Raw genomic sequence first — 55,731 nt, forward strand, 5'->3', positions numbered from 1 at the left:
CCACATTCCGCCCTCTGGCCCGTCTGGGCTATCGGGACTACTCTGTTGTCGACAATACGTTCACGCTGCAACGCCCGGATGACTGATGCCTCTGCCCGCCCCTGACCAATTGCACCCGATACTGTTGCCGGACGGTACGCCGCACAAAGGCACCGTGCATCTGTTAGCAGCAATCTCGCATCCCCGGTTCCAAATCGGCGCGCACAGCTATGCCTCGGATTTTGGGGATCCCAAAGATTGGGCGACCCATCTGGCCCCTTATCTGTTCGAATTTTCACAGGAAACGTTGCGCATCGGCAAATTCTGCCAGATCGCGCACGGGGTTCGGTTTATCACCGCCTCCGCAAATCACGCCACTGATGGGCTGTCATGCTATCCCTTCGCGATATTCGACCCGGATCAGCGCACCGGTTATCAGCCGGACACCCGCGATACCGTCATTGGCCACGATGTGTGGCTGGGGTATGGCGCGTTAGTCCTGCCGGGTGCCAAAATCGGGCATGGCGCGATCATTGGTGCCGGCGCTGTGGTGCGTGGCACCATACCTGATTACGCAATTGTCACCGGAAATCCCGGCGTTGTGGCAAAGTATCGCTTTGATCCCGAAACCATCGCGCACCTGTTGGAACTGGCATGGTGGGACTGGCCGACGGACCTTATCCAGACCGCGATCCCTGCGATCATGAAAGGCGACATCGCCGCGTTGCAGGCACTGCGCCCCTAGAACATCATCGCCGCAACCGCGATCCACACCGGCAGCGTTACCGACGCCAACAATGTGGTCTGCGCCACCAACGTAGCCGACAACACCCGGTCCGCCCCAAACCCCGCCGCCAGCACATGCGCGCCTGACGCAGTCGGCAGCGCGGCCCAGATCACCACAACCACCGCCACAGCACCGGGCAATCCCAGCGCAAGCGACACACCCACTGCCACCAACGGTGTCACAATCAGCTTGCTTGCGCAGATCACCCCGCTGAACCGATCCAGCCGCGCCAACGCGCCCCAGTTCATCGTGGCCCCCACAGAAATCAACGCAATAGGAATGGCCGCCTCGGCCAGCATACGCAGCGGTGCCAACACAGGTGCCGGTATCTGCCAGTCTGACAGCCCCACGGCCACTCCGCTCAATGACGCCAAAAGAAACGGGTTCAGCGCCACTTTGCGCAAGGTCGCCCAAACGCCCATGCTGCCGCCGCGCGACAGGACAGCCACCGCAATGGCGTTACTCATTGGCACGGCCATACCGATGCACACCGCCATCAACGCCGGATCAGCCAGTTCTGTCACGCCAACCGCAACGAACGCCAATGCCGAGTTGAACCGCCATGCGGTTTGCCACGCCCCTGCAAAATCCAGAAACCGCTCGGGGCCATAGCGCCGCGCGCGCCACGCCACAATCAACCCCACGGCCAACAGCCCCCAGACCACGGGTGCAATGGTGACAATCGCGGTTGGGCGGATTTCCCGGGTGGAAGCGGCCACAAACAAAAGCGCAGGGAACAAGATCTCAAAGTTGAGCTTGTCCAGCCCCTGCCACGCATTTTGGGACAACCGCCCCCTGATCAGACCGCCCAGCCCGACGAGCAGGAAGGACGGGGTCAGCCCGATCAGGATGGCGACAAAGGTCATTCGCGAATGTGTAGCTAGTGACCGCCCAAAATGCCAGTGCGTACAGAGTAATCAACCGCGATCTCGTATTCAGGATCATCGTCGCTGTCGATCATCAGATGGCCCGCACGGCTGAGCAACTGGTGACAATCGCGGCTCAGGTGGCGCAACATCAGCGTTTTACCAGCCGCTTCATATTTGGCCGCCACAGCCTCGATCGCCTGCAAGGCAGACTGATCTACAACCCGGCTGCGCTGGAAATCAACGATCACTTTGTCCGGGTCATGCGCAATATCGAACAATTCGACAAACCCGTCTGCTGACCCAAAGAACAACGGTCCCTGAATCTCATAGACCTTGGCGCCAATCTCGGTTTCAGACTCCCGCTCGAACGCGTGAATGCGGCGTGCGTTTTGCCAGGAATAAGCCAAAGCGCTGACGATCACACCAACCACCACAGCCACGGCAAGGTCTTCCATCACGGTCACAACCGTAACGAGCACGATCACAAACGCATCCATCAACGGCACACGCCGCATGATTTTAAAGCTGTTCCACGCGAACGTCCCGATCACCACCATGAACATCACACCCACCAGTGCAGCCAGCGGAATGACTTCGATCAACGGGCTTGCCGCAACAATAAAGATCAACAGGAACAAGGCCGCCGCGATCCCTGCGATGCGCGTGCGCCCGCCGGATTTAACGTTGATCATCGACTGACCAATCATCGCACAACCGCCCATGCCGCCAAAGAAACCCGTGGTCACATTGGCCACGCCTTGGGCAATACATTCCTGACTGGCACCGCCACGCTTGCCGGTCATCTCACCCACAAGGTTCAGCGTCAGCAGCGATTCAATTAACCCAATTGCCGCCAGAATGACCGCATAAGGCAGAATGATGTAAAACGTTTCGAGGTTAAACGGCGCCAAAGCTGTTCCGTAAATGCCCACACCGTCACCAAACGGAATGTGAAAGGCCGGGAAACCGCCTTGGATCGAGGCCATATCGCCAACACGCGGCACATCCAGCCCCAGACCAATCACCACAAACGCGGTAATTCCGATCCCGGCCAGCGGCGCAGGGATCACCTTTGTTACTTTGGGCAATCCCCAAACGATCAACATGGTCAGACCCACAAGGCCCAACATCGTGGCCAACTGTATCCCGGACAACCATTCCCCGCCAGACATGCCATGCCCGTCAGACACCATCGATCCGGGCACTTTGAACTGGCTCATCTGCGCAAGGAAAATCACAATCGCCAGACCATTCACAAAGCCCAGCATCACCGGATGCGGCACCAGACGGATGAATTTACCCCAATGCAAAGCCCCTGCAATCACCTGCAAAATCCCCATCAGCACCACGGTCGCAAACAGGTATTCCACCCCATGTTGCGCCACCAATGCCACCATGACCACGGCCAACGCCCCGGTTGCCCCGGAAATCATGCCCGGCCGCCCACCTATCACTGCGGTGATCAGGCCCACAAGAAAGGCCGCGTAAAGCCCAACCAGCGGATGCACACCCGCCACAAAGGCAAAAGCCACGGCTTCGGGCACCAACGCCAGTGCCACGGTCAGCCCCGACAACACTTCGGTGCGCACGCGACTAACTGTGAAACCTTCGTCCTGCATGATCGAAAGGTTTGGTGGAGAAATGTTTTTTGCCAGCATGGCCAGCGCCGCGCGTCTCATGAGCTACCTGTCATTTGGGATGTGTTCGCTTGGGCCGTCCCTAAAGCAGTTGCCCAAAGCACACAATAGCCAAGGCGCATAGCCGTTATGCAGCTAAGGCAATGTCACCCAAATCGCGCACTTTCCGGTCTCGGCATTGTGAGTGGACCAGCCCGCTCATTCCGATCAGCCTGTAAATACCGTCAAAAAGGACATTCCATGCGCTGGCTCATTGCTTTTCTAATGCTCTCCACCCCGCTCGCGGCTCAGGACCGTGACGGCAACAACACCCCCGGCGAATGGGTTGTTACCCATTACGAAACCTTTGGCATCTGGAACAGCATCTGTGACGAACGCCCTGAACAGAACGGGATATCCCAAAGATGTTACATCCGCTGGGTCGACATATTTTCCCCCCGGCCGAAATTTGCGGCGCAATTTCTGTTCGTCACCCCGGAACCCGATGGGCCACAGGTTGATTTTGGTATCGAGGCCGGCACATTCTTTGCGCCAGACGGGTTTCGCATCACCGACAACAATGGCGCTGTCCTGTGGTCGACCGCCCGGGGCGGATGTCTGACCGGACTAACCTGTACCTTTGCCGGGGCCGACGCCACGCCCGTGCTCGACGCCATGCACAACGGCGCAGAGTTTCGCTTCACCTTCACCGACCGCCACGCCACCCCCCAGGACCTCACCTGGTCTCTGGCCGGATTTGCTGAAAGCTATGTCGATTTTGTCGCCCAGTCTCAGGCCCGCAACCTGCCCTGAATTCGCAAAACCGCTTGTGACGCGTGCGCCACTGACACGGCAAATCCAAACCGACGTAATACCGACATAATACCGACGGTCTGCCGATGCCTGATTTGCCGCCAGATCACGGCCTGACACTCCCTGCCGCTGACGCAGGCTTCACGGCGCTGACCCTGTCGCTCTATTCCGGTTGCAATTCACCCTGCCGCTGCCCAAAACTGCGCGAAACACTTGCCGCAAAGGAACACCCCATGAGCGAGACAATGATTGCCGTGATCGGCGGATCAGGCATTTATGACATCGACGGACTTCGGAACGCCACATGGCAAACCGTCGAAACGCCGTGGGGCGCCCCATCAGACCAGATCCTCACCGGCTCGCTGGATGGTGTAAAAATGGCCTTTCTGCCCCGCCACGGCCGCGGCCATGTACACACACCAACCTCTGTGCCGTACCGCGCCAATATCGACGCGCTCAAACGGCTGGGTGTAACAGATGTAATCTCGATTTCGGCCACCGGCTCATTTCGCGAAGAAATGGCACCGGGAGATTTTGTTGTTGTAGATCAATTCATTGACCGTACATTTGCACGCGAAAAATCGTTCTTCGGACCGGGGCTGGTCGCCCATGTCAGTGTCGCGCACCCAACTTGCCCGCGCCTGTCCGAGGCTTGTTTCACCGCTGCCACCGACGCCGGGATCACCGCGCACAAAGGCGGCACATATCTTGCCATGGAAGGCCCGCAATTTTCGTCACTGGCTGAATCCAAAATGTACCGCGAACACTGGGGCGCAGATGTGATCGGCATGACCAACATGCCCGAAGCCAAGCTCGCCCGCGAAGCCGAGCTTTGCTATGCCTCCGTGGCAATGGTCACCGATTATGACAGCTGGCATCCAGACCATGGCGAGGTTGATGTGACCGAAATCATTGCCACATTGACCGGCAACGCCCAAAAAGGGCGCGATCTGGTTGGCCGCCTTCCGGCCCTGCTTGGGGTTGACCGCGCGCCTTGTCCACATGGCTGCGACCGCGCGCTGGAATTTGCCATCCTCACCGCACCCGACGCCCGGGACCCGGCGATGATCGCCAAACTCGACGCGGTCGCGGGGCGCGTCCTTTCGGCCTGACCTATTCAAATTCAAGGACTTAAGCTATGCCATTCGACCTCTGGCTCACCTTTGTTGCCGCCTCAATTGCCTTGTTGCTGATCCCCGGGCCAACCATCCTTTTGGTGCTGTCCTATGCGCTCAGCCAGGGGCGCCAGGTTGCAGTGGCGACTGCTGCTGGCGTGGCGCTGGGGGACTTCATAGCCATGACCGCATCTTTGCTGGGGCTTGGTGCCATTGTGCTGGCATCGGCCACCGCATTCACAGTTTTGAAATGGTTGGGCGCGATATACTTGGTCTGGCTGGGCTTAAAGATGTTGAAAAGCGCGCAACACGCTGAGCTTGGCAATCTGATGTCGTCCCGCGCCCTGCCCGGACGCGGAGCGTTTGGCCACGCCGCTGCTGTCACTGCACTCAACCCCAAGAGCATCGGCTTTTTTATCGCCTTTGTTCCACAGTTTATCGACCCGACCCGCCCTCTGTCCCTGCAGTTTGCGATCCTGATTGCAACATTTGTCAGCCTCGCGGCCCTGAACGCACTGGCCTATGCCCTGCTCGCGGACAAGTTGCGCGCACGCATCGAACGGCCCTCGGTGATCCGTGGGCTGACCCGCACGGGTGGGATCACGTTGATTGGGATGGGTGTTCTGACGGCCACATTGCGCCGGGCATAGGGCTCAGGACGTTTCTTCGCGATTTTCTTTCATAAAGCGCCGGATAAATCCGCGAATTTCGCGCGCTGCGCTGGTGTCTAAGTCTTTGCAAAGATCAACAAATTCATCCCGTTCGGACTTGTCCAGACGCAACACCAGCTGGCTGTCCTTTTTGGTTTTGGATTTGGTATCTTTCTTACCCACGACAGTCCCGTAATCTCCAGGCCCGCGCACAACGTGCGCTGCATCTTTCGCCCGAGCGTATATACAAATTCTATACAATAGCTAGACACTCATAGCCGAGCAATTCGCGAAAAGGAACACTTAATAACTGGTTGCGGCAATTTGTTTTTCACCAATGAGCACCTTACAAACACATGCCTCAAACCAATTGCCACCAATACAACCATCTGACCACGACATTGCGACCACCCGTCCCTTGCATTGGCTGGCTGCATCGGGGAAACCTTGCGCTGACCAAGTCAGCAAAGGGGACGCCGATGGCCAAACGAACCGAAGTCAAAGACTACATCCGCACCATCGTCGATTTCCCTCACGAAGGCATTCTGTTTCGCGACGTGACCACGTTGTTTGCCGACCCAAGAGGCTTTCGCATGGCCATTGACCAGATGCTGCACCCCTACGCTGGCGAGCGCATCGACAAAGTCATCGGTCTGGAAGCGCGCGGGTTCATCCTGGGTGGCGCCATCGCGCACCAGCTCAGCGTCGGGTTTGTGCCGGTTCGTAAAAAGGGCAAGCTGCCTGGCACGACGATCTCCGAAGAATATCAGCTGGAATATGGCGAGGCGATTGTCGAAATCCACGATGACGCCATTCAGCCCGGCGAAAAGATATTGCTGGTCGACGACTTGCTGGCCACCGGCGGCACGGCAGAGGCTGGTATCAAGCTGGTTGAACGTCTGGGCGGTGAAATCATGGGCTGCGTGTTTATCATCGATTTACCCGATCTTGGCGGTCGCAAACGGCTGGAAGAGATGGGAATGGATGTGACTGTGCTGTGTGAATTCGAAGGGCTCTAGAACCTAGGGCTTTCGCTGTTCACGACGTCCAAAAACTCATCCATTTCAACGGCCTCGCAAACAATACTCACGCAAAATCAGGCGCGCAGAACGGCACCTGGGTTCATAATCCCATTGGGATCAAGCGCCTGTTTGATAGCCCGCATCGCCGCCAACCCTGTCGGATCACCGTATCGTTCCAGATCATCCACTTTCATCCGGCCCACCCCATGTTCGGCACTGAATGAGCCGTCATAGCTATGCACAAGATCATGCACGGTCCGCGATACCTGCCCACGCACATCCTCATAATCGGACCGCTGTTTACCAACGCCCGGGAACACATTGAAATGCAGGTTTCCATCGCCCAGATGCCCAAAGCAATTGATCCGAATATCGCTCATCGACAAAAGCCGCGACCGCGCCTCTTCAATGAATTCTGCAATCGCACTCAGAGGCAGCGATATGTCGTGACTGGCCACGGAACCAATCATTTTATTGGCAATCGGAATGGCCTCGCGTACGTGCCAAAAGGCTGATTGTTGCGCCGTGCTTTGTGCAATCACACCGTCCTGCCCAAGGCCTGCGTCCAGCCCTTGGGCAAAGACAGTCTCAAGCGCGCCATCTGCATCTGCGGCAAGTCCAAATTCCATCAGCACCATCCATTCGGGCAACGGGGTCATGGGCTGGCGAACGTCAGGCAGCTTTTCGGACACAAATTCAAGACCCTGCCGATGGATCAGTTCAAAGGCAGAGACACCTTCTCCCACCTGATCGCGCGCAATGGCCAGCAACTCCAGCGCGGCTGCGGGGCTTGGCACAACCATCACCGCCGTTCCCACAGAGGCCGGGCGCGCAAAGAGCTTAAGTGCGGCGGCAGTGATGACACCAAGCGTGCCTTCCGCCCCAATCATCAGATGGCGCAGATCGTAACCGGTGTTGTCCTTGCGCAATCGGCTCAGACCGTTCCAGATTTCCCCGCTGGGCAAGACAACTTCCAGCCCCAGGCACAAATCGCGCGCCGTGCCATAACGCAGAACATGCACACCGCCTGCGTTGGTCGACAGATTGCCCCCAATCCGCGCGGACCCTTCAGAGCCCAAAGACAACGGGAACAAGCGGTTGTGGGCCTCAGCAGCTGCCTGAACATCGGCCAGAATTGCACCTGCCTCGGCCACCATAACGTTTTCAAGCGGGTAGACGTCGCGCAGCGTATTCATGCGCTCAAGCGACAGGATCAGCGGCTGGGGCGTATCCGGATCGACCTGTCCGCCCACCAGACCGGTGCCTCCACCAAAAGGAACCACCCCAACACGCGCGTCATTACAGGCGTTCAGAATGCGCGCCACGTCTTGCGTGCAGGCCGGCGCGGCCAATATACCCGGCTGGCCAAAGTATCGGCCACGAGGCTCTTCAAGATAGCGCGCGTCTGCTGTCCGAATTGTGCCAGCCGGCAGGTCTGCCTCCAGCCTGGCCCTAAATGCGTCATTTGCCGGGTTCAATGTCATGCTCAACGCATAGTTCGCGCGCTGTGCGGCGTCTAGGGCGTTTGCAGATAACGCGGGGACAGAACCATGATTGTCGGCTGCCTTGGCAGGCTGCGCAGGCTCAGTTCAATGTTGTTCGTGCGTTCGCGGACAATGACATATTCGCCGGACATACCGGTTAGAAACCCATCCAGCGTCCAGTCTCCAAACCAATGCATCGGGATCACCACTTGCGCCTTGAGCTTGCGCAATACCGTCATCATCGTGGCGACATCCAGCGACATACCACCATCAACGGCAGCCATAACCACGTCCAGACGCCCAAGCGCCGCATATTGCGCGGCATTGGGTTCATGATGCAGATGCCCCAGATGACCGATGCATAACCCTGCGACTTCAAAAACAAATATCGAATTGCCGTTTGTTTCCACACCACCAAAGGACCGGATGTCGGTCGAGACGTTGCGCACCAACATTGTGCCCAGATCAAGGTGATGCTCGATGCCCTGACCATAAGGCCCCCACCCCGGCAAGACATGGGGAATGCCGGGATCGGGAAATGTTGTCCAATGCGTGTCATGCGCATGGTTCATCGTCACAACATCCGGCACCAGATCCACGTTTCCAATGACACCGGTGTAGTCTGTCACGGCGTTCAGCCCGTCATGGCTTTGGATCAGAAACGACGCATGTGCGATATAGCTGATGCGCACCGAATGACGCGGCAAGGGGTCCTGAAACGACGCTTTGTGCAGATAGGTCACGCCCGGCGCCTCTGCCAGAGCAATGCAATGACTGGGTCGACGCTCTTGCGCCTGCCCCATCCCAGCTGCCAACAGCAGCACCAACAGCCATCGGATCATCGCGCACCTCCTGCCGGACAGCATAACAGGCCAATCGCGCCCGGCGGATCAATTTCCTGCCAGATCGTGCGTTTTTCTGTGTCTACTGTCTTCTTGAGAGTAATCTGCGGCACATAGACCGCTTCGGCAGAGTGCTTTACGCCTGCCCGGCCAGCGTGCGACCACGACGGTCATTGCGCAGCGCCGCATAGAGCACATGTGTCCGCCAGCGCCCATTGATCTGAAGATAACTTTGCGCAACGCCTTCGTACTTAAAGCCTGACTTTTCCAACACCCCGCGCGATGCCATGTTTTCCGGCAAACACGCGGCTTCGATCCGGCTCAGGTCCATACGTTGAAAGGCATGATGCACCACGGCCTCGATGGCCTCACGCATATAGCCCTGCCGCGCAAAAGGCTCGCCAACCCAATATCCCAGCGTCCCGGCCTGCGCCGGGCCACGCCGGACATTGTCCAGCGTTATCGCCCCCATCAGCACGTTGTCGCGCCGCCGCACCAGAAACAGCGGCAACGCGGTGTCATTGCTGATCGAGCGTTGCGCCCAATAGACACGATTGGTAAAACTTTTCCGGCTCAGATGCGTGGCCGCCCAGACTGGTTCCCAGGGGACCAGAAAACCCGCGCTGTTGCTGCGCAGTTCGGCCCACTCGCGAAAATCCGAATGCACCGGCGGGCGCAAGACCAATCGCTCGGTATCAACCCGCACCTTACGCCGACTAAGAAGCATCAGGCAGCGCGCCTGCGCGCAAGGGACTCCAGATCAGGTGCCGAGGACACCGGACCATAAAGCGCCATCGCAGGGCGTGCGGACACGGCAATATGCTCCGCAATCCGGCGCACATCATCATCCGTTACCGCGTCGATCCGCTCAACTGTTTCGCTCAGCAAAGGAATGCGGTCCCAGATCGCCAGCATACGCGCCAGCCGTTCAGCACGGCTTGAAGGGCTTTCCAGCCCCATCAACAAACCCGCTTTCATCTGCGTGCGTGCGCGCGCAATCTCAGTCGGGTCCATGTCTTCTGCCGCGCGTTTCAGTTCGTCAATTGTGATCTGCGCAAGTTCGCCAACCTGGCTGCCGGATGTGCCCGCATAAATCGTCGTCATACCAGTGTCAGCATAGGCGCCGGTCTGGGCGAAAATCGAATAACACAGCCCGCGCTTTTCGCGTATTTCCTGAAACAGACGGCTCGACATGCCGCCGCCCAAAGCGGTGGTATAAATCTGCGCCGAATAAATGTCCGGGCTGCGATAGTCCGGGCTTTCCAGCCCCAACGCAAAATGGGCCTGTTCCAGCGCCTTTTCTGTGCGGTATTCACCGCCCCGGAAACTGGCCGGGGTCATGATGACATCGCTGCCACGCTCAAGATGGCCAAACATCTGCTCGGCCATGCGCACGATCTCGTCGTGGTTAATTCCGCCAGCCGCAGACAGAACCATGCGATCCGGGCGATAATGCTGTTTTACAAACGTCGCCAGATCTTCCCGGTCAAAACCACGCACATGCGCGCCCTCGCCCAAGATGGTGCGCCCCAACGGTTGGTCAGGATAGGCACGTTCCTGCAGCCAGTCAAAGATCACGTCATCCGGTGTGTCCAGCGCCTGCCCAATTTCCTGCAAAATCACGCCGCGCTCAATCTCGATCTCGACCGGGTCAAACACCGGGTTCAGAACAATGTCGCCGACCACATCCAGCGCCAACGCCACGTCATTGCGCAGCACCCGCGCGTAATAGGCTGTCACCTCGCGGCTGGTATAGGCGTTGATGTATCCGCCGACATCTTCGATGGCTTCTGCAATCTCAAGCGCATTGCGCCGCTTGGTGCCCTTAAAGGCCATATGTTCTAGAAAATGCGCAACGCCATTTTCCTCGGGTCGCTCATGGCGCCCTCCAACATTAACCCAAATTCCGATAGCCGCAGATTCCAGACCGGGCATATGCTCGGTTACGATACGGAATCCATTCGACAATGTGTGCAGTTCTACAGTCAACGCAGAGCAATCCGTTCCTTGATAAGTGCTTCAAGATGGGCCAGATCGTTGGGCACACGGGTGACGTGTTCGTCCCGTCCCATCATATCAGCCATATGCGGCGGCAGGTCCGGACGGTGCCCCATGGCGGCTTCTACAGCATCAGGGAATTTTGCAGGATGTGCAGTGGCCAAAGTGATCATCGGTGTCCCGGAAAGGTTTTCGTTTCCAACCTTTACCCCAACTGCTGAGTGCGGGCAAAGAACTTCTCCGCATGCAGCAAACGCGCTCTTAATTGTGTCACGTGTTTCGCCTTCTGAGGCCCGCCCAGATGCGAATTGATCGCGCAACATTTCCATTGCGCCCTGACTGACCGCAAAGGACCCGTCTTTCAGTTCTTCCATCAGCTGCGCAACCGCATTGCCATCGCGCCCATAGGCGTCAAACAACGCGCGTTCAAAGTTCGAGCTGACCTGAATATCCATCGACGGGCTGATCGACGGCGTCACGCCCTCTTTCGTATAAGCGCCGCTTTGCATGGTACGGTGCAGGATGTCATTCTGATTGGTCGCAATCACCAGCTGCTCAATCGGCAGGCCCATTTTTTTGGCGATATAGCCTGCAAAAATGTCTCCGAAATTGCCGGTCGGTACGGTGAAAGACACTTTGCGATGTGGTGCGCCCATCGAAACTGCAGAGGTAAAGAAATATACCACCTGCGCCAGAACACGCGCCCAGTTGATCGAGTTCACACCGGCCAATCTGACCCCGTCGCGGAACTCAAAATCGTTGAACATGTCTTTCAGCTTGGCCTGACAATCGTCAAAGTCGCCATCCAGCGCCAGCGCATGCACATTGGCATCGTTGGGCGTTGTCATCTGTTTGCGTTGAATGTCGCTGACCCGTCCGTGCGGAAACAGAATGAACACATCCACATTGTCCAACCCGCGAAACGCCTCAATCGCGGCTGATCCGGTATCACCGCTGGTGGCACCAACAATGGTCACACGCTCGTTGCGTCGCGCCAGCGAAAACTGGAACAACTGGCCGATCAGCTGCATGGCAAAGTCTTTGAACGCCAGTGTGGGCCCGTGGAATAACTCCAACAGGAAATGGTTCGCGCCCAGTTGTACCAAAGGCGCGCGCGCGTCGTGGCGAAACCCGTCATAGGCCCGGGCAATGATGCCCTTGAATTCGTCATCAGTGAACGCATCACCAACAAACGGGCGCATTATCCGAAACGCAACCTCTTCATAGCTCAGCCCGGCCAGTGCCGCGATGTCATCCGCGCTCATCGTTGGAATGGTCTCGGGCACATACAATCCGCCGTCGCGGGCAAGTCCGGTCAACATGGCCTCTTCGAAATTCAGAACAGGGGCATTTCCACGGGTAGAGATGTATTTCACTTGTCTCAGGCCTTTTTCATTTTGCGCTGTCGACGCAGGTAATAGAGTGTCATTGCCACCCAGACAATCGCCAGTCCATACCATGTCAGCACATATTCAAGGTGATCGTTGGGAATTCCCGCACTGTCCACTGGCAAAGGCGTCACAGGCGGGTCTGTTTCGGACGTCGTGCGCAGGATAATCAGCACAGGTTCTGCGTTCAGCGCCGCCGCCATGCTGACCACATCGCGCGCGAACCAGATGTTTTTGGCCACATCAGTTTCGGGCGTATAGCTGTCAATTTCATTGGGCCAGTGCAGATTGCCATTGATACGCGCCTCAACCTCCGGGCGCGGCGCATCTTTCTGCGGCGGTTTGATCCAGCCACGATCCAGCATGATCCGCCGGCCATCTGATGTCTCAAACGCAGAAATCACCCGATACACCGCCCCTACATCGCGGGTCGAGGCAAGCACATGCAGTTCCTGATCCGTGATCACGCCCTCGGCAGAGACGGACAGAAACCGATCTGCGACGGGGTCCGGCGGGTCGGGCAACGGCGCCGGTGCCGCAGCAAAGCGCGCATCGATTTCGGCCAGAACACCCTGTTTCTCATGCAGTCGCTTAACCTGCCACGTGCCCAGCGACACCAGAATGGCAGTGCCAACAATACCAAATATCAAAGGCAGGATGTAACGGGCCAAGGCGTGGCGCTCCGGACAAAGAAAAATCGCGGGCAACATCATGCGGCCCGCGATGGTTTATTCTCTTTTCAGAACCGGAATTCAACCGGCCCTTAAGGCTTTACTGACCCCAGACATAAACGGCTGCGAACAGGAACAACCAGACAACGTCCACAAAGTGCCAGTACCAGGCCGCCGCTTCGAACCCGACATGTTTTTCGGGGGTAAAGTGGCCGGCCATAAGGCGCATCAGGCAGACAAACAAAAAGATTGTACCGATGACAACATGCGCTCCGTGAAAGCCGGTCGCCATAAAGAAGGTCGCACCATAAATGTTGCCCGAGAACCCAAACGCCGCGTGACCGTATTCATAGACCTGAAAGACTGTGAAAATCGCACCCAGAGCAATCGCGATGATCAGGCCCCATTTCATGTCTTCACGGTTATTTTCGTGCACCAGCGCATGGTGAGCCCATGTCGCCGCCGCGCCCGAACACAACAGGATCAGCGTGTTGATCAGTGGCAGATGCCAAGGGTCAAATGTTTCGATACCTGCGGGCGGCCAAACGCCGTCCACCATGGGGCTTAGCGGCCCCATCGGATACATCGCGTGTTTGAAAAAGGTCCAGAACCACGCCGAAAAGAACATAACTTCGGACATGATGAACAGGATAAAGCCATAGCGCAGCCCCAGCTGCACGACCGGAGTGTGATCTCCGATACCGCTTTCTTTGATCACTTCGGCCCACCAACCAAACATGACATAAAGAACTGCCACAAGTCCGATCAGGAACATCCATGGGCCACTGTCATGGAACATCAATACCGCGCCAAACAGCATGATAAAGCCGCCCAAAGCGCCCAGGAATGGCCACCACGAGGGGGCCAGAATGTGATAGTCGTGATTTTTTGCGTGCGCCATTATTTTTGTTTCCCTCGTTGGAAGGCTTGTTTTAATTTAGGTCTGTATTACCCGCCCGCGTCAAGGACGCGGTTTCTTCGGGCAGATCGATTTCGAAGAATGTGTAGCTGAGCGTGATCGATTTAACGTATTTTGCATCGCGATCACTTACGATCTCAGGGTCCACATAAAAGCTGACAGGCATCGACACCCGTTCTCCGGGCTGCAGGATCTGCTCTTCAAAGCAGAAACAGTCGATTTTCGTGAAAAAGCCACCCGCCTCATAGGGGGCGACGTTATAGCTGGCTGATCCGGCAATCGGGCGGTCGGTCGGGTTATAGGCCTCGTAAAAGGCCAGCCCGGTTTCACCAATGCGAATTTCCATCTCGCGCTGAACCGGCTTAAAGTCCCACGGCATGCCGCGCTCTCTGCTGGCGTCAAAGCGTATCTTGATGGTTTTATCCAGAATGACGTCTGATCCGGTCTCGGCCACGTTGGTCACGCCGCCAAATCCGGTGACACGGCAAAACCAGTCATAAAACGGCACCGAAGCCCAGGCCAGCGCGCCCATCAGCACAACCACACTCAGGGTCTGAGCCAGCGTCTTATGCTTGCCCTGCATCGTCATCAGTTGCTCACCACTGCATTTTCAGGCTCATAATCGCCGCGTGTCACCTTGACCACGGTCAGCCCGAAGACAATGACAATGAAACCAACCAGCACCAGCGCAACCCCAAGGTTGCGTCCGAAACGGCGTTTATGCAGCTCGTGATCGTCGCGAAAGCTCATGCTCACCAGCCCCCAAATCCGTAAGGCGCCAGCGCAGCCTCGGCCAAAATTGCACCAAAATGCAGGAACAGATACAGCAGCGACAGACCAAAGAACGCCTTTTCACGCTTGTAATTGTCCGCCTCGGCCACAGTTTCGTCCCGTCGCCAGATCGCCACGGCACCAATCAGGAACAAAGCATTCAGAACCAGCGCGGTGATCAGATAGATCGGGCCGCCAATGTCCGTAAAACCCATGCCCACCGCAATGATCGACAGCAGGATTGTGTAGACCAGAATGTGGTTACGGGTCACACGGCGTCCATGTGTGACGTGCAACATCGGCACACCCGCATCTTTGTAGTCGGACTTCATGAACAGACACAGCGCCCAGAAATGCGGAGGTGTCCACATAAAGATCAGCGTGAACATCAACACGCTTTCAATCGACACGCCCCCGGTCACAACCGCCCAGCCGATCATCGGAGGGAAGGCACCTGCAGCACCCCCGATCACGATGTTCTGAGGCGTCCAGCGCTTGAGCCACATGGTGTAGATCACAACGTAAAAGAAGATCGTAAAGGCCAACAACCCGGCCGCTACCCAATTGGCCGCAAGGCCCAACATGACAACTGCAAAACCTGACAATGCCACGCCAATCGACATCGCCTCTTCCGGCGTGACTTTGCCCGCAGGGATCGGGCGGCTTTGGGTGCGTTTCATGACCCGGTCGATATCCGCGTCCCACCACATGTTCAGCGCCCCCGAGGCACCGCCGCCCACTGCGATAAACAGGATCGAGCAAAAGGCGACAAACGGATGCACACCACCCGGCGCGGCCAAAAGGCCGACCGCAGCGGTAAACACCACCAGCGACATCACCCGCGGCTTGAGCAAGGCAAAGTAATCGCCAAAGCTCGCTTCGCCGGTATCGACCTGAGTGTTGATGCTTGCGTCGCTCATGTTTCGTCCTGTTCGCTATGACGGGGACGTGCCCCGCCAGTGGCCAGATCAGTCAGCCGAGGCGACCTTGGTTGCAGGCAAAGTCGACATGTCGCCCGCATATTCTTCAATCGCACCCTTCAGCCACTCCTGATAGGCTTCTTCCGAAACCACCTGAACGGTGATTGGCATATAGGCGTGATCCTTGCCGCAAAGCTCGGAACACTGGCCGAAATAGATGCCTTCGCGTTCTGCTTTGAACCAAAGCTGCGCGATACGGCCCGGAACGGCGTCTTGCTTTACGCCAAAGGCGGGAATGGTCCATGCGTGGATCACGTCGGCGCCGGTCACATCCATCACGACTGTTTTGCCGATTGGCACAACAACTTTAGTGTCGGTCGCCAGCAAATACTCGTCTTCGGCGTACCCATTTCTTTCAAGCGCGCTTCTGCCCAGCAGGAAGCTTTCGAACTCAAACTCATGGTCAGTGTATTCATAACCCCAGTACCACTGGTACCCGGTGACTTTGATGTGCACGTCACCTTCAGGAATTTCCTGCTGGTTGAACAACACTGGCAACGAGAACGCGCCAATGAACACCAGAATGATGATCGGGCCCAGCGTCCAGGCGATCTCAATCGGCGTGTTATGCGTAAAACCGGATGGCGTTGGATTGGCGCGGCGGTTGTAGCGCACGATCACAAACAGAATCAGCCCGACAACGAAGACGATGATGATCGTGATGATCCACAGCAAAAGCGTGTCCAGCGAATGAATTTGGCGGGCCAGCTCTGTAGCGGCGGGCTGAAAGCCAATGCCGCCGGGCGTTGGTTTGCCCACGGTTTCAACGGCCTGTGCAAGGGCCGGAACGGCAGTGAAGGCTGCCAGAAGGCCCATGATTGTCGAAAGAAGTCGCATGTATCACCCTGATCGGTTGCGGTGTTGTTCTATATCGGATTCGCGGAACAATCCCTCTGATAGAGGAATCCCGCTGTTGTTTCGCGCCTAGAAACCATATTCTACGCGGCAGATAAAGATATAAGCTTGCGGCAAACAGACGCTTTTTTTGATTTAGATCAAAAGGCGAGGGAAAAACACACATGACCGAGAACAACTTTCGCCCCTTCGACACTGCTTTGGACGAGGGAACGGCGCTGCGACACCTGCGCGCTGCGACGGATGGAGCAGAAGATGGGGAGCTGTTTTTGGAGCGGCGCAGCTCTGAGGGGCTGGTATTTGACGATGGTCGGTTGAAAACGGCGAGCTATGACGCGGCAGAAGGGTTTGGATTGCGCGCCGTGAACGGCGATGTTTCCGGGTACGCGCATTCTTCTGACATTTCCGAGGCCGCGATAAAACGCGCCGTGGACACAGCGCGACTTGCCGTTGGTGCAGGTGGCGGCGTTCTGGCCGAAGGGCCAAAGCCCACCAATCGGAAGCTTTATACCGATGCTGATCCAATTGGCGGGGTGGAGTTTCCGGTCAAGATCGACACGTTGCGCCAGATTGATGCCTTTGCACGCGATTTGGACCCCCGGGTTGTTCAGGTCTCTGCCACATTGGCAGCAAGCCATCAGCAGGTGGTGATCCTGCGCCCCGACGGCACGCATGTTTCAGATACGCGCCCCATGACCCGGGTGAATGTATCGGTCATCGTCGAACAGGACGGTCGACGTGAAAGCGGCGGCGCAGGTGGCGGCGGTCGTATTGGTCTGGACGGTCTGCTGGACGCTGCAGACTGGCAGGCCAAAGCGCGCGAGGCGCTGCGCATTGCTCTGGTCAATCTTGAGGCCGTCCCTGCCCCGGCGGGGCCGATGCAGGTTGTGCTTGGCCCCGGCTGGCCCGGAATCTTGCTGCACGAAGCGGTCGGGCATGGGCTTGAAGGTGACTTCAACCGCAAAGGCAGTTCGAAATTTGCTGACATGATGGGCAAACAGGTGGCTTCGCGCGGTGTGACCGTGATTGACGACGGCACCATCCCGGACCGGCGCGGGTCAATTACGGTCGATGACGAAGGCACCGCATCAAACAAGAATGTGCTGATCGAAGATGGCATTCTGGTGGGCTATATGCAGGATCGCCAGAATGCGCGTCTGATGGGGGTCGCGCCAACTGGAAACGGACGGCGCGAAAGCTATGCGCATGTGCCGATGCCGCGCATGACCAACACCTATATGGAAGGCGGCGACACCGATCCGGGTGATTTGGTGGCCTCGCTTAAGGACGGCATTTACGCGGTTGGATTCGGCGGCGGACAGGTCGATATCACCAACGGGAAATTCGTGTTTTCCTGTACTGAGGCCTATCGCGTTGAAAACGGCAAGATCGGTGCACCGGTCAAAGGCGCCACGCTGATTGGCGACGGTGCCACGGCGATGACGCAGATCCGTGCACTTGGCAATGATATGGCGCTGGACCCAGGGATGGGCAATTGCGGCAAAGCAGGTCAGTGGGTTCCGGTTGGGGTCGGTCAGCCAACTGTTTTGATAGATGGGCTGACCGTGGGCGGATCTGCCACGTAAACCAGTTGTGCGCCGGACGGCGCGCTTCCTTGCCTCTCGTCCTTGCCCCGGCAAGGACGGTCAGGCGGGCATTATGCGAACAGGTCATTCAATTATTTTGACGTGGTTTACGCCCCATTAACCACCCTCACGCTAAACCTGATTCTGCAAGCAGGCGGAGCCACGGATGACCGAAGACCACCATTCTTCCACTCACCCCCAACTCCCACCCACCACGGAAGAAGATCGTTTTGCGTGGCTCCGTCTCTTGCGCTCTCGGCGCGTTGGGGTGTCGACCTTTAACCGATTGATGCATGAACATGGCAGCGCGCAGGCGGCGTTGAACGCTTTGCCCGAGATTGCCCGCGCGGCAGGTGTTGAGCGTTACGAAATTTGCCCCGAAGGCGTTATACACGCCGAACTGAACGCAGGGCGCGCAGTTGGAGCCCAGCTGGTGGCACGCGGCACGCCATCCTACCCCAATTCTCTGACAGAAGTTGCAGACGCCCCGCCCCTGTTCTGGGCCAAGGGGCAGCTGGAAATTTTGCAAAAGCCAATGATTGCGCTTGTCGGGGCGCGCAACGCGTCTTCATTGGGCACACGCATGGCGCGCGCGCTGGCTCGCGATCTGGGGCAATCGGGATTTGTCGTGGTGTCAGGTCTGGCGCGAGGCGTGGATACAGCCGCACATCTTGCCGCGCTGGATACCGGAACAATTGCCGTCTTTGCCAGCGGTGTCGACGTGATCTATCCGGTGGAAAACACGCAACTGGCGCATGACATTGCCCAAAAAGGTCTGTGCGTGTCCGAACAACCCCTGGGCCTGTCCCCGCAAGCGCGCCATTTCCCGGCGCGCAACCGGATCATCTCGGGATTGGCGCGCGCCGTGATCGTTGTGGAAGCCGCCGCCAAGTCAGGCAGCCTGATCACCGCCCGTAACGCCTTGGACCAGGGGCGCGATGTGCTGGCCGTGCCGGGCCATCCGTTTGATGCGCGCGCAGCGGGATGCAACATGCTGATCCGGGACGGGGCGCAACTGGTGCGCTCGGCCGAAGATGTCATTGAGGCCATCAGCGACCTGAGCGGCATCCAACCTCAAATTCAACCGGACCTGCCCAATATCCCGGCGGCGCCCCCCCCCCGGAAACGCAGCTTGCGGGATGTGTCTGACCTGCACATGCAAATTCTCAACCGGCTGGGGCCTGCGCCGGTTGCCGAAGATCAACTGATCCGCGATCTCAAGGCGGAAAGCGCTGAAATCACACCCGCGCTGGTCGATCTTGAACTGGATGGCAAAATCACGCGCCAATCGGGCGGGCTGCTGAGCCGGTCGTGACGTCAGTTAATTCCGACGCAGTATTCTTCGATCACAGTTCGGAACACGCGACAGATCGGCCCCCAGGACCACCACACATCTGTTGCACCCAGCGACCACTCAACAGCCACCCAAGTGCGTCCCGATTTTTTATAGAGAACGTGATACCATGCGCCGTCCAGCTCTTCGGGATAGAGCTGCCCTCTAGTATAGGCGGGCGTGTCATAAAGGTTAATCGCACCGCCCCCCGGACGTTGCGCCCGCAATGAACCATAGGCGATATCCCCGGCCTGCCGTAAATCTTCGACAACAAACTGTACCGGCGCCCCCAGTTGCCATTCGGCATGGGCGCGAATCGCATCCATCAAATCCTGACGGGTCTGTGTGCCACGCGCCGGGGTGGTCCAGCTTTGTGCGAACACCGGACTTGCAACCAACATCAACAAAATCGTGACGAAACGAAACATCGGCTTGCCCCCAACCTGCATCTTCCTTACGTCACTGTGTCACGGCGAGAATTTAGATGCATTGACAATTACCACTTTCGCCCCACATTTTTCGCCGCCATAACGCTCGTCCCGAGTCGAGAGGAGATTTCATGCCCGTTGTTGTTGTCGAGTCCCCGGCAAAAGCCAAAACTATCAACAAATATCTGGGGTCCGATTACACGGTTCTGGCGTCTTATGGCCACGTACGTGACCTGCCACCCAAAGATGGGTCGGTCGACACCGATGACGACTTTGCCATGACATGGGAAATCGGAACAGATTCCCGCAAACATGTCAAAGCGATAGCCGACGCTCTTAAAGACGACAACGAACTGATTCTCGCGACCGACCCCGACCGTGAAGGCGAGGCGATCAGCTGGCATCTGGAAGAGGCTTTGCGCAAACGCCGGGCCATCAAAAAAGACACGCCGGTCAGCCGTGTTGTGTTCAACGCGATCACCAAATCAGCCGTCACCGAAGCGATGCGCAACCCGCGCGAAGTCGACCAGCCGCTGGTTGATGCCTATCTTGCCCGGCGCGCGCTGGACTATCTTGTAGGCTTTAATCTCAGCCCGGTTTTGTGGCGCAAACTGCCCGGCGCACGCTCGGCAGGGCGGGTTCAGTCGGTCTGCCTGCGCCTGATTGTGGAACGTGAAACCGAGATCGAGGCATTCAATGCGCGCGAATACTGGTCGGTCAAGGCGTTGCTCGGCACGGCGCGCGGTCAGGAATACGAAGCACGCCTGACGATTCTGGGCGGCAAAAAACTTGACCGCTATGACATTGCCAATGACACTGCCGCTGAACTGGCGGTTCAGGCAATCCAGTCGCGTGATTTGTCGATTGCCCGCGTCGAGGCCAAACCGGCCAGCCGCAACCCGGCCGCACCTTTCATGACCTCGACCCTGCAACAGGAAGCCAGCCGTAAATTCGGCATGGGCGCGCGCCAATGTATGAGCACCGCCCAGCGGCTTTATGAAGCCGGGCACATCACTTACATGCGGACAGACGGCATCGACATGGCGCCTGAGGCGGTTCAGGCCGCACGCGATGCGATCAAGGATCGGTATGGCGCGGAATACGTACCCTCCAGCCCGCGCATGTATAAGAACAAGGCCAAAAACGCGCAGGAAGCCCACGAATGTATCCGCCCGACGGATATGACCCGCGATGCGGCCTCTTTGAAATTGTCAGAACCAGATCAGCGCAAGCTTTACGATCTGATCTGGAAACGCACGCTGGCCTGCCAGATGGAAGGCGCCCGTATGGAGCGCACGTCGGTCGACATCGCCAGCGATGACGGTCAGGTCGGTCTGCGCGCCACGGGTCAGGTTGTGTTGTTTGACGGATTCCTGCGGGTATATGAAGAAGGCCGCGATGATCAGGTCGTGGATGATGACGACAAACGCCTGCCCCAGATCGCCGAGGGCGAAGCCGCGCCGAAGAAATCCGTGACCCCGGAACAGCATTTCACGCAGCCCCCGCCCCGCTATACCGAGGCGACGCTGGTCAAAAAGATGGAAGAACTGGGCATTGGCCGCCCATCGACCTATGCCAGCGTGATCACCACGATTCAGGACCGCGAATATGTCCGCAAGGACAAAAACCGCCTGTTTCCCGAAGACAAAGGCCGGATTGTTACCATCTTCCTGCTGAATTTCTTCCGGCAATATGTAGGGTATGAATTCACCGCCAATCTCGAAGAAGAGCTGGATGACGTCTCAGCGGGCGAGCGCAATTACAAAAACGTGCTGAACCGCTTCTGGAAAGATTTTTCGGTCGCGATTGCCGAAACTTCCGAGTTGCGTATTACCGAAGTCCTGGATGTGCTGGATGATGCGCTGGCCCCACAGCTGTATCCGCCACGCGAAGACGGCACCGATCCGCGCGTTTGTCCGAAATGTGGTGAAGGTCAGCTGCACCTGAAAACCTCGCGTACCGGCGGGTTTGTCGGTTGCGGCAATTACCCGGAATGCAGATACACCCGCCCCATTGCCGGCGAAGGTGCCGATGGCGATGAACGGGTTCTGGGCGAGGATGCGGGCGACGAAATCTGGCTCAAGGCCGGTCGGTTTGGACCTTATGTTCAGCGCGGCGAACCCACGCCCGAAAACAAAAAGCCACCACGCGCGTCTCTGCCCCGCGGCTGGAACAAAGACGACATGGACCTCGCCAAGGCCCTGACCCTGCTCAGCCTGCCACGCGAGATTGGCGCCCACCCCGAAGGCGGCATGATCACGTCCAATTTTGGTCGCTTTGGTCCCTATGTCATGCATCAGCTGGCGGACGAGGCAAAACCAGTCTATGCCAACCTCAAAGACCCCAATGATGTCTTTGAAATCGGCATGAACCGGGCAGTTGAAATCCTTGCTGAAAAACGCGCCAACCCCGGGCGGCGTGGCGGCGGGACGGCTGCCAAACCGCTTAAGGAACTTGGCGAACATCCCGAATCCGGCGGGCCGGTAAATGTGATGGAAGGCCGCTATGGCGCCTATGTAAAATGGGAAAAGGTCAACGCCACCATCCCCAAAGATGTGCAGGCCGCCGACGTGACCATGGAACAGGCTGTCGAATGGATCACCGAAAAGGCCGCCAAGAAAAAGCCAACCAAGCGCAAGGCAGCCGCTAAAAAGAAGGCCCCGGCCAAAAAGAAAGCGCCAGCCAAGAAAGCAGCAACCGCTAAAAAAGCTGCCTCTGAATAGGCCAGCGCCTCAGAGCTAGATCAGATAGGGCACCGCTTTAAAACGGTGCCCTTTTTCTTGTCTCTCAAAAGGGTGTTCGTCGTGCTGCCTGCGTTGCGCAAAAAGCGTGCCACCTCACGGCGTCCGAATGACAAGATGGCGCGACCCGAATGGGTGCATCGGCTTTAATACCCAAGCCATCGGAAACCGGATCGAATACGCACTGATTGGCATACCGACACCGCCTTTCTGAATGTCCCCGTAGTAATACGGCACAACCACGCCCCGCATTGACTCCCCACACCCGGAACGCCAAAACAAAAACAATTCCGGATCACAGGGAGAGTTCCATGAAGAAGGTATACGCTAGCGCCGCTGAAGCGCTCGACGGTGTCTTGCGCGATGATATGCTGATCGCCTCAGGCGGGTTCGGGCTGTGCGGCATTCCACAAATGCTGCTCGACGCCATTCGCGACTCGGGCGTCAAGGACCTGACATTTGCGTCTAACAACGCAGGCACCGATGGCCAGGGCATCGGCATCTTGCTGGAGTCGCGTCAGGTACGCAAAATGATGTCGTCCTATGTCGGTGAAAACGCTGAGTTTATGCGCCAGTATCTGTCGGGCGAACTTGAGCTTGAGTTCAACCCCCAGGGCACGCTGGCCGAGCGCATGCGCGCTGGTGGTGCGGGCATCCCCGGTTTTTACACCAAAACCGGTGTGGGCACCGTGATTGCCGAAGGTAAAGACCACAAAGATTTCAACGGCGAAACCTACATCATGGAAGAAGGCATTTTTGCCGATCTGGCCATTGTGAAGGCATGGAAAGCTGACGAAACCGGCAACCTGGTCTTCCGCAAAACCGCGCGCAACTTTAACGCGCCCGCCGCCACATGCGGCAAGGTTTGCATCGCAGAAGTCGAAGAAATTGTGCCAACAGGCTCACTTGACCCCGACACGATCCACCTGCCCGGCATCTATGTGAACCGCATCATCAAAAGCACGTCCGAGAAACTCATCGAACAGCGCACCGTGCGCAAGCGGGAGGAAGCATAATGCCTTGGGATCGTAATCAGATGGCCGCACGCGCGGCTCAGGAACTTCAGGACGGCTGGTATGTGAACCTTGGCATCGGTATTCCGACGCTGGTCAGCAACTATATCCCCGAAGGTGTCGAAGTGACGCTTCAGTCGGAAAACGGTATGCTGGGCATGGGCCCGTTCCCTTTTGAAGGTGACGAAGACCCGGACCTGATCAATGCAGGCAAACAAACCATCACCGAACTGCCTCAGACCGCCTATTTCGACAGCGCACAGTCGTTTGCGATGATCCGCGGCGGCAAGATTGCCATGGCAATCCTTGGCGCTATGGAAGTTGCCGAAAACGGCGACCTTGCCAACTGGATGATCCCTGGCAAGCTGGTCAAAGGCATGGGCGGCGCAATGGATCTTGTGGCCGGTGTTGGCCGTGTGGTTGTGGTTATGGACCACACCAACAAACACGGTGACTCCAAGGTGCTCAAGGAATGCACCCTGCCACTGACCGGTCAGAAAGTTGTCGACCGCATCATCACCAATCTGGGTGTGCTGGATGTGGTTGACGGTGGCCTGAAAATTGTTGAGCTCGCCGACGGCGTCAGCGAAGAAGACATGCGCGCCTCGACGCAGGCAACGCTGGTCGGCTAAACCGCCTTTAAAACCTACGAAAAAGCCCGGTGTTCTGACCGGGCTTTTTTCATTAATCACATCCCGAAATACCGACGCCGGACACCCCGGCCTTTTGTCTATCCAATACAAACGCTTGGCCTTTGATCACGCATGTGCAATCTAGTGGTCTCATGGACTTGGATACACTTGCCTTCGAGCACGCCCCAATCGGGCTTGTGGTACTTGAAAACCGGATCATCCGGCGCTGTAACCGGCATTTTGGCGAGATGTTCCGCGAAGCCCCCGAACTTTGTGAAAACGTGTCTCTGGGGGAGTTTTATGCCTCAGAACAGGATTTTCAGGTCATTGGCGCGCGTGTTCTGGCCGGATTTCAGGCCGCCGGGCGCTATAATGACGAACGAGTCATGCGCCGTCGCGGAGGCGAGCTGTTCTGGTGTCGTGTGCGCGGCACATCGCTGACCCCGGAAAGCCCGTTTCAGCGCAGCATCTGGTCGTTTGCCGATCTGTCCGATGAACGCCCACTTGTTGAACTCACCCAGCGTGAACGCGAAGTTGCCATCCTGACCTGTCGCGGCCTGACCTCCAAAGAAATCGGACGCGAACTGGGCCTGTCTTATCGCACTGTCGAAGAATACCGCGCGCGTCTGCTGCGCAAGTTTGGCGCCCGCAAGCTGGCCGAACTGGTGGCCAAGCTGTCCGGCATGCCATTGTGAGTCAAAATAAGTGAGTCACAGAATATCGATATTTTAGCCTCAAAATCCCACTTAAACCCCTTATATTACTGCATCAGATCAGCTTTCATCACCTGCGCATTTGACCTATAAAGCGGCGCAGGGAAAAACAAAGACTCAAACCGCGCACAGCGCCGCAGAGGGTAGAAACGAAAATGAGCAACAACAAACATGAGTCGGACGTCGCTTTTGTTCGGGCTTTGGCAGAACTGCTGCGCGAAAATGATCTGACCGAACTTCAGGTAAAACGTGAATATGGTGAAGACGACACTTTGAAGGTTCGTGTCAGCCGCCAGCACCCGGCGCCGATCGCGGCTGCTCCGGTTGCTGTTGCCGCCGCACCTGTTGCACCCGCCGCCATTGGTGCCGCGCCCGCCGCTGCAGCGCCCGCAGGCGAAGCGGACGATCCCGCCAACCACCCCGGCGCCGTGACATCGCCGATGGTCGGCACGGTGTACCTTCAGTCAGAACCCGGCGTGCCCGCCTTTATCAGCGTCGGCGCACAGGTCAGCGAAGGCGATACACTCCTCATCGTTGAAGCGATGAAAACCATGAACCACATTCCGGCCCCTAAATCGGGCACGATCAAACGTATTCTGGTGGGCGATGGCGATACGGTCGAATACGGCGCGCCTTTGGTCATTCTCGAATAAGGCGCTGACATGTTTGATAAAATCCTGATCGCCAACCGCGGAGAGATCGCATTGCGCGTGATCCGTGCGTGCCGCGAAATGGGCATTCAGTCGGTCGCGGTGCACTCTACCGCAGATGCCGACGCAATGCATGTACGCATGGCTGACGAAGCCATCTGTATTGGCCCTGCTCCCGGAACCGAAAGCTATCTGAACATGGCGTCGATCATCGCCGCCTGCGAAGTGACCGGTGCCCAGGCCATCCATCCCGGCTATGGCTTCCTCAGCGAAAACGCCAACTTTGTGCAGATTGTCGAAGACCACGATCTGACATTCATCGGCCCCACGGCGGAACACATCCGCATCATGGGCGACAAGATCACCGCCAAGGACACGATGAAAGACCTTGGTGTGCCTTGTGTGCCCGGCTCTGACGGCGGTGTGCCTGATCTTGCGGCCGCCAAGCGGATCGGTGAAGAGGTCGGCTATCCTGTGATCGTCAAGGCCACCGCAGGTGGTGGCGGGCGCGGTATGAAAGTGGCCCAAACGGCTGCCGACATGGAAAGCGCCTTTCTGACGGCGCGCGCCGAAGGCAAGTCCAACTTTGGCAATGACGAAGTCTATATTGAAAAGTACCTGACCACTCCACGCCACATCGAAATTCAGGTGTTTGGTGACGGCAAGGGCAAAGCTGTGCATCTGGGCGAACGGGATTGTTCGCTTCAGCGTCGCCACCAAAAGGTTTTCGAAGAGGCCCCCGGCCCCGCGATCAGCCCCGAAGAACGCGCACGCATCGGTAAAACCTGCGCGGACGCGGTTGCGCGGATCAACTATATCGGCGCCGGCACCATCGAATTCCTGTATGAAAACGGCGAATTCTATTTCATCGAAATGAACACACGTTTGCAGGTGGAACACCCTGTGACCGAGGCCATTTTCGGTGTTGATCTGGTGCGCGAGCAGATTCGTGTCGCCAACGGCTTCCCGATGTCATTTGGGCAGGACGATCTGACCATCAATGGTCACGCCATCGAAGTGCGTATCAACGCAGAGCGCCTGCCGAACTTTGCGCCCTGCCCCGGCAGAATCACCCATTATCACGCGCCCGGCGGGCTGGGTGTGCGGGTGGATTCAGCGCTTTATGATGGCTATTCGATCCCGCCCTATTATGATTCTCTGATTGGCAAACTGATCGTGCATGGCCGCGACCGCCCCGAGGCGCTGGCACGTCTCAACCGGGCTTTGGGCGAACTGATCGTGGATGGCATCGACACGACCGTGCCCCTGTTCCACGCGCTTCTGGCCGAAGCTGACGTTCATTCGGGCGACTATAACATCCACTGGCTGGAACGCTGGCTGGAAACCAACATGCCTCAGGGCTAAACCACATGGGCGCGCATTCGCATGGGTGAATTGACACCTGATCTGCTGATGCGCGCTTATGGTTTGGGCGTCTTTCCGATGGCCGAACACCGCGACGACCCGGATGTGTTTTGGGTTGATCCGATCCGGCGCGGAATATTTCCTCTCGATCAGTTTCACATTTCCCGGTCGCTGGCGCGCGCACTACGCCGGAGCGATTATTCTGTCACGCTGAACCGCGATTTCGTCGGCGTTCTGGATTGCTGCGCGGACCGCGCGGAAACGTGGATCAACGCGGAAATCCGCGACCTCTACACAGCTCTGCATGCCCGCGATCAGGCGCATTCGCTGGAAATATGGGACCAGAATACGCTGATTGGCGGGGTTTATGGCGTCACGCTTGGCGCGGCGTTTTTCGGGGAAAGCATGTTTTCGGCGCGCCGTGACGCCTCTAAGATAGCGCTCGCCTATCTGGTTGAACATCTGCGCCGTTGTGGTTTTACGCTGTTTGACACACAGTTTTTAACTGATCACCTCGCGTCATTAGGGGCGATCGAAATACCACGGCGCGATTATCAAAAGATGCTGACTTGGGCGACCCGGCACTCCGCCGAAATCACTGCTCACTCGTTGCCGTCAGTTGCCGATGTTTTGCAGCGACGCACCCAGACGTCATAACGCGCGTGGTCCAGCGCGCTCAGCGCCGGAGAGGAAGCAATCATCCAACCCTGAAAGATCGCATCGCCTGCGCCGTTTTTATCGAGAATGGTCAAAAACGCATAGGCTTCCCCATTGGCGTTGTCCTCGGGGTGGCGACACTGCGCCATATCCACCCGCAACCCGCCAAAATTCACGCTGTAGCCGTTTTCCAGTTCGAAATCGACCACATCGCCTGTCAGCTTGTCCAGACCACGCAGCATGGCCCCCTGCGCAATAACGGCCTGAGCCACGGTTTCGCGGGTCGCGTCCCCAAGGTTCTGCTCTAAAGGTTCAAACGTTAGTGGTTCGATCTCAAGTTCTTCAATGATGATTTCCTGCGCACCCACCATGGCTGGCATGCAGATGGCAAATGCCGTCACCAGCCACTTCATCCTTCGTCATCCCCACCGGCGACAAATTTAAGCAGCAATGAGATCAGGCTGACCGAACTTTGCGTGTCTTCAATCTCATCCCCGGCCGCCAGATTGAACGGCGACCCACCGGGCAGGATTTCGACAAAATTGCCGCCCAGCAGTCCTTCGGACGAAATCACAATCGAGGAATCATCGGGAAGCTCGACGCCGTCCTGAACGGAAACCACAGCATCTGCGCGAAAGGTCTGGCCGTTCAGCACAATGTCCGTCACGGTGCCGATTTTGACACCGGCCAAACGCACATCCGTGCCTACGCTCACGCCTTCGATAGACCGAAACGACGCGGTCAGCGCATAGCCGGTGCTTGCATTGCCAAAACTCGCGAATTGGCTGGCATATACCAGAAATCCAATCGCAGCAGCGACAACAACGGCACCTACAGTGGCTTCGGTTCGAACCGCCGACATGGTGTTACTCGGGGCTCCAAGCCTCATAGTCGCGCCGCTCTGCCGGTGTACCGGCGCGGATCGACCCGGCAGGCGCATAGGCCATCGCCGTACCCGACAGGTTTTCCTGATGCGGCTTTTCCCACTCTTTGTGCTTCAAAGGCTTGTCCGTGGGCGCTTCGTCATAGGTGCGGTGCAGCCATCCATGCCAATCGGCACCAATCCGGCTGGCTTCGACTTCGCCGTTATACATCACCCAGCGTTTCGAATCGTCCGGGTTGCGATAATAGATGTTGCCCTGATCGTCCTCGCCCACTTTCACGCCGTGGCGACGTGTAAAAAGACGTGTGTTCAGAGTTCCGCCGTTCCACCAGGTCAAGACGCTGTTGATCGTGCTCAGAATGCCCATGGATGCCTCCGCAAATTCTCTTCCCATATGGACCAAATCCCTGACAAGGTCCAGACTTGTGCCAAAGGAAAGGGGCGGACAAATTGCCCGCCCCTGAATTTTTGCTCAATTTTGCTTATCCGGCTGAGGCCGGTTCTTTTTCGGCCTCACCGTGGATCATTAACGGCGCTGCCGCTCCGGTGGCCGCCTCTACGTTGACCACCACTTCGGTCACGCTGTCCATACCCGGCAGGTCAAACATTGTGTCCAGCAGAATGTCTTCCAGAATAGAGCGCAGGCCACGTGCACCCGTCTTGCGTTCAATCGCCCGTTTGGCAATTGCGCTCAGCGCGTCATCGGTAAAGGTCAGCGCCGTGTCTTCCAGTTCAAAAAGACGCTGATACTGTTTGACCAAAGCGTTCTTGGGACCTGTCAGAATTGTCACCAGCGCATCTTCGTCCAGATCTTCCAACGTCGCCAGAACCGGCAAACGACCGACAAATTCCGGGATCAGACCAAATTTCAAAAGATCTTCCGGCTCCAGATCCTGGAACACTTCTCCGACCCCACGATCGTCATTGTCCCGCACATCCGCGCCAAAGCCCATAGCCGACCCTTTGCCACGCTGGGCAATGATCTTGTCCAGACCGGCAAATGCGCCGCCGCAAATGAACAGGATATTGGTCGTATCCACCTGCAGGAATTCCTGCTGAGGATGCTTGCGTCCGCCTTGGGGTGGCACAGATGCAACCGTACCTTCCATCAGCTTCAATAGCGCCTGCTGCACACCCTCGCCCGACACATCACGTGTGATCGATGGGTTTTCAGATTTGCGCGTAATCTTGTCGACCTCGTCAATATAGACGATGCCACGCTGCGCGCGTTCGACATTATATTCGCTGGACTGCAACAGCTTGAGAATGATGTTCTCAACATCCTCGCCGACATACCCCGCCTCGGTCAGCGTGGTTGCGTCTGCCATTGTGAACGGCACATCCAGAATGCGCGCCAACGTCTGCGCCAGCAACGTTTTACCGCAGCCCGTTGGGCCAATCAGCAGAATGTTGGATTTCGCCAGCTCAATGTCGCCGGATTTTTGCGCGTGGTTCAACCGTTTATAGTGGTTGTGCACCGCCACAGACAACACGCGTTTGGCCATAGCCTGACCAATCACATAATCATCCAGAACGTCACAGATTTCGCGCGGCGCCGGAACGCCGTCAGACGCCTTTAGCCCGCTTGCTTTTGTCTCTTCCCGAATGATGTCCATGCAGAGTTCGACGCATTCGTCACAGATAAACACAGTGGGTCCCGCAATCAATTTGCGGACCTCATGCTGGCTCTTGCCACAAAAGCTGCAATAGAGCGTGTTCTTGCTGTCTCCGCCAGAAGTGTTCGCCATGTCCTACCTTTCAGGCCCTGTCGTGCCGCCCCGAGTTTTTTCGGCTTGGCGCCCGCGTTCCGGTCAGCTTAGGCCAGCCGTTTGACGGGTACAATGTCAAAGTGCGCCATGTCGCAATCTGCGGCATGGCGCATTAATCATCACTTCTCTTCGTCGTCGCCTTTGGGACGGCTTTCGACGATCTCATCAATCAGTCCGAAATCCTTGGCTTCTTCGGGTGACATAAAGTTGTCCCGTTCCAACGCTGCCTCAACATCTTTCAGCGATTTGCCGGTGTGGCTGACATAAATCTCATTCAACCGGCGCTTCAGCTTCAGCGTCTCTTCGGCGTGAATCATAATGTCCGTCGCCTGCCCCTGATATCCGCCGGATGGCTGGTGCACCATGATACGGCTATTGGGCAACGAGAATCGCATGCCCTTTTCGCCTGCCGTCAGCAACAGCGATCCCATCGAGGCCGCCTGACCAATCACCAGCGTGGATACTTTGGGTTTGATGTATTGCATCGTGTCATAAATCGACAGACCCGACGTCACCACGCCTCCGGGGCTATTGATATACATCGAGATTTCTTTGGACGGGTTTTCTGCCTCCAGATGCAGCAACTGCGCCACGATCAGGCTCGACATGCCATCATGCACAGGTCCGTTCAGAAAAATGATCCGCTCCTTCAGGAGGCGCGAGAAAATATCATAAGCGCGCTCACCGCGGCTTGTCTGCTCCACCACCATCGGTACGAGGGTGTTCATATAAGTCTCGTATGGGTCTGTCATATCCGCCTGCCTGTTCAACGCTCCGGACCGGGAATACGGCCCTCCAACAGAGTCATAATGTTGGTCCCGGGGGGCTGCAAGGCCAGCAGACCGTTTTTAAGTTAACAGACCGTAAACCCAGCGCGAGGTCGCGGCTCCTTTCTGTCGAATTTTCGCTTGCGTTCTGTGCCATTTGCAGGACTTTGTGTCGCCTTTTACAAATTAACAAGTCAGTGAAAATCCTTTGCGCGCCAGTTCCTTTGGCCTAGTGTGAATGAATAGTTATTGACGAGGGGTTCCATGAAACTGACAACAGCATTTCTGGCCGGTTTGCTTTGCGCAACCGGCGCTATTTCACAAGAAAATCCAATTATACACGACGGCGAATACGAATTTCTTCGGGCACAAGTCGGTGAGACCTGGGACGCTCAGGATATCGAAATCGACGCGCGACTGGCCGAACTGCGCGAGGCCAATGGCGGCGCGCCACCCAACATCCTGTATGTTCTGATTGATGATGTCAGCTTTGGCATGCTGGGCAACCGGGCCATGAATTACGTGACCGGGATCGACACGCCAAACATTAACGAGCTTGCTTCTGAAGGCATGTCGCTGATGCGCATGTATACCGAACCCTCTTGCACCCCAACCCGCACGGCGATGCTCACCGGGCGTCATCCGGTGCGCGCTGGCGTAGAAGAAGTCAAAGTCGCACTGGTCGGCGAAGGCCTCGCCGCCGAAGAAGTCACCATTGCCGAAATCCTCAAACAGGCCGGGTACAACACTGCGCATGTCGGCAAATGGCATCAGGGTGACATCGAACAATCCTATCCCCACAATCAGGGTTTTGACTGGGCGGCCTTTCCCACCCATCAACAAGTGCAATTATCGCTGATGACCCGCGAAGCCATGCAAGCCAACAACATGATCGGCTTTGATCCCTCGGGCCAGACCAACCCGTTCGCCATCGACCAACGTTTCAAACCCTATGGTCTGGTCACTGGTCTTGAGGGCGAAGCCGGCTCTCTCGCGCGCGAAGTTGATATGGAAGCGGGCGAAGTCTGGACCCAGGCCAAATACCGCGACATGAACGAACGCTACCAACGTCAGGCGCTTGAACAGTTGAACAGTCTCGCAGCAAAGGATGACCCGTTCTTCCTGCAATACTGGCCGCTATACCCGCTGAACTTTGTCTACGATCAGGAACAGCAAACCTCGCGCAACGGCGGCTACATGGCGGAAAAGCTCGAATTGCTCGACATGTGGCTAGGCGATCTTTTCAACGAAGTCGACAAGCTGGGTATCGCGGATAACACTGTTGTCATGCTGATGGCGGATAACGGCATCTTCAACTACTACGCCCCGGCCCAGTCCGGCTTTATGGAACTGATCTATCGAGGCGGCAAAACCGATCATCTCGAAGGCGGCGTGCGCACAGATGCCTTTATCCGCTGGCCCGGCGCCATCGAAGCGGGCAGCACTGCAGGCGACATCGTCCATGTGTCTGATCTGTTCACAACCTTTGCACGTCTGGGCAACGCCACCGACTTTATCCCACGCGACCGCGTGATTGACGGTGTCGATCAAACCGCGCTGCTGCTTCAGGGCGAAGGCAATTCGCGCCGCGACTATGTGTACGTCTACGAGGGTCCTGTCCTGCGTTCTGTGGTTAAGCAGGAATTCAAAATGCACCTGCCCCCGCCCGGCCTGCCCGGTGCGGCCGCAAAAACCTTCAACATCCTGCGCGACCCACGCGAAGAAAGCTCGCAGATCGGCATCGCATTATGGGCAGGGGCTGCCTTTCAGGACATGGTCAAGCGCCACGCTTTGACCATCGCCAAACACCCACATCTGCCATTGGGCAAGGGTGTGCCTTACGAAGGCATCGAAAACCTGCGCCCGGAAAGCATTCTGGCGCGCGAGGTGTTCGCCAGCTGGCATTAAACACCAGCCCGGAATAATCACCCCGGTCGGCTTCTGACGTCGTCGACCGGGTACTCAAATTTCCCAAATCACAAATTGCCCCAAACACGTCTTTTCATCGCGACCGCATCTTCATTTTGCCAAAAATACTCGCGCCGCAGGCACCCCGCCCTTTCCCCGATCCGCGCCACATGCCACTCTGGTCTCTCCTCAGTCACAAGAAGACCTGACAATGCACAGCTTTGACGACATCTATGCCATTGCCGCCGACCGCAAAGGCGGCGCTTCCGCGCTGGAAACCCTGCTTGGCGACCCTGTCGCGCCAGATGCGCTTGCCAAGATCCCAGAGGATCGCTGGCTCGCCCAACTAACCAAATGTGTGTTTCAGGCCGGCTTTAACTGGAAGGTCATTGAAACCAAATGGGACGGGTTCGAAACCGCGTTTCATGGCTTTGACATCGACCGATGCGCGTTTCTGCATGACGAAGATATGGACCATCTGATGTCTAACACTGCTATTGTGCGAAATGGGCCAAAAATCCGCACCGTGATAGACAATGCCCATTTCCTGCAATCGCTGCGCGAACAGGGCGGCGCTGGCACCGTGCTGGGCGGCTGGCCCTCCTCTGATTATATCGGACTTCTGGAGTTCATGAAAAAAGGTGGTTCGCGCATTGGCGGCAATACAGGCCAATACGCGATGCGGTTTTTGGGACGGGACAGCTTCATTCTTTCGCGCGACGTGGTCGCCCGTTTGATCGCCGAAGGCGTGATCGACAAACAACCCACCTCCAAGGGCGCTATGAAAAACGTACAGGCTGCCTTTAACACATGGATGGATCAAAGCGGTCGGGGCCTCACCCAGATCAGCCGCGTTTTGGCCATGAGCGTTTAAAGACAAGCGCGCGAACAGAAAGATTTCGAATGGCTGAACCCGCCACTCCAAAAGTTGACTTTCACGATACCGGTCAGGGTCCCGCGCTGCTTTTCGTGCCCGGCTCGTTCAGCACGTCAACCGCATGGCGTGGCATCCAGCAGCACCTCCCGTCAGGGTTTCGTTTTGTAGGCACCAGCCTGTGCGGCTATGGCGCCACCAATGAAACCCGAACCCATGGCGATCTGGATATGGACCACCAAACCCGGGTGATCGAAACTGTTGCCAGCCGAATAAACCAACCCGTGCACCTTGTTGGCCACTCCTTCGGTGGCACTGTCGCGCTCGCCACCGCGCTCTCTGGCAAGGTCGACATCCTCAGTATCTCAACTTTTGAGGCGAACCCTTTCAACATCATCGACACGCCCGAAAATGGCGCGTTGTTCCAAAATGCGAAACAGGTCGCTGATGCGTTCGAAAATGCGTATCACGCAAACGAACACAACGCCCCCGGACGTATTATTGACTACTGGGGCGGCGACGGGTCTTTCCTGTCGCTACCAGACCCGGTGCAAGACTATTGCCGGGCGACCGCGCACACCAACATTCTGGACTAGTACACCGCGTTCCGGTTTCTTGCGACCACAGAAGACTATGCCAGATTGACCATGCCCGTCATGTTGGTACGTGGCGAACACGCAAACCCGGTCATGAAAGAAATCACCAATGTGCTGGGTCATTGCTTGCCAAATTCACAAACCCATATTGTGGACAAGGCAAGCCATTTCCTGACCGCGACGCACTCCAAAGAATGCGCCGAGCTGTTGTCCACCTTCTTGTCCAAAGAATTTCCGCCGATCTGATCTACTGCGTCAAAGTTCAACCCACGCACAAAATCGGCACCGCCGGAATACCGACACGGTACTGACGCACAGCCGACGCGAATTTTCGACCGTTCAGCAAGCTAAGCATCATGCTTGTCGATCATCGGTTTCCCGGAGACATAAGTCTGAGCAATTGCCCGATCATCCCCCATCATCATCAGCACAAATAATTCCTGCGCAAGAGTCTCGACCCGCCCCATACGCAGCGCCATCGCAGGTGTCGCGCGTGCGTCCAGCACAATCACATCCGCCTCGCTGCCCACGGCCAACGTTCCGATCTGATCTTCCAGCCCCAACGCCACCGCGTTGCCTCGCGTGATCCAGTGAAACGCTCGATAAGGATGCAGCGCTTGTCCTTGTAATTGAAGGATTTTGTAGCCTTCGTTCAACGTCTGTAGCATCGAATAGCTGGTGCCGGCACCAATATCCGTGGCGATCCCGTTCACAATCCCCTGCGCCCGCAGCCCCGCATCATCAAACAGGCCCGAGCCTAAAAACAAGTTAGACGTCGGGCAAAACACCGGATGCGCGCCCGTCTCGGTCAGGGCCGCGATCTCACGCGCCTCCAAATGAATGGAGTGCCCTAACAGCATTCGTTCATTGAGCAGCCCAAACCCTTGATAAACATCCATATAATCTCGTGCCTGCGGATAGAGATCCAGCGTATAGGCGATCTCATCCCTGTTCTCGCTCAGATGCGTCTGAACATAACAATCGGGATGCTCCGCCACCAAAGCCCCGGCCAAATTAAGCTGTTCAGGCGTCGACGTGATGGCAAAGCGTGGCGTCACCGCATACATCGCACGCCCCCGCCCATGCCATTTGTTGATCAGCGATTTGGTGTCATCATATCCCGATTGCGGCGTGTCCCTCAGCCCGTCCGGCGCATTGCGATCCATCATCACCTTGCCACCAATCATCCGCATGTCACGGCGCGCGGCCTCAGTAAAGTAAGCCTCTGCCGAGCCTTTGTGTACGCTGCAATAGGCAACGGCACTGGTGGTGCCATGCGCGATCAGCTGGTCAAAAAACGCAGTCGCCATCGCCTCGGCATGCATGTCATCCGCAAATCGGGTCTCTTCCGGAAAGGTGTAATTATTCAACCAATCCAACAGCTGCGCCCCCCAGCTGGCAATCACTTGCACCTGCGGGAAATGAAGATGCGTATCGATAAACCCCGCCAACAACAGGTTGGGCCGGTGATCCACAACCGTCACATCATCCGCCAGTGAACCCGCCTGCGCAAAATCACCCATTCCGGTAATCTTACCGTCCTGCATCACCAGATAGCCGTCTTCTTGGTAGGCAAAAGAGTCCGTGTCATCAGGCCCTTGCGGCTCTCTGTGAAAGCTCAGAACCCGTCCGCGCAGCAATGTCTTTTTCATTTCGTCAACTCTCGTTCAAAAGCGTTCGGGCCACTGATCAGCAGCCCGAACGTTCTGTTTACTCTGCCGGGTTTACATCAGGTTCTTTGACAACCAAATTTTGGTTTTCTTCGGCTTTATGAAAAATTGGATAGATCAGCAGGAACCCTGCAGCGATCAGATAGCCAACTGTCACGCCCGACAATTCTGGCCAATGCAGGCTCGCTGAATGCACGATACCAATCGCCGACATCGCAGCCCCTGCCAGGGCAAAGCCACCCGCATTTCGGAACCGCCCGTCGATCACGCTGGCCACAATTGCACCCCAGACAAGACCGGTGATGATAGCGCCCTGTGACAGGGCCAGATGACCGCTGAAATGCGCGCCCTGTTGCAACAACGCTGCCGTCAAAGCCTCGTCTCCGAGGCGTGGCAATCCCTCGACACCCGTCGCGCCAAGCGCGTTCAACAAAGAGCCCCATTTGACCATCAGGAACGCCGAAACATGCGGCATCATCGCGATAGTGACGGCAGCCATATGTTCGGTTTTCACCGAATGCGCAGTGTTGGTGATCAGCGACAACGCCACGAAGACCAGCACTGGTGCTGCCGCCGCAACCGGGATCAGATTGTTTAGAAACGCCAGCAATCCAAAGAACGCCGCCGCAGGAATAACCACACCCACAGCAATCAGATACCCCGCATGCGCGCCCATACGTTTATAGGCTGGATGCCCGATATAAGCCGTGGTCGGAAACGGTGACCCAAAAACCGCGCCAACCATCGTGCCAAGCCCGTCTGTCACCTGACACAGCCCAACGGGATAGTGATCCCCCGCCGCCTCGGCGCTTTCTACATTGTTCATTGTCTCAATGAAATTATAGATTTGCACCGGGATCAGAACCAGAAAAAGCTCTGGATTTGCAAAAAGATGCTGAATACCAGCCACCAGATCACCAATATAGGGCAGCGGCAGATACAACGCCACACCCTCGATGCTGACCGACGCTTTGCCGGAAATCAGCGCGACAACCGTACCGACAATCAACGCCAGCAGACCCGCCGGAATGTTGAATGGCAACCGGAACCGGCCCACCAACCCCCAAAGAATAATGATCAACGACGCGAAACCGATATAGGGATCTTCAAAGATCGTGGCCAAAGGCACCGTGCCAATGAATACCAAGGCAATCCCACACAACGTGCCCAACATGCCCGCGCGCGGTGTCACCCGTTTTAGAAACGGACCGATCAGGGCGCCAAATGCGGCCACAATACCGCCCATAAACCCAGCGCCAATGCCCACTTGCCATGCCAGCAGCGGATCGTTGGTGGACCAGTAAATCGGGCCAATCACGCCAAACAGGTACACGAACATGACCGGTGTCGAAATCCCATACGGCAACGCAGTGACATCGCGCCCCTCTTTTTCGGCGGTGCGCTTGGCCAGCCATGTGTAAACGGTGATACCGGCCAGAATGGCCACGGCGGCACCCGGCACAATGCGGCCGAAAACAATCTCGACCGGCATGCCAAACACAAACTGGCAGACCCCCGCCAGCACCATCAGGTTGATCAGGTTATCTGTAAAAAGCGCCCAGAAGGCACTGAAATCGCTGCGTGAAAACAGCTTATAGGTATAGCTGGTCCCGTTCATAAACGGTTCTCCTCTGTTTTGACCACACAGCTCTTGTTTCTCCTCAAACAAGGGGTGAGTGACCAGTTCCAATCTCCCTCAAGCCGTAGCTCAGGGCGTGGCCCTTTCGGGCGATTGTGCGGCAGGTTCAGAGGTCAGCGCCGCGATCACTTCGGCCACCACAGCCGCTGCAATCACGGGCGGCCGCTTGTCGCGGCTACCGCTTGCCCCAATGGGGCAATTTAATGCGTCGGTGGTTAACCCGCCGCATTCCTTGCGTGCAAAGCTGTTGAACTTCGCACGTTTTGTGGCCGAGCCGATCATACCGACCCAGGCCGTATCTTTTCGTTCAAGTGCTTCTGCGCTCAGAAGAAAGTCCAGGGCGTGATCATGTGTCAGCACGATAAACGCGCTTTTGGCCGGTGCAGACCGCACCTCTGCCTCGGGCAACGCGCTTAACCGTTTTTCGACCTGTGCATGGCTCAAAGCCAGCTCATCCGCCCGGTTGTCGACCAGCACACACCGCACCGGCAAATGCTGAAACAAATCCGCCAAAGCCCGACCAACATGCCCGGCGCCAAATACATAAACATGAGGCAGCGCCGCCTCGTCGGCCACGACCCGCGCAATCGCAGCGTCACAGGCTGCCTGATCCATCAATGTCAGAGACACCTCAACACGCCCACCGCAACACTGACCAATCTCTGGCCCCAACGGAACATCCATTACTCCGCTCAAAACGCTGTTTATCAACAGTTTTCGGGCCTCGTCCAGCGCCATATATTCCAGCTGTCCGCCGCCAATAGTTCCCAACACTTCAGCGGCCGAAACAAACATTTCGGCGCCTTCTTCGCGCGGGGATGATCCGCGCACACGGGTCAGTTCGACCCGCATAACCGCCGGTTCGCGCCTCAGAAACGATATGAGCGTTTCGGGTCTCATCAGCCGCTCAAGCCTTCAATGGCCATCAACACACATTCCGGTGTCGCGGGGGCATCCAGACGCGGACATTCGGCATAATCATTGACCGACGCCACCGCCATGCCCAGCGCCTCGAACACGCAGATCGGCAACATAAAGGGTGGCTCTCCTACCGCTTTGGAGCGTTTGATGGTCAGCTCCCGGTTTTCCGACCAATCCGCCAGCCTTACGTTAAATTCACGCGGCACATCGCTGGCCAGCGGTATTTTATAGGTGCTCGGCGCATGGGTACGCAGCCGACCGGCATCGTCCCACCCCAGCTCTTCGGTGGTCAACCAACCCATGCCCTGCACAAACGCGCCTTCGACCTGACCTTTGTCCAGAATGGGGTTCAGAGATTTGCCAACATCATGCAGCACATCCACGCGATCCACGCTGTATTCGCCGGTCAACGTATCTACGCTGACCTCGGCCATCGCCGCGCCATAGGCATAGTAATAAAACGGGCGACCTTGTCCCTTTTCCCGGTCCCAGTGGATCTTGGGTGTTTTGTAAAATCCAGCGGCCCAAAGTTGCACCCGCGCCATATAGGCCTGTTTGATAAAGTCAGCAAAAGCAATCACTTCTGCGCCAACCTGCACCTGATTTGGCAGAAACTGAACCTCCTCCGGGGTCACATTCCATGCACCGGCGGCCCAGTCAACCAGCCGTGCCTTGATCTGATCACACGCATTCAGCGCGGCCATCCCGTTCAGGTCGGTACCGCTGGACGCCGCCGTTGCCGACGTGTTTGGCACCTTTTCCGTTGTGGTTTTGGTGATCTTGATGTTGTCGAAATCAATCTGAAACGCGTTGGCCACGACCTGCGCCACTTTGGTGTTCAACCCCTGACCCATTTCGGTTCCACCGTGGTTCAGCATGACCGACCCGTCATTATAGATATGCACCAATGACCCGGCCTGATTGTACCACGTCGCGGTAAAGCTGATGCCGAATTTCACAGGTGTCAGCGCAATGCCTTTGCGAATGATCCCGCCCTTGGCATTATGGGCCAAAACCGCCTTGCGCCGCGCCTGATACTGCCCCGTTTCCTCAAGCTCTTCGACCAGCCGGGGCATCACATTGTCTTCGACAGTCTGATGATACGGCGTCACATTGCGGTCAGTCTGGCCATAAAAATTGGACTTGCGCACCTCAAGCGGGTCTTTGCCCAGCTTATAGGCAATCTCTTCGATCATACGCTCTGCGGCAATCACACCTTGCGGCCCGCCAAATCCGCGAAACGCCGTGTTGGACACAGTGTTGGTTTTCATCGGACGGCTGGTCAGGCGCACATGCGGATAGTAATAGGCATTGTCCGCGTGAAACAGCGCCCGGTCCGTGACTGGACCAGACAGATCTGACGTCCAGCCGCAACGCGCGGCAAACTGCCCCTCGACCGCCTGAATTTGGCCGTCGTTGTCAAATGCCACATCATAATCAACGACAAAATCGTGCCGTTTGCCGGTGCTTTCCATATCCTGATCGCGATCAGGGCGGATTTTTACGGCACGATTCCATTTTTTGGCCGCCATCGCAGCCACGGCGCAAAACAGGTTCATCTGGCTTTCTTTGCCGCCAAATCCACCGCCCATACGACGCACATTCACCACCACTGCATTGGATGGCACGCCCAGAACATGGGCCACCATATGCTGAGCTTCGCTTGGGTGTTGGGTCGAGCAATGCACAATCACATCATCATCTTCGCCAGGCATCGCAAAGGCGATGTGCCCCTCAAGATACATGTGATCCTGCCCCCCGACACGCATCTGGCCCTTGATCCGGTGCTCTGCTTTTTGCCCTTCGGCCACATCACCACGCTCCAGCCTGAGCGGTTCTGTAACATGTGGATAGCCTGCGGCCATGGCGGCGGCTGCGTCGGTGACGTGGTCCAGCGTTTCATAATCCACCTCGGCCAGCTCAACCGCCCGACGCGCAATGTCACGGCTTTCGGCGACAACCGCGAACAGCGGCTGCCCCCAGAACTCCACGACATCTGTGGCAAATACCGGTTCATCATGACGCCCGGTCGGGCTGACATCATTCACGCCGGGAATATCATCCACTGTCAACACGCCAACAACGCCGTCGGCGGCCTTGACCTTGCTCAGGTCGATCGACTTGATCCGCCCGTGTGCCACAGATGAGGTGCCAAGATAGGCGTGTAACGTGCCAATCGGCTCAGCAATATCGTCACAATAATCTGCCGACCCGGTCACATGTTTGATCGCGCTGTCATGGCGCAGATCGGTATGGGCGTCGCCCTGAATGCTCACTGTCTGTTTCATGGCCCTACCCCTCATGCGCTCTTCAGGCGCGCATCTGCACCTGCTTGTTCCAGCCAAAACCGGCGAAACAGGTTTTGCGCCACCTTCATCCGGTAATCCGCCGTCGCACGCATATCGCTGAGCGGTGCAAAATCTTCGGGCAGTGCAGCGCCAGCCGCTAGAAAGGCCGCCTCTCCCCAAGGCTGCCCGACCAGCGCTGCCTCTGCCCCAGCAGCCCGTTTGGGCGTTGCCGCCATGCCGCCAAATGCGATCCGAGCCCCTGTAATCAAGCCGTTATCCACGGCGATGTTGAACCCAACCGCAACCGACGAAATATCCTCGTCCCGGCGTTTGGAAATCTTATAAGCTGCATGATGCCCGTCGCTGATGCGCGGCACCGAAATGCTTTCGACAAACTCCCCTTGGGTGCGATCCTGCCGCCCGTAAGCGACAAAGAATTCCTCCAGCGGAAGGTCACGTCTTATATTGCCTTTGCGCAAGGTGATCGAGGCACCCAACGCAATCAAAACCGGCGGCGTGTCACCAATGGGCGACCCATTGGCGATGTTGCCGCCAATGGTGCCCATATTGCGCACCTGCCAACCGGCGATCCGGTCCCAATACTCTGCCAGATATGGATAATGTTGCGCAATCACGTCCTGTGCCTCGGTATATGTCACACCGGCACCCATCGTGACGCAATCGTCGCTCACATTGATCGCTTTGAGTCCGTCCAGATGCCCGATAAAGACCGCAGGAGACAGACGGCGCAGGAATTTGGTGACCCACAAACCCACATCCGTACTTCCCGCAACAAGCGTTGCGTCTGGCTCATTGGCCAACACTTCCGCCAGATCATCAACATCCGCAGGCAAAATCGCGCGCGATCCGTCTTTGCTCACCTCAACCCGGCATCCGTCACGCGACGCCTTAAGCCGGGCAGTGATGCTGTCACGCTCAGCAGTCAAATGATCTGCGGTTGGTGCGCCCGTCTCGGACACCGCCAGAGCGGCGCGAATGATGGGGGCATATCCCGTGCAGCGGCACAGATTGCCCTGAATGGCCGTTTCAACCTGTTGCGCATTTGGCTGCGCGTTTTCCATCCACAACGCATAAAGTGACATGACAAAGCCAGGCGTACAAAAGCCGCACTGGCTGCCGTGATGTTCAACCATCGCCTGTTGCACCGGGTTCAATCGACCGTCCGCGCCCTGCAAATATTCGATTGTCACAACGTGGCACCCGTCCAGCGAGGCCAGAAAACGGATGCAGGCGTTCACTGCCTCGTATTTCAAACCAGCCGCGGTCAACCGTCCGACCAAGACGGTGCACGCCCCGCAATCGCCCTCGGCGCAGCCTTCTTTGGTGCCGGTCAGGCGTTGATCAATCCGAAGGAAGTCCAGCAGGGTATCATCTGCCCCCACATCGCTGATCGCGACGTTCCGGCCGTTCAGAAGAAACCGTATCTGATTGCGAATTTGCATGCTGCCCTCTCTGACGTTGAATGGTGCCTTGACCACAAATTACATCATAGGGGGCAGATCGCCTTCAATGAAATGAGGGTTTTCGCTAATCTATTTCAACGAATTGTTGAAAATACCGCCAAACAAAAGGAAGTATGATACAACTGGACGCGGCCTGAGAACCGTCAGCGGAGAGCACAGATGCCCTATTTGGAAAGCCTCAAGGTTTTTGTTCGCGTGGTTGAACTTGGCTCAATCACGTCCGGCGGGCGCGACATGCGTCTGACGCCGGCGGTGGCCTCAAACCGTGTAAAAGAACTGGAACAACGTCTGGGCGTGCGCCTGTTTAACCGCACCACGCGCAATCTGTCGCCCACCGAAGTGGGCAAGGTTTTCTACGATCACGCGCGCAAAGTCATCGAAACGCTGGAAGAGGCCGAAGCCGTTGTCGCCGGGTTCTCTGACACGCCGCGTGGCACCATCCGGGTCACCGCGCCGCTTGGCATCGGACGCCGCATCATTGCGCCTTTGATCCCACAATTCACAGAAAAACACCCCATGGTCGACATTCGTCTGCGTCTTTCTGATCGCAAGGTTGATCTGTTCGAAGACGGTCTGGATGTGGCCTTTGTGCTTGGGGAACTCAAGGATTCAAACCTCAAACTACGCAAAATTGCCGATTGCCAGCGGGTCCTGGTCGCGTCCCCGGATTACTTAAAGCGCGCCGGAATTCCGCAAAGCCCCGAGGATCTGATGCGGGATCACAATTGCCTGTTGCTGCGGTTTCCACGCTCGCCCGAATACTTCTGGACGCTGCAAACCCCAAACGGATTGCGCAAAATCGAGGCGAAAGGCCGGTTTGACGCCGATGACGGGGACGTGCTGACGCAATGGGCGCTGGATGGATCGGGCATTGCCAACAAGCCACGCTTTGACGTAGCGCGCTATCTGACGGCAGGCGAGCTGGTCGAAATCCTGCCCGCCACACCGCCGCTGCCCGCCAGTTTCGGCTGCCTTTATCCGCATCGGAAATTTCAGGATCCCAAGATCCGGCTGTTTGTAGATTTCATGACATCGCAAGGACGCAAGCATCTGGAGCAGATCGCCACACAATGATCTGCTTTTCAGGGATGGGTTGCGCCCCCTTCCCGCAGTTTGGGCGAAAAGATTGTAAACGTCGCGCGCCCCTGATGTTTTGAGGCATAAAGTGCTGTGTCCGCATCCGCCAAAAGCTGATCAACATCAGCTTCGCCCGTTCCCTGATACAGCGAAATCCCGATGCTGGCTGATACGTTGCAGAATTCATCCTTGAACGGCAGTGGCTTTTCGATTTCCGAGATTATACGGCGAGCGATCCGGCCCAATGTTTCCGGATTGGTGATGCGCTGAAAAACCATCACAAATTCGTCCCCGCCAACGCGCGCAACGCAATCGTCATCCCGGCTGGATTCGACCAGGACCCGCGCGACCCGCTGCAATACCTGATCCCCGGCGGCATGTCCCATCGTGTCATTCACCGCTTTAAAGAAATCCAGATCGATCTGCATCAACCCAAACGGCGCCTGTTCGCGCAGCATCCGTGGCAGAATATGTTCCAGCGCACGACGGTTCTTGAGCCCGGTCAGAGTGTCGGTGAACGCTTGCTCCTCGGCCGCAATCATTGCGCCCTGCAACCGCTGATTTAACTTGCGCGACGCTTCCATTGCCGCCGACTTTGCCTCAACCAGATAGAGCATTTCTACGGTCAGGTCGGTCGCCGCAAAATCCGCCGAGGTCAGCGCATAATCCCGCACCGCATCAATGATCGAGATGCCAAAGGACAGGTTCACCACCGCTCCGCCATTGTCCGGCAACGGCACCAGAATGGCTTTCAGTCCGGTTTGGTTTTCGCTGCGTGTCCGCAGATGCAGCTTTACACCTGCGACGGCCAAAAGCTGTTTCATATTTGTAACCGAGCGCGGGCGGCACAATTCAAACACTTCCAGAAACCGCATATCCTTTAGATCGGCACATTCGGTCAGCTTTTCCACTGTTGGCCCGGCATGAGTTATATGCCCAGTGTCATCCAACACGACGTGCATCGGACATAAGACATCCAAAATGGTGGTCAGTTGCTGCATGCACGGCATCGGCTTATCCGGCCCTTGCGCCAAGTTCAAAGCTACGACCCTGCGCAAAAGCGGTCTCGATCAACGTGATTTCGATGATTTCGCGCTGATCCCCACCGCCCTGAAATTCCAGAAACACCAGCGCCCCGTAATCATCCGCAAGTGTGCGCAACACGCCCATCATGACATGCCCAAACCCCGGTTGCGCATGGCGGCAGGTCAGGCTGAACCGATGCAAAGTATGTTCGCGCAGTTCAAGTTGCGGCAACCGAAGATCATCCACTGCCAACCGTGCCCGATCCGGCAGGTCATCCAGCGAATGCAGAAACTCGACAAACGTGACCCCGCCAAACCGCAATAATCGCCGCAACGCTTCGACATTTGGATGAGAAACCAGATAGGTTCCGATATCTTCCAAAACAGTTTCTGGCGGGGCTCCGATGGTTTGCGCGGCTGCCTGGATCAGCTGATTGGTTACTTGATCTTCATAATGCAGCATCGCCTCAAACTCGGTGAGTTCCAGCCCGGCAAGTCTCGTAACTTCAAGCCATCGGTCCTGCCCATAGCTATCCTGGACAAAACATTGAATCGCTCTGTTGATCAGCCCGTGCATGACCTTCCCCTTGTGATTGGGATCAGTATGGACAGACGGACCTTAAAAAAATCCCAACAAATTCAATTCGACGGAGACAGCTCAAAATCGCCAATCCACAGCGATTTTCGGCTACTTGGGGCCAAACGATAGTTTCCCTGAACAATCTCGCGCACCTGATCACGGGTAACGACCCCTGCGCCGTACCCACCCAGATAGGACCCAAGCTGCAAATTGCCGTCTTCGACCCACACGCTCATCGCGTCAAACGCCCCGTCACGCCCCGGCAAAAGCAACACGCCCTCCAGACCAGCCTGCGCAGAATCAAAGTCATCCAGAACCATCACACATCCCGGATTGCTCTGACGGCGACACAGCGCCAACCACTCGTTCACCCGGTAATCAGGAACGCCATCCATCATATCCGCCCGCAATGCCGCTTCATCCGGGAAGACCCTTATCAGGTTGCGCAACGCCGAACTTTGCCCCAAAGCCACCGCCTCGGCCGTGGCAAACTGATACCGGTTGTCTGCACGTTTGGCTGCCGCAATTGCTTGCTTTAATGCGCCATCCCCATCCGGCGCCTGCGCCGCCAGATGTTCCAGTGCTGCCTGCCCCGGACGCCCCCAGGCATGCGCAAGCTCCCACAGGGGCGCGCTTTCAAGGTCGGATTCGCCTTTCAGAAACCGGTTGACCTGGCTCGTCGATGAAATCGCCTCGATATTCAGGATTGGCGTCATCCAGAGCGCGCTGATCAGCAGAATGCCACCCGCGACGCGGATATTGGCCTGACGAATACGTTCCATCCATTCACCGCGAAACACCACAGACCCGGCATAGGCCAACGCATAAAGCCCGACAAAACCCGCAATGGTTGCCGCCGACAGACGCGCCGGGGTCCAGCCATATTGCTGCACGCGCAGCCAAACCGCATAGCCTGCCAACGCCCCAAGCACCGGCAACAGCAGGGCCAGCATCGCCGACGCCGCGCGCATCCAGCCAAAATGGACCGCATCATCATCCTGTTTGCCCAACGCCACGCTGACCAAAGCGATCATCCCAATGGCAACGGCCAAAAGCGTGGCCGCCGGGCTGAGGTCTCCAAACAGTTCGTTAGACCCACGAAGTACAACTGCAATCACAAAGATCGTCACGACAACCAGCATCACCGGCACGAGTAAGCGCAACAGGCGCAACAACAGGTACGGTGACACATAATCGCGCATCTCATAGACCACAGACAGGCCCAGACCCAATGTGAACCCGCTCAGCACATAAGGCACCAGCCCGATGTCCAGGAGGTTTTCAATCAACGGCACGCCAACAATCTGCAAAAGCGCATCAGACAGAAAAACAACCGCCCAAAACACGCCAACAAACAGCCACGCCGCGCTGTAGCGAACCACGATGCCCCAAGACATATCAAACAGACGGACATAGCTGCGCGTGTCCTGAGGGTTCGCCAACCAGACCGCCAAGAATGGCGTGCCCACAAACAGAAAAACGCCCCACGCAAAGATCAGATGCCCGGCGCTGAAAAACGCTTCCAGGCTGTCAAACCGCAGACTGCTCCACCCCACAAGCAACGCGGCAAAAATCGCCAACAGCGCGGCGGCAGTGGCCGAGCGCAAAGACGTCGCCGGGCCGCACAGTGCCAGCAGGATGGTGAAAAAACCTGCTACAGCGCTGGCCACTGTCAAAAACAGGTGCGGATTTGTCAGAATGTCCTGAGCCTTTTCGACCAGACCCCACAAGGCCAACCCGGCCAGTGCACCGATCAAAGCCATTTCGGCCCGACTTACAAGGGTACGACGATCACTTGCCCGCATGACATTCTCCTGCAAAATCGGTTCAGTTTAGGCCGGTTTTGCGTTCAGGAACAATGCGGTATTCATGCGCGCCGTGTAGAGCGACATGTGGGGCACCACGTTGCGCCCTGTGGAACCGGTTAAAAATCCGTCGGCGCGCCACCTTCTTCCTTGCGTCGCGCCACAAAGGCGACCAGCTCTTCGCGGATGGCCGGGTCCATGGGCGGCGCTTCAAAGTCGGCCAGTATTTCTTTGTAAATGTGGTGCGCGCGCTCTGGTGTCCACACGGCCCCCGCAGCCTCCCACGCCTCAAAGTTGCGCCAATCCGAAGCAAAAGGCTGATAAAATGCGGTGGAATAGCGATCCTGCGTGTGTTGAATCCCAAAGAAATGCCCGGCGCTGCCCACATCTTTGATGGCATCAATGGCAATTTCATCGGGCCCGGTCGCGCACAATTCGGGCTCCATATAGCGTTGGATCATCTGCAACACTTCGCAATCCATCACAAATTTCTCGGGACTGGCGATCAGCCCACCTTCCAGCCAGCCGGCGGCGTGATAGACCATGTGCGCCCCGGACTGCACGGCTGACCACAGCGAATTGGACGTTTCCCACATCGCCTGCCCGTCAGGCACATTGGCCGCACAAACGCCGCTGGCGCGCATTGGCAGACCATAAAAACGAGCCATTTGCCCGGTCATCTGAGTGGCACGCATGTATTCAGGCGTGCCAAAAGCGGGCGCGCCGGATTTCATATCAACGTTACTGGTAAAGGTGCCGATCGCACAGGCTGCCCCCGGGCGGATATATTGCGCCAGTGCCACCGCACACAACCCTTCGGCCAGCGACTGGGCCACCGCCCCCGCCATCGTAACCGGGGCCATCGCCCCGGCAAGGGTGAACGGAGTCACAACCAGCCCCTGATTGCGCCGCGCCATGCGCATCCAGCCATCCATCATCGGCTCGTCATGTTTCAGCGGCGATGTGGAGTTGATGTTGGTATACAATTTCGGGCTGGCTTCAAACTCTTCATCGCTCCACCCGCCAGAGATGCGGACCATCTCCATGGCATCTTCGACCCGCTCTTTGCCTAACGAATAGGTATGCGCCACCTTGTCCGTCAGGGTCAGCTTGTCAAAAAGCACATCCAGATGACGCACGCTGGCATGAATGTCCTGTGGTTCAACGGGATAGCCGCCGACAAAATGGATGCAGTTGAAATATTGGCTGAGCTTCAACAAATTGGCGCACATTTCCCGCGTGCCCGGCACTTTGCGCCCCAGTTCCATATCCCAATAGTTAGGCGGCGAACTGACATTGCCAAACAGGATATGGTTCTCGCCCAAAGTGATCTGGTGATCGGGATTGCGCGGGGTCAGTGTCCAGTTGGATGGCGCTTTGCTGAGCATTTCGCCGATGAAATCACGCCCAAAACGGATATTATCACCGTCGACAATGCAGCCCGCTTGTTTCAGGAGGTCGCGCGCCTCCTTGTTGTAGAACTCAATACCAATCTCTTCGAGAATGCGCATCGCGCCTTCATGTACGCGCTGAACCCCCTCTTCGCTGAGCGGTTCAGTAGGGCGATCCAGATTGACAGGCAAGCGCCAGGACATTTGTTCGATGGCGCCCGCTTTACCTCGCCGCGCCGCGTTGCCCGCACGTCCGCCGCTTCGCTTTCTGCGTTTTCCATCCTGAGCCATACGCCACTCCCTGTCCCGCTGTTGATCTCAGAAGACCGCAAGCACCGGGCGATATCTGCGCATTTACGACGCTTCTGGTCGTTTTGGCCACATGCACCGCACGCGAACCGGGGCGCTCCCGCCAATCTGCTGGCGCAGCAAAGCTGCTTGCAGGCTGTTGGGCATGGCTCAGCAAAGCTGAGCCTGAGGTTGCGCATCCCCGAGCCGTACGCACCAAATCAAAGCTGGATTTCGCATTTCACCGAGAACGGCGAGCCCGGATTCAGGTATTCAGCCAGGTCTCAATATGCCCGATATCCGGTAAGACCACATCTGCGTATGGCGCAAGATCAGCGGTGCCCGCCATGCCCGTCAACACAGCAATTGTCTGCATCCCTGCACGACGCCCAGCGATCAGATCGTGCGTGCTGTCGCCAACCATGACCACCCGCGCAGGATCAATCTGCATCTGATCGGCAAAAGCCAGCAAAGGCGACGGATCAGGCTTGGCACCATAGCCGCTGTCGAACCCGGCGACAAAGTCGAACATCTCTTCGATGCCGACGCCATTCAATTGAGCACGGGCCGAAAATTCGGAATCGTTGGTCATCACGCCCAACCGCAGTTTTCGCGCCGACAAGGCCGACAGAAACGGGCGCAACGGCACCGCGGGCACCAATGGCGCCCCGGCCGCATCCTGCATCAGTTTCAGCTCAATCGCCGCGACATCGCTATGCCCCATCGCATCGGCAACAGCTTCTGCAGCCTCTCGGTTTGTGCCCGCAATCACAAAGCTTTCCGGCAGGAAAGACCCCGCTTGCAGATCAAAGGCCAAGGCGTCAGCTAAACGTTTTTCGAGCGCCGGGTCGCCATCTGCAAAGTCGGTGATCGCGTTTGCGGCCCACACATTCCAGGTCGCGGCGAAATCAAACAACGTGCCGTCCTTGTCAAACAATACCCCGTCAACCTGCATACCGAACCCCTTGTGCCAGATCGCCCGACACTGCCCCGCCACGGGTGCGTTCACAAGCGCATTTCGCACCCCGGATTGCAATTATGTCCAATGCATACGCGCGGTGCCCAACAGAACCTGTGCGGCCACCATTGGGGTCTCATAAGCGACCTGATGAACATCGCAAAATGACACCACCCAAGCGTCATCCATCGTGATGAACTCTAATACCGATCCCAGAAAGCTGTGATCCCCCGCCAAAGTTTTCAGATCGTCCACTGATGCACCTGTTGACCCCAGAAACACCGGCAACAATTCGTCATTGGTAACCAGCCACGCCAGCGCCTTAAGCGCCAGAGTTTCAGCAGCATCCTCAGTCAGAGACATTTTTTCCACCTTCGAAATCTTTTCTTAACCAATGCGCATACAAATTGATTTAACCCTTTGGCAAGTTCTCAGGTCTCTCAATGACAGGACGAATTCTGATTATCGACAGTGTGGCCACGAACCGTATCGTGCTCAAGGCCAAACTGTGCGCGGCCTTTTATCAGGTCGAACAGGCGGCGGATGCCACCGAAGCGATGGCGATGATCAAACGCACGGCGCCCGATTTGATTCTGCTGGGAACTGACTTGCCGAATATGACCGGGCTCGCGTTGTGTCGCCGCTTAAAATTGCGGCGCGCCACATCACAGATACCGGTGGTCATGGTTGTGGATCAGGACACCCGGGTCCTGCGGCTCGAAGCGTTGGTTGCAGGTGCTGACGAAACCATCGCCAAGCCCTTGAAAGACAATCTGCTAATGGCACGAATCCGGAGCCTGATGCGGGCACGAGAGACGGTCGAAGACCTGAAACTGCGTGATACAGCGGCGCGCGTTCTGGGGTTTGCCGAACCTTCCGCCGGTTACGAAACACCCGCCTCGGTTTTCTTTACCACACCAACGCCGGAACAGGGGCTGGCATGGCGCAATCTTCTGAAACCTCTGGCCCCATACCAGACGCGACACCATCGCCTCGCCAACGCCTTAAAAAACCTGTCAAAATGTCCGGCGCCTGATGCGTTTGTCGTCTCGCTGGATGCTGACGCCCCAGAAGGAGGATTGCGGTTTCTGGCGGAACTACGCGCCCGATCCGCGACCCGCAGGTCGGCGGTGTTGGTGATCATGAACAAAGATGACGATGCAGCGTGGGTAGATGCGCTGGACCTTGGTGCCAATGACGTCATGCCCCACGGTTTTGACGCCGAAGAGGTCTCTCTCAGGCTTGCTGGTATGATCAAACAAAAACGTCTTGTCGACCGGTTGCGTCAAAATGTGCAGGATGGATTAGATGCCGCGGTGACCGATCCGCTGACCGGGTTGCACAACCGCCGCTATGCCCTGCCCCAGCTGGCGCGGATCACCCGGCAATCACAGGCGATGGGCACGCAATTCGCCGTTATGGTCGCTGATCTGGATCATTTCAAGACGATCAACGACCGTTATGGCCATAACGCCGGGGATGTTGTTCTGGCCGAAATCGCAAGGCGTATGCGCGAAACTCTGTCAGATGCTGACCTGATTGCTCGCATAGGCGGTGAGGAATTTCTGGTTGTTCTGCAGCGTACAGATCAAAGGAAAGCCACCGCTGTGGCAAGTCGTCTTTGCGAAGCGGTTCGCAACGATCCTGTCTATCTTCATGGGCGTGACATCCAAATACCGGTAACAGTTAGCATCGGAGTTGCTATGGGGGGCACCGAAAAATCCAAAGCCAATGGCAAAACCAAATCGAGAACCACCATGACCGGAACAGCCAATGACCTGATAGATGTGGCCGATCAGGCTCTTTATGGCGCCAAGGCAGATGGGCGGGATCAGGTCACAATGGGTCGTCCGGCCCACTGACTTTAATCGCGCTTTTCTTTTGTTTTTTTCTTGCTGCCGCGTTTCAGCACATCTTCCAGATCATCTGCATAAGTGGCACGTTCTGTGTCGGTCATCGAAAACACCCGGTCCAGCCAGATTTTTTGCGCCACTTTACGCCGCTGTTCGCCGCCGATGTCTTGTTGCGCAACCTCTTGCGTCAGCGCGTTCTGATCCAGCGGTGCCGCCCGTAACAAGCCAACAACCCGTTCATAGCTGCGCCGCGATCCCTCGCGATCAATCTCAGCCTGACGGTAGGCGTCGCGAATGGCCTTGCCAACGATGCGCTTGTCCTGAACATTCAACGCCCGCACATAGGGCGAGCCAAACCGGTCAGAGCGGTCACGGCTGTCACCATCGCGCATGTGTCCCACAACGGCCCCACCAACCACGCCAACCACCAACAGGTTCAGCGCCAGCGAGCCGATCAACAAGATCCGCACGCCGCGTCGCATTCCCGGTTTCTTATCGGTTTCATTGGCCATCACAGTCCCCTATTCCACCAGAAAGGCATAGTTTGCGTCGAGATCGGACAAAAAGCTGTCCTGTCCGTTCGAAAGCAACGTTGCCCCAATACCGTCCGCCATAAGGCTGGTCGACCCGACCACGCCAATCCAGACACCTGCCGCCGCCGCAGTAGCCAGCCCGGCCACAGACGGCCAGCCGCCCAACGCCTTCAACAACACGTTCCAAAGCCCGGGTTTATCCTCGGTCCTATCTGCAATCTGCGTGGTGGGATCAGGCTGCATCGCTTCGGCATCCGCAAGTACCCGCGCCAGAAAATCCGACGAAGGGGCGGCGCTGGCATCCGTTTTGGCAACGTCGAACAAGGCATCCAGCATCATTTCGTCACGATCCGTATCAGTCATCTGAATACCCCAATGCTTCCTTCTGGCCTGCCAGCGCTTTGGCCAGCATCCGTTTTCCACGCGCCGTCAGACTTTCTACAGCCTCGACGCTAATTTCCAAAACCTCGGCAATCTCAGGATTGCCCAATCCCTCGATATGACGCAAAACCACTGCCTGACGCTGACGCTCTGGCAAAGTGGCCAACGCGGCCTGCAGCGCATCAAGCCGTGCCTTTTCCTGCATCGTTTCAAGCGGCCCCTTGGCGTCATCCGCAGGTTCCGCAATCGAATCCAACCCAACTCCGCGCGTTTTGCGCAGCCGGTCTGTGCATAAATTGGCAACCACGCGGTACAGCCATGTCGTCACCTTGGCCTCGCCCTGACGCCATTCCGGCGCGATTTTCCACAACCGGATCAACGCCTCTTGCGAGACATCTTCGGCTTCAGCCCGGTCTCCCAGCATCCGAAAGGCATGCGAAAACACGCGTGGCGTCAGGCGCAACGTCAATGCGCGCGCCGCTGCCCCGTCCCCGTTGGCATAAAGCACCAACAAGGTTTCATCGGGGATATCAGCCTGTGTGTCATAGGGCATGTCCATGGGTCCTGATGGCTAGCCTCTTGCGTTCAAACTTGCAATCTTGGACGGGCGCTTTTTGCGCCCGTCCCAACCTGACTTCTGGGTTTAGTTTTGCTCGGAGTCAGGCTGCCCATGGCGTTTCTTGCCTTTACGGCCGTCGCGCATCTTTTCGCGAGCAGCTTCGAATTCTTCCTTCGAAATCTTGCCATCGCCATCGGTGTCCAACCGGTCAAACATCTTAGCGGTCCGATCACCTTTGGGCTGCATTTCTTCCGGGCTCAGAACCCCGTCGCCATTTGCGTCGCGACGTTCCAGCATCTTTTCGCTGCCTTTTTGGGCGCGATCTTTCATGCGCTGCTCCATTGACGCCTGCAACTCTTCGGCGCTCAGCGAGCCGTCACCATTGGTATCGACCTTGTCGAACCGGGCTTGTGCATGTGCGGTCAGCTCGTCTTGCGACAGGAACCCGTCCCCATTAGTGTCGACTTCTTCAAAGTTGATCTGTGGTCCGTGATGCCCGCGCATCTTGCCACCAGACCCTTTTGCCGAAGCAGCCACGGCCGTTACGCTCAGCGCTGCTACAATGATACCTGTGATAAAGTAGGTGCGTTTCATATCTCAGAACTCCTATAGTCTTTTCTTTGCTCTGCTTCCTGAACCCGGCCTCTTGCCCGATTTCTGATACTAAAACGCGCCTGCCAATCTTTTCCGTCGAAAAAAATAAACTGGTATGCTAAGGACCATTTTTGCGACATCGGGACGCAAGGCGTTTTGTACTCTTTCAAACAGAGACACGCAGCCTCATCTTGGTGGGGGACGAGCGAGGACGAAAATGAATACCATGACTGCTAAGGCGGAAGACCGACCTATGTGGCCAGCCCTGAGAAAGGGTTGGCGACGCAAATGCCCGAATTGTGGCGGCGGGCAGATGCTCAAGGGCTATCTGAAAGTGCGCGACCATTGTTCGGTCTGTAAACTGGATCTCAGCCAGCACCGGGCCGATGACGGGCCGGCGTATCTGACGATTCTGATCGTGGGCCATCTAATGGCACCGTTGCTGCATATTGTATTCGTGAACTGGCGGCCCGAGCCGCTGATCATGTTTACTATCTTTTCGGTTGGCGCTGTTGCCCTGTCACTCTACCTTTTGCCCCGGCTCAAAGGGGTGATTGTGGCGTTTCAATGGGCCCGACGCATGAACGGATTTTCCGATCCGTGCGTCTGATCCTGCAATCCGGGTAAAGGGCAGACATGGCAATCGACAAAACAGCTATTCGTGACGCGGCAACCGTTATTGTGTTGCGTGACCGTGAGAACGATCCGCATATTCTGATGGGTCAGCGCGGCGCCAAGGCTGCGTTCATGCCTAACAAATTCGTGTTTCCCGGCGGCGCTGTCGACCGGGAAGACGCCGATATCCCGCTGGCCACTCAAATGCCCGACATCTGCCGCGACCGGCTTGGCGAAGATGCGGACCCTGCACTGGTGCACCCGTTGGGCGTGGCTTGTATCCGTGAATTGTGGGAAGAAACCGGGCTTATACTGGGCACACTTGGGTCCTGGGACGTAAATCCGCCCGCAGATTGGCAAACCTACGCCGAAACCGGCCACGTGCCCTCGGCGCAAGCACTGCAATTTGTATTTCGCGCCATCACACCACCGGGACGCCCGCGCCGCTTTGATGCCCGGTTCTTCCTATTGGATGCCGACGAAATCAACACCGATCTGGATGATTTTTCCGCCGCCTGTGACGAGCTTTCGCACCTGCAATGGATCGCTTTGCCCAAAGCCCGCGAATTCGACCTGCCCTTTATCACCGAAGTTGTTCTGGCCGAGGTCGCAGGCCGCGTGCATGACACTGCACCGCCTGCCAATGTACCATTCTTCAAGAATGGCGACGAAGAAAGCCTGTTCAAACGTCTCAAAGGGCGCATAGCGAACCCCGCCGACGAATAATCACCCCAGCACGACAAGCCCCAGAATGGACACCGCCAACAAGGCGATGCCAAGATATTCACGCCCGCTGATCCGTTCGCGAAAAAACAGCAAAGTCGCGATTATTCCGAACACCAGCTCAATCTGGCCCACTGTTTTGACATAGGCCGCGTTTTGCAGCGTAAAGGCGACAAACCAGCTAAACGACCCGGCCATGCTGGTCAGCCCGACAAACCCGGCGCTGCGCCACGCGCCCAGCACCCGTCCCACTTCGCCCGGCTCGCGAAACCGCAACCAGATCCACAACCCGATCATCTGCATGCTTGTCACTGCCGCCAGCGTGACCAACGCGCGCAGCATCGGCAAGTCCGAGGCCACGGTCAGCGTCGCGCCGCGGTAACACACCGCCGACACACCAAAAAGCGCCCCTGCGCTCAGACCCAAAGCGGCCGAAGGCGTCACAATTTTGCGCCATCCCACGCCGCCCTCAACCGGACCTGACAGGACCAGCACACCTGCCACGCCCACGGCAATGGCGATTGTTCCGGCGCTGGAGATTCCCTCGCCCAACACCACCAAACCGATCAACGCCGTCAGCAAAACTTCGCTTTTGATAAAGGTCATACCGACGGCAAAATTGCGCCGCCCGAACAACATCACGGTACAGACGGTTGCCGTGATCTGCGCCACG

Annotated in this window: 60 protein-coding genes (2 of these 60 only partly in view); 23 read left to right on the top strand and 37 right to left on the bottom strand. The window is 57.1% G+C overall.

What is annotated here, in order from left to right:
* Positions 1-86: the 3' portion of a flavin reductase family protein gene (locus ABJI08_RS21400; protein ID WP_348403879.1), read on the top strand. 520 nt of this gene lie to the left of the window's left edge; only the last 86 of its 606 coding nucleotides appear in the window; its start codon lies off the left edge, out of view; its stop codon occupies positions 84-86.
* Positions 86-724 carry a CatB-related O-acetyltransferase gene (locus ABJI08_RS21405; protein ID WP_348403880.1) on the top strand — a complete coding sequence of 213 codons (639 nt, stop codon included), beginning with the start codon at positions 86-88 and terminating at the stop codon, positions 722-724. Before ABJI08_RS21400 ends, ABJI08_RS21405 begins: the two co-directional genes overlap by 1 nt.
* Here ABJI08_RS21405 and ABJI08_RS21410 read toward each other — a convergent pair.
* Together ABJI08_RS21410 and ABJI08_RS21415 are read right to left on the bottom strand one after the other, a co-directional pair.
* Entirely contained in the window at positions 721-1,632 is a 912-nt protein-coding gene (locus ABJI08_RS21410) for an AEC family transporter (protein WP_348403881.1), read from the bottom strand. The genes ABJI08_RS21405 and ABJI08_RS21410 overlap by 4 nt on opposite strands.
* A 14-nt stretch (positions 1,633-1,646) precedes the next feature.
* Complete coding sequence (locus ABJI08_RS21415) at positions 1,647-3,314, bottom strand: SulP family inorganic anion transporter (RefSeq protein ID WP_348403882.1); 1,668 nt, start codon at positions 3,312-3,314, stop codon at positions 1,647-1,649.
* 198 nt (positions 3,315-3,512) lie between these two features.
* On the opposite strand from ABJI08_RS21415, the gene ABJI08_RS21420 reads away from it, so the two are divergent.
* The 3 genes from ABJI08_RS21420 (at position 3,513) to ABJI08_RS21430 (ending at position 5,829) form a co-directional block, all read left to right on the top strand.
* Complete coding sequence (locus ABJI08_RS21420; protein ID WP_348403883.1) at positions 3,513-4,064, top strand: hypothetical protein; 552 nt, start codon at positions 3,513-3,515, stop codon at positions 4,062-4,064.
* Positions 4,065-4,297: 233 nt separating this feature from the next.
* On the top strand, positions 4,298-5,176 hold the full coding sequence (locus ABJI08_RS21425) for an S-methyl-5'-thioadenosine phosphorylase (RefSeq protein WP_348403884.1): 879 nt from the start codon (positions 4,298-4,300) through the stop codon (positions 5,174-5,176).
* Positions 5,177-5,202: 26 nt separating this feature from the next.
* Positions 5,203-5,829, top strand: coding sequence for a LysE family translocator (locus ABJI08_RS21430; RefSeq protein ID WP_348403885.1), 627 nt, complete (start codon positions 5,203-5,205; stop codon positions 5,827-5,829).
* Positions 5,830-5,832: 3 nt separating this feature from the next.
* Here the strand turns inward: ABJI08_RS21430 and ABJI08_RS21435 are convergent, their stop codons facing one another.
* The gene (locus ABJI08_RS21435) at positions 5,833-6,012 is read right to left on the bottom strand and encodes a hypothetical protein (RefSeq protein WP_348403886.1); all 180 of its coding nucleotides are present in this window, start codon (positions 6,010-6,012) and stop codon (positions 5,833-5,835) included.
* Positions 6,013-6,308: 296 nt separating this feature from the next.
* On the opposite strand from ABJI08_RS21435, the gene ABJI08_RS21440 reads away from it, so the two are divergent.
* A complete protein-coding gene (locus ABJI08_RS21440) occupies positions 6,309-6,848 on the top strand; it encodes an adenine phosphoribosyltransferase (RefSeq protein WP_348403887.1) in 540 nt (179 codons plus the stop codon).
* A 77-nt stretch (positions 6,849-6,925) separates the two neighbouring features.
* Here the strand turns inward: ABJI08_RS21440 and ABJI08_RS21445 are convergent, their stop codons facing one another.
* The 11 genes from ABJI08_RS21445 to coxB all read right to left on the bottom strand — a co-directional run bounded on the left by ABJI08_RS21445 (position 6,926) and on the right by coxB (position 16,741).
* Complete coding sequence (locus ABJI08_RS21445) at positions 6,926-8,335, bottom strand: FAD-binding oxidoreductase (protein ID WP_348403888.1); 1,410 nt, start codon at positions 8,333-8,335, stop codon at positions 6,926-6,928.
* Positions 8,336-8,367: 32 nt separating this feature from the next.
* Entirely contained in the window at positions 8,368-9,177 is an 810-nt protein-coding gene (locus tag ABJI08_RS21450; RefSeq protein WP_348403889.1) for an MBL fold metallo-hydrolase, read from the bottom strand.
* Between the two features lie 136 nt (positions 9,178-9,313).
* Positions 9,314-9,904, bottom strand: coding sequence for a GNAT family protein (locus ABJI08_RS21455; RefSeq protein WP_348403890.1), 591 nt, complete (start codon positions 9,902-9,904; stop codon positions 9,314-9,316).
* Positions 9,904-11,166 (bottom strand): pitrilysin family protein, encoded by a 1,263-nt coding sequence (locus tag ABJI08_RS21460; RefSeq protein WP_348403891.1) that lies wholly within the window; start codon positions 11,164-11,166, stop codon positions 9,904-9,906. The genes ABJI08_RS21455 and ABJI08_RS21460 overlap by 1 nt, the downstream gene beginning before the upstream one ends.
* A complete protein-coding gene (thrC, locus tag ABJI08_RS21465) occupies positions 11,163-12,551 on the bottom strand; it encodes a threonine synthase (protein WP_348403892.1) in 1,389 nt (462 codons plus the stop codon). Before thrC ends, ABJI08_RS21460 begins: the two co-directional genes overlap by 4 nt.
* Before the next feature lie 5 nt (positions 12,552-12,556).
* Positions 12,557-13,276, bottom strand: a complete 720-nt coding sequence (locus ABJI08_RS21470) for an SURF1 family protein (protein WP_348403893.1) — start codon at positions 13,274-13,276, stop codon at positions 12,557-12,559.
* 58 nt (positions 13,277-13,334) lie between these two features.
* Entirely contained in the window at positions 13,335-14,135 is an 801-nt protein-coding gene (locus tag ABJI08_RS21475; protein WP_348403894.1) for a cytochrome c oxidase subunit 3, read from the bottom strand.
* 31 nt (positions 14,136-14,166) lie between these two features.
* On the bottom strand, positions 14,167-14,742 hold the full coding sequence (locus ABJI08_RS21480; RefSeq protein WP_348403895.1) for a cytochrome c oxidase assembly protein: 576 nt from the start codon (positions 14,740-14,742) through the stop codon (positions 14,167-14,169).
* Entirely contained in the window at positions 14,742-14,903 is a 162-nt protein-coding gene (locus tag ABJI08_RS21485; protein ID WP_165610104.1) for a hypothetical protein, read from the bottom strand. The genes ABJI08_RS21480 and ABJI08_RS21485 overlap by 1 nt, the downstream gene beginning before the upstream one ends.
* A gap of 2 nt (positions 14,904-14,905) precedes the next feature.
* Entirely contained in the window at positions 14,906-15,844 is a 939-nt protein-coding gene (cyoE, locus tag ABJI08_RS21490) for a heme o synthase (protein ID WP_348403896.1), read from the bottom strand.
* 48 nt (positions 15,845-15,892) lie between these two features.
* Positions 15,893-16,741, bottom strand: a complete 849-nt coding sequence (gene coxB, locus ABJI08_RS21495) for a cytochrome c oxidase subunit II (RefSeq protein ID WP_348403897.1) — start codon at positions 16,739-16,741, stop codon at positions 15,893-15,895.
* A gap of 182 nt (positions 16,742-16,923) precedes the next feature.
* On the opposite strand from coxB, the gene tldD reads away from it, so the two are divergent.
* Both tldD and dprA read left to right on the top strand, forming a co-directional pair.
* Positions 16,924-18,345, top strand: a complete 1,422-nt coding sequence (gene tldD / locus ABJI08_RS21500; protein ID WP_348403898.1) for a metalloprotease TldD — start codon at positions 16,924-16,926, stop codon at positions 18,343-18,345.
* 166 nt (positions 18,346-18,511) lie between these two features.
* Positions 18,512-19,660: a DNA-processing protein DprA gene (dprA, locus tag ABJI08_RS21505; RefSeq protein WP_348403899.1), complete on the top strand. Its 1,149-nt coding sequence runs from the start codon at positions 18,512-18,514 to the stop codon at positions 19,658-19,660.
* Positions 19,661-19,662: 2 nt separating this feature from the next.
* Here the strand turns inward: dprA and ABJI08_RS21510 are convergent, their stop codons facing one another.
* Entirely contained in the window at positions 19,663-20,106 is a 444-nt protein-coding gene (locus ABJI08_RS21510; protein WP_348403900.1) for a hypothetical protein, read from the bottom strand.
* Between the two features lie 131 nt (positions 20,107-20,237).
* On the opposite strand from ABJI08_RS21510, the gene topA reads away from it, so the two are divergent.
* A complete protein-coding gene (gene topA, locus ABJI08_RS21515; protein WP_348403901.1) occupies positions 20,238-22,829 on the top strand; it encodes a type I DNA topoisomerase in 2,592 nt (863 codons plus the stop codon).
* 114 nt (positions 22,830-22,943) lie between these two features.
* Here topA and ABJI08_RS21520 read toward each other — a convergent pair whose 3' ends face one another.
* Positions 22,944-23,099, bottom strand: coding sequence for a hypothetical protein (locus tag ABJI08_RS21520; protein ID WP_348403902.1), 156 nt, complete (start codon positions 23,097-23,099; stop codon positions 22,944-22,946).
* 59 nt (positions 23,100-23,158) lie between these two features.
* Between ABJI08_RS21520 and ABJI08_RS21525 the strand changes: the two genes are divergently transcribed.
* From ABJI08_RS21525 to aat, 6 genes are all read left to right on the top strand, one after another.
* On the top strand, positions 23,159-23,863 hold the full coding sequence (locus tag ABJI08_RS21525; RefSeq protein WP_348403903.1) for a CoA transferase subunit A: 705 nt from the start codon (positions 23,159-23,161) through the stop codon (positions 23,861-23,863).
* On the top strand, positions 23,863-24,492 hold the full coding sequence (locus tag ABJI08_RS21530) for a 3-oxoacid CoA-transferase subunit B (RefSeq protein ID WP_348403904.1): 630 nt from the start codon (positions 23,863-23,865) through the stop codon (positions 24,490-24,492). The genes ABJI08_RS21525 and ABJI08_RS21530 overlap by 1 nt, the downstream gene beginning before the upstream one ends.
* Positions 24,493-24,650: 158 nt before the next feature.
* Entirely contained in the window at positions 24,651-25,187 is a 537-nt protein-coding gene (locus ABJI08_RS21535; protein ID WP_348404021.1) for a LuxR C-terminal-related transcriptional regulator, read from the top strand.
* 173 nt (positions 25,188-25,360) lie between these two features.
* Positions 25,361-25,858 carry an acetyl-CoA carboxylase biotin carboxyl carrier protein gene (gene accB, locus ABJI08_RS21540; protein ID WP_348403905.1) on the top strand — a complete coding sequence of 166 codons (498 nt, stop codon included), beginning with the start codon at positions 25,361-25,363 and terminating at the stop codon, positions 25,856-25,858.
* A gap of 9 nt (positions 25,859-25,867) precedes the next feature.
* Positions 25,868-27,220 carry an acetyl-CoA carboxylase biotin carboxylase subunit gene (accC, locus tag ABJI08_RS21545; protein ID WP_348403906.1) on the top strand — a complete coding sequence of 451 codons (1,353 nt, stop codon included), beginning with the start codon at positions 25,868-25,870 and terminating at the stop codon, positions 27,218-27,220.
* Between the two features lie 21 nt (positions 27,221-27,241).
* Positions 27,242-27,877 (top strand): leucyl/phenylalanyl-tRNA--protein transferase, encoded by a 636-nt coding sequence (gene aat, locus ABJI08_RS21550; protein WP_348403907.1) that lies wholly within the window; start codon positions 27,242-27,244, stop codon positions 27,875-27,877.
* Here the strand turns inward: aat and ABJI08_RS21555 are convergent.
* From ABJI08_RS21555 to ABJI08_RS21575, 5 genes are all read right to left on the bottom strand, one after another.
* On the bottom strand, positions 27,823-28,290 hold the full coding sequence (locus ABJI08_RS21555) for a DUF2155 domain-containing protein (RefSeq protein ID WP_348403908.1): 468 nt from the start codon (positions 28,288-28,290) through the stop codon (positions 27,823-27,825). The two genes, aat and ABJI08_RS21555, sit on opposite strands and share 55 nt — an antisense overlap.
* A complete protein-coding gene (gene mlaD / locus ABJI08_RS21560) occupies positions 28,287-28,739 on the bottom strand; it encodes an outer membrane lipid asymmetry maintenance protein MlaD (RefSeq protein ID WP_348403909.1) in 453 nt (150 codons plus the stop codon). Before mlaD ends, ABJI08_RS21555 begins: the two co-directional genes overlap by 4 nt.
* A 4-nt stretch (positions 28,740-28,743) precedes the next feature.
* Positions 28,744-29,127 (bottom strand): NADH:ubiquinone oxidoreductase subunit NDUFA12, encoded by a 384-nt coding sequence (locus ABJI08_RS21565; RefSeq protein WP_348403910.1) that lies wholly within the window; start codon positions 29,125-29,127, stop codon positions 28,744-28,746.
* A gap of 115 nt (positions 29,128-29,242) precedes the next feature.
* Complete coding sequence (gene clpX / locus ABJI08_RS21570; RefSeq protein WP_348403911.1) at positions 29,243-30,508, bottom strand: ATP-dependent Clp protease ATP-binding subunit ClpX; 1,266 nt, start codon at positions 30,506-30,508, stop codon at positions 29,243-29,245.
* Between the two features lie 140 nt (positions 30,509-30,648).
* A complete protein-coding gene (locus tag ABJI08_RS21575) occupies positions 30,649-31,281 on the bottom strand; it encodes an ATP-dependent Clp protease proteolytic subunit (RefSeq protein ID WP_348403912.1) in 633 nt (210 codons plus the stop codon).
* A 279-nt stretch (positions 31,282-31,560) separates the two neighbouring features.
* On the opposite strand from ABJI08_RS21575, the gene ABJI08_RS21580 reads away from it, so the two are divergent.
* The 4 genes from ABJI08_RS21580 to ABJI08_RS21595 all read left to right on the top strand — a co-directional run bounded on the left by ABJI08_RS21580 (position 31,561) and on the right by ABJI08_RS21595 (position 34,920).
* Positions 31,561-33,204 carry a sulfatase-like hydrolase/transferase gene (locus ABJI08_RS21580; RefSeq protein WP_348403913.1) on the top strand — a complete coding sequence of 548 codons (1,644 nt, stop codon included), beginning with the start codon at positions 31,561-31,563 and terminating at the stop codon, positions 33,202-33,204.
* Between the two features lie 211 nt (positions 33,205-33,415).
* On the top strand, positions 33,416-34,078 hold the full coding sequence (locus ABJI08_RS21585; protein ID WP_348403914.1) for a DNA-3-methyladenine glycosylase I: 663 nt from the start codon (positions 33,416-33,418) through the stop codon (positions 34,076-34,078).
* A gap of 29 nt (positions 34,079-34,107) precedes the next feature.
* The gene (locus tag ABJI08_RS21590; RefSeq protein WP_348403915.1) at positions 34,108-34,674 is read left to right on the top strand and encodes an alpha/beta fold hydrolase; all 567 of its coding nucleotides are present in this window, start codon (positions 34,108-34,110) and stop codon (positions 34,672-34,674) included.
* 51 nt (positions 34,675-34,725) lie between these two features.
* A complete protein-coding gene (locus tag ABJI08_RS21595; protein ID WP_348403916.1) occupies positions 34,726-34,920 on the top strand; it encodes a hypothetical protein in 195 nt (64 codons plus the stop codon).
* 101 nt (positions 34,921-35,021) lie between these two features.
* Here the strand turns inward: ABJI08_RS21595 and guaD are convergent, their stop codons facing one another.
* From guaD to xdhA, 5 genes are all read right to left on the bottom strand, one after another.
* The gene (guaD, locus tag ABJI08_RS21600) at positions 35,022-36,326 is read right to left on the bottom strand and encodes a guanine deaminase (RefSeq protein ID WP_348403917.1); all 1,305 of its coding nucleotides are present in this window, start codon (positions 36,324-36,326) and stop codon (positions 35,022-35,024) included.
* A 58-nt stretch (positions 36,327-36,384) separates the two neighbouring features.
* Complete coding sequence (locus ABJI08_RS21605; RefSeq protein ID WP_348403918.1) at positions 36,385-37,962, bottom strand: xanthine/uracil/vitamin C permease; 1,578 nt, start codon at positions 37,960-37,962, stop codon at positions 36,385-36,387.
* A gap of 90 nt (positions 37,963-38,052) precedes the next feature.
* A complete protein-coding gene (gene xdhC, locus ABJI08_RS21610) occupies positions 38,053-38,883 on the bottom strand; it encodes a xanthine dehydrogenase accessory protein XdhC (RefSeq protein ID WP_348403919.1) in 831 nt (276 codons plus the stop codon).
* The gene (gene xdhB / locus ABJI08_RS21615) at positions 38,883-41,192 is read right to left on the bottom strand and encodes a xanthine dehydrogenase molybdopterin binding subunit (RefSeq protein ID WP_348403920.1); all 2,310 of its coding nucleotides are present in this window, start codon (positions 41,190-41,192) and stop codon (positions 38,883-38,885) included. Before xdhB ends, xdhC begins: the two co-directional genes overlap by 1 nt.
* An 11-nt stretch (positions 41,193-41,203) precedes the next feature.
* Complete coding sequence (gene xdhA / locus ABJI08_RS21620) at positions 41,204-42,655, bottom strand: xanthine dehydrogenase small subunit (RefSeq protein ID WP_348403921.1); 1,452 nt, start codon at positions 42,653-42,655, stop codon at positions 41,204-41,206.
* A 180-nt stretch (positions 42,656-42,835) separates the two neighbouring features.
* On the opposite strand from xdhA, the gene ABJI08_RS21625 reads away from it, so the two are divergent.
* Positions 42,836-43,750 (top strand): LysR family transcriptional regulator, encoded by a 915-nt coding sequence (locus ABJI08_RS21625; protein WP_348403922.1) that lies wholly within the window; start codon positions 42,836-42,838, stop codon positions 43,748-43,750.
* Positions 43,751-43,758: 8 nt separating this feature from the next.
* On the opposite strand, the gene ABJI08_RS21630 is transcribed toward ABJI08_RS21625, so the two are convergent.
* The 6 genes from ABJI08_RS21630 to ABJI08_RS21655 all read right to left on the bottom strand — a co-directional run bounded on the left by ABJI08_RS21630 (position 43,759) and on the right by ABJI08_RS21655 (position 50,163).
* Positions 43,759-44,754 (bottom strand): diguanylate cyclase, encoded by a 996-nt coding sequence (locus ABJI08_RS21630; RefSeq protein ID WP_348403923.1) that lies wholly within the window; start codon positions 44,752-44,754, stop codon positions 43,759-43,761.
* A gap of 13 nt (positions 44,755-44,767) precedes the next feature.
* Complete coding sequence (locus ABJI08_RS21635; protein ID WP_348403924.1) at positions 44,768-45,355, bottom strand: heme NO-binding domain-containing protein; 588 nt, start codon at positions 45,353-45,355, stop codon at positions 44,768-44,770.
* Between the two features lie 62 nt (positions 45,356-45,417).
* The gene (locus ABJI08_RS21640; RefSeq protein WP_348403925.1) at positions 45,418-47,163 is read right to left on the bottom strand and encodes a hypothetical protein; all 1,746 of its coding nucleotides are present in this window, start codon (positions 47,161-47,163) and stop codon (positions 45,418-45,420) included.
* 119 nt (positions 47,164-47,282) lie between these two features.
* Positions 47,283-48,845 (bottom strand): trimethylamine methyltransferase family protein, encoded by a 1,563-nt coding sequence (locus tag ABJI08_RS21645; protein ID WP_348403926.1) that lies wholly within the window; start codon positions 48,843-48,845, stop codon positions 47,283-47,285.
* Between the two features lie 262 nt (positions 48,846-49,107).
* The gene (locus ABJI08_RS21650) at positions 49,108-49,797 is read right to left on the bottom strand and encodes an HAD family hydrolase (RefSeq protein WP_348404022.1); all 690 of its coding nucleotides are present in this window, start codon (positions 49,795-49,797) and stop codon (positions 49,108-49,110) included.
* 81 nt (positions 49,798-49,878) lie between these two features.
* On the bottom strand, positions 49,879-50,163 hold the full coding sequence (locus ABJI08_RS21655) for a DUF3572 domain-containing protein (RefSeq protein WP_348403927.1): 285 nt from the start codon (positions 50,161-50,163) through the stop codon (positions 49,879-49,881).
* 80 nt (positions 50,164-50,243) lie between these two features.
* Between ABJI08_RS21655 and ABJI08_RS21660 the strand changes: the two genes are divergently transcribed.
* On the top strand, positions 50,244-51,662 hold the full coding sequence (locus tag ABJI08_RS21660) for a diguanylate cyclase (protein WP_348403928.1): 1,419 nt from the start codon (positions 50,244-50,246) through the stop codon (positions 51,660-51,662).
* A 2-nt stretch (positions 51,663-51,664) separates the two neighbouring features.
* Here ABJI08_RS21660 and ABJI08_RS21665 read toward each other — a convergent pair whose 3' ends face one another.
* The 4 genes from ABJI08_RS21665 to ABJI08_RS21680 all read right to left on the bottom strand — a co-directional run bounded on the left by ABJI08_RS21665 (position 51,665) and on the right by ABJI08_RS21680 (position 53,720).
* A complete protein-coding gene (locus tag ABJI08_RS21665) occupies positions 51,665-52,165 on the bottom strand; it encodes a periplasmic heavy metal sensor (RefSeq protein WP_348403929.1) in 501 nt (166 codons plus the stop codon).
* A gap of 9 nt (positions 52,166-52,174) precedes the next feature.
* The gene (locus tag ABJI08_RS21670; RefSeq protein WP_348403930.1) at positions 52,175-52,549 is read right to left on the bottom strand and encodes a hypothetical protein; all 375 of its coding nucleotides are present in this window, start codon (positions 52,547-52,549) and stop codon (positions 52,175-52,177) included.
* Positions 52,542-53,126 carry an RNA polymerase sigma factor gene (locus ABJI08_RS21675; RefSeq protein WP_348403931.1) on the bottom strand — a complete coding sequence of 195 codons (585 nt, stop codon included), beginning with the start codon at positions 53,124-53,126 and terminating at the stop codon, positions 52,542-52,544. The genes ABJI08_RS21670 and ABJI08_RS21675 overlap by 8 nt, the downstream gene beginning before the upstream one ends.
* A gap of 84 nt (positions 53,127-53,210) precedes the next feature.
* Positions 53,211-53,720: an EF-hand domain-containing protein gene (locus tag ABJI08_RS21680; protein ID WP_348403932.1), complete on the bottom strand. Its 510-nt coding sequence runs from the start codon at positions 53,718-53,720 to the stop codon at positions 53,211-53,213.
* Between the two features lie 226 nt (positions 53,721-53,946).
* Between ABJI08_RS21680 and ABJI08_RS21685 the strand changes: the two genes are divergently transcribed.
* On the top strand, positions 53,947-54,330 hold the full coding sequence (locus ABJI08_RS21685) for a DUF983 domain-containing protein (protein ID WP_348403933.1): 384 nt from the start codon (positions 53,947-53,949) through the stop codon (positions 54,328-54,330).
* Between the two features lie 26 nt (positions 54,331-54,356).
* The gene (locus ABJI08_RS21690; RefSeq protein WP_348403934.1) at positions 54,357-55,061 is read left to right on the top strand and encodes a DNA mismatch repair protein MutT; all 705 of its coding nucleotides are present in this window, start codon (positions 54,357-54,359) and stop codon (positions 55,059-55,061) included.
* Here the strand turns inward: ABJI08_RS21690 and ABJI08_RS21695 are convergent, their stop codons facing one another.
* On the bottom strand, positions 55,062-55,731 hold the 3' portion of the coding sequence (locus tag ABJI08_RS21695; protein WP_348403935.1) for a DMT family transporter. It continues 230 nt past the right edge of the window; 670 of the gene's 900 nt are visible here — the last part of the coding sequence; its start codon lies off the right edge, out of view; the stop codon is at positions 55,062-55,064.

This window comes from Shimia sp. (assembly GCF_039969785.1).
GTDB lineage: Bacteria > Pseudomonadota > Alphaproteobacteria > Rhodobacterales > Rhodobacteraceae > Shimia.

What these genes read in the sequence shown, in the direction of transcription:
- guaD (WP_348403917.1), bottom strand. Translation starts at nt 36,326, where the DNA reads ATGAAAAAGACATTGCTGCGCGGACGGGTTCTGAGCTTTCACAGAGAG.
- ABJI08_RS21525 (WP_348403903.1), top strand. Translation starts at nt 23,159, where the DNA reads ATGAAGAAGGTATACGCTAGCGCCGCTGAAGCGCTCGACGGTGTCTTG.
- ABJI08_RS21690 (WP_348403934.1), top strand. Translation starts at nt 54,357, where the DNA reads ATGGCAATCGACAAAACAGCTATTCGTGACGCGGCAACCGTTATTGTG.
- ABJI08_RS21580 (WP_348403913.1), top strand. Translation starts at nt 31,561, where the DNA reads ATGAAACTGACAACAGCATTTCTGGCCGGTTTGCTTTGCGCAACCGGC.
- ABJI08_RS21665 (WP_348403929.1), bottom strand. Translation starts at nt 52,165, where the DNA reads ATGGCCAATGAAACCGATAAGAAACCGGGAATGCGACGCGGCGTGCGG.
- ABJI08_RS21565 (WP_348403910.1), bottom strand. Translation starts at nt 29,127, where the DNA reads ATGGGCATTCTGAGCACGATCAACAGCGTCTTGACCTGGTGGAACGGC.
- coxB (WP_348403897.1), bottom strand. Translation starts at nt 16,741, where the DNA reads ATGCGACTTCTTTCGACAATCATGGGCCTTCTGGCAGCCTTCACTGCC.
- ABJI08_RS21440 (WP_348403887.1), top strand. Translation starts at nt 6,309, where the DNA reads ATGGCCAAACGAACCGAAGTCAAAGACTACATCCGCACCATCGTCGAT.
- mlaD (WP_348403909.1), bottom strand. Translation starts at nt 28,739, where the DNA reads ATGTCGGCGGTTCGAACCGAAGCCACTGTAGGTGCCGTTGTTGTCGCT.
- ABJI08_RS21630 (WP_348403923.1), bottom strand. Translation starts at nt 44,754, where the DNA reads ATGCAGCAACTGACCACCATTTTGGATGTCTTATGTCCGATGCACGTC.
- xdhC (WP_348403919.1), bottom strand. Translation starts at nt 38,883, where the DNA reads ATGAGACCCGAAACGCTCATATCGTTTCTGAGGCGCGAACCGGCGGTT.
- ABJI08_RS21415 (WP_348403882.1), bottom strand. Translation starts at nt 3,314, where the DNA reads ATGAGACGCGCGGCGCTGGCCATGCTGGCAAAAAACATTTCTCCACCA.
- ABJI08_RS21660 (WP_348403928.1), top strand. Translation starts at nt 50,244, where the DNA reads ATGACAGGACGAATTCTGATTATCGACAGTGTGGCCACGAACCGTATC.
- ABJI08_RS21590 (WP_348403915.1), top strand. Translation starts at nt 34,108, where the DNA reads ATGGCTGAACCCGCCACTCCAAAAGTTGACTTTCACGATACCGGTCAG.
- accB (WP_348403905.1), top strand. Translation starts at nt 25,361, where the DNA reads ATGAGCAACAACAAACATGAGTCGGACGTCGCTTTTGTTCGGGCTTTG.
- xdhA (WP_348403921.1), bottom strand. Translation starts at nt 42,655, where the DNA reads ATGCAAATTCGCAATCAGATACGGTTTCTTCTGAACGGCCGGAACGTC.
- tldD (WP_348403898.1), top strand. Translation starts at nt 16,924, where the DNA reads ATGACCGAGAACAACTTTCGCCCCTTCGACACTGCTTTGGACGAGGGA.
- ABJI08_RS21680 (WP_348403932.1), bottom strand. Translation starts at nt 53,720, where the DNA reads ATGAAACGCACCTACTTTATCACAGGTATCATTGTAGCAGCGCTGAGC.
- ABJI08_RS21635 (WP_348403924.1), bottom strand. Translation starts at nt 45,355, where the DNA reads ATGCACGGGCTGATCAACAGAGCGATTCAATGTTTTGTCCAGGATAGC.
- ABJI08_RS21605 (WP_348403918.1), bottom strand. Translation starts at nt 37,962, where the DNA reads ATGAACGGGACCAGCTATACCTATAAGCTGTTTTCACGCAGCGATTTC.
- ABJI08_RS21595 (WP_348403916.1), top strand. Translation starts at nt 34,726, where the DNA reads ATGCCCGTCATGTTGGTACGTGGCGAACACGCAAACCCGGTCATGAAA.
- ABJI08_RS21405 (WP_348403880.1), top strand. Translation starts at nt 86, where the DNA reads ATGCCTCTGCCCGCCCCTGACCAATTGCACCCGATACTGTTGCCGGAC.
- ABJI08_RS21430 (WP_348403885.1), top strand. Translation starts at nt 5,203, where the DNA reads ATGCCATTCGACCTCTGGCTCACCTTTGTTGCCGCCTCAATTGCCTTG.
- ABJI08_RS21445 (WP_348403888.1), bottom strand. Translation starts at nt 8,335, where the DNA reads ATGACATTGAACCCGGCAAATGACGCATTTAGGGCCAGGCTGGAGGCA.
- clpX (WP_348403911.1), bottom strand. Translation starts at nt 30,508, where the DNA reads ATGGCGAACACTTCTGGCGGAGACAGCAAGAACACGCTCTATTGCAGC.
- ABJI08_RS21450 (WP_348403889.1), bottom strand. Translation starts at nt 9,177, where the DNA reads ATGATCCGATGGCTGTTGGTGCTGCTGTTGGCAGCTGGGATGGGGCAG.
- ABJI08_RS21670 (WP_348403930.1), bottom strand. Translation starts at nt 52,549, where the DNA reads ATGACTGATACGGATCGTGACGAAATGATGCTGGATGCCTTGTTCGAC.
- ABJI08_RS21485 (WP_165610104.1), bottom strand. Translation starts at nt 14,903, where the DNA reads ATGAGCTTTCGCGACGATCACGAGCTGCATAAACGCCGTTTCGGACGC.
- ABJI08_RS21520 (WP_348403902.1), bottom strand. Translation starts at nt 23,099, where the DNA reads ATGCGGGGCGTGGTTGTGCCGTATTACTACGGGGACATTCAGAAAGGC.
- ABJI08_RS21655 (WP_348403927.1), bottom strand. Translation starts at nt 50,163, where the DNA reads ATGTCTCTGACTGAGGATGCTGCTGAAACTCTGGCGCTTAAGGCGCTG.
- ABJI08_RS21585 (WP_348403914.1), top strand. Translation starts at nt 33,416, where the DNA reads ATGCACAGCTTTGACGACATCTATGCCATTGCCGCCGACCGCAAAGGC.
- ABJI08_RS21480 (WP_348403895.1), bottom strand. Translation starts at nt 14,742, where the DNA reads ATGACGATGCAGGGCAAGCATAAGACGCTGGCTCAGACCCTGAGTGTG.
- xdhB (WP_348403920.1), bottom strand. Translation starts at nt 41,192, where the DNA reads ATGAAACAGACAGTGAGCATTCAGGGCGACGCCCATACCGATCTGCGC.
- ABJI08_RS21420 (WP_348403883.1), top strand. Translation starts at nt 3,513, where the DNA reads ATGCGCTGGCTCATTGCTTTTCTAATGCTCTCCACCCCGCTCGCGGCT.
- cyoE (WP_348403896.1), bottom strand. Translation starts at nt 15,844, where the DNA reads ATGAGCGACGCAAGCATCAACACTCAGGTCGATACCGGCGAAGCGAGC.
- topA (WP_348403901.1), top strand. Translation starts at nt 20,238, where the DNA reads ATGCCCGTTGTTGTTGTCGAGTCCCCGGCAAAAGCCAAAACTATCAAC.
- ABJI08_RS21625 (WP_348403922.1), top strand. Translation starts at nt 42,836, where the DNA reads ATGCCCTATTTGGAAAGCCTCAAGGTTTTTGTTCGCGTGGTTGAACTT.
- ABJI08_RS21470 (WP_348403893.1), bottom strand. Translation starts at nt 13,276, where the DNA reads ATGATGTTGCCCGCGATTTTTCTTTGTCCGGAGCGCCACGCCTTGGCC.
- ABJI08_RS21685 (WP_348403933.1), top strand. Translation starts at nt 53,947, where the DNA reads ATGACTGCTAAGGCGGAAGACCGACCTATGTGGCCAGCCCTGAGAAAG.
- ABJI08_RS21640 (WP_348403925.1), bottom strand. Translation starts at nt 47,163, where the DNA reads ATGCGGGCAAGTGATCGTCGTACCCTTGTAAGTCGGGCCGAAATGGCT.
- dprA (WP_348403899.1), top strand. Translation starts at nt 18,512, where the DNA reads ATGACCGAAGACCACCATTCTTCCACTCACCCCCAACTCCCACCCACC.
- ABJI08_RS21555 (WP_348403908.1), bottom strand. Translation starts at nt 28,290, where the DNA reads ATGAAGTGGCTGGTGACGGCATTTGCCATCTGCATGCCAGCCATGGTG.
- ABJI08_RS21575 (WP_348403912.1), bottom strand. Translation starts at nt 31,281, where the DNA reads ATGACAGACCCATACGAGACTTATATGAACACCCTCGTACCGATGGTG.
- ABJI08_RS21675 (WP_348403931.1), bottom strand. Translation starts at nt 53,126, where the DNA reads ATGGACATGCCCTATGACACACAGGCTGATATCCCCGATGAAACCTTG.
- ABJI08_RS21455 (WP_348403890.1), bottom strand. Translation starts at nt 9,904, where the DNA reads ATGCTTCTTAGTCGGCGTAAGGTGCGGGTTGATACCGAGCGATTGGTC.
- ABJI08_RS21650 (WP_348404022.1), bottom strand. Translation starts at nt 49,797, where the DNA reads ATGCAGGTTGACGGGGTATTGTTTGACAAGGACGGCACGTTGTTTGAT.
- ABJI08_RS21410 (WP_348403881.1), bottom strand. Translation starts at nt 1,632, where the DNA reads ATGACCTTTGTCGCCATCCTGATCGGGCTGACCCCGTCCTTCCTGCTC.
- ABJI08_RS21475 (WP_348403894.1), bottom strand. Translation starts at nt 14,135, where the DNA reads ATGGCGCACGCAAAAAATCACGACTATCACATTCTGGCCCCCTCGTGG.
- ABJI08_RS21530 (WP_348403904.1), top strand. Translation starts at nt 23,863, where the DNA reads ATGCCTTGGGATCGTAATCAGATGGCCGCACGCGCGGCTCAGGAACTT.
- ABJI08_RS21425 (WP_348403884.1), top strand. Translation starts at nt 4,298, where the DNA reads ATGAGCGAGACAATGATTGCCGTGATCGGCGGATCAGGCATTTATGAC.
- accC (WP_348403906.1), top strand. Translation starts at nt 25,868, where the DNA reads ATGTTTGATAAAATCCTGATCGCCAACCGCGGAGAGATCGCATTGCGC.
- ABJI08_RS21645 (WP_348403926.1), bottom strand. Translation starts at nt 48,845, where the DNA reads ATGGCTCAGGATGGAAAACGCAGAAAGCGAAGCGGCGGACGTGCGGGC.
- aat (WP_348403907.1), top strand. Translation starts at nt 27,242, where the DNA reads ATGGGTGAATTGACACCTGATCTGCTGATGCGCGCTTATGGTTTGGGC.
- ABJI08_RS21510 (WP_348403900.1), bottom strand. Translation starts at nt 20,106, where the DNA reads ATGTTTCGTTTCGTCACGATTTTGTTGATGTTGGTTGCAAGTCCGGTG.